The organism is Rodentibacter trehalosifermentans (genome assembly GCF_002000545.1).
Classification (GTDB): domain Bacteria; phylum Pseudomonadota; class Gammaproteobacteria; order Enterobacterales; family Pasteurellaceae; genus Rodentibacter; species Rodentibacter trehalosifermentans.
Genome location: NZ_MLHL01000032.1, coordinates 1 through 48,801, shown reverse-complemented (window position 1 = coordinate 48,801; position 48,801 = coordinate 1). Strand labels below are relative to the sequence as shown.

Annotated in this window: 40 protein-coding genes; 20 read left to right on the top strand and 20 right to left on the bottom strand. The window is 41.8% G+C overall.

Features of this window, described 5'->3' with window-relative positions; genetic code table 11:
• Window positions 1–378 precede the first annotated feature (378 nt).
• The 5 genes from gyrA to moeA all read right to left on the bottom strand — a co-directional run bounded on the left by gyrA (window position 379) and on the right by moeA (window position 7,298).
• The gene (gyrA, locus tag BKK52_RS06625; protein ID WP_077478299.1) at window positions 379–3,024 is read right to left on the bottom strand and encodes a DNA topoisomerase (ATP-hydrolyzing) subunit A; all 2,646 of its coding nucleotides are present in this window, start codon (window positions 3,022–3,024) and stop codon (window positions 379–381) included.
• A 136-nt stretch (window positions 3,025–3,160) separates the two neighbouring features.
• Window positions 3,161–4,552 carry a DegQ family serine endoprotease gene (locus BKK52_RS06620; RefSeq protein WP_077420933.1) on the bottom strand — a complete coding sequence of 464 codons (1,392 nt, stop codon included), beginning with the start codon at window positions 4,550–4,552 and terminating at the stop codon, window positions 3,161–3,163.
• A 171-nt stretch (window positions 4,553–4,723) separates the two neighbouring features.
• Complete coding sequence (gene hpt, locus BKK52_RS06615; RefSeq protein WP_077420934.1) at window positions 4,724–5,263, bottom strand: hypoxanthine phosphoribosyltransferase; 540 nt, start codon at window positions 5,261–5,263, stop codon at window positions 4,724–4,726.
• Between the two features lie 76 nt (window positions 5,264–5,339).
• Window positions 5,340–6,080, bottom strand: coding sequence for a molybdopterin-synthase adenylyltransferase MoeB (moeB, locus tag BKK52_RS06610; protein WP_077420935.1), 741 nt, complete (start codon window positions 6,078–6,080; stop codon window positions 5,340–5,342).
• Window positions 6,081–6,083: 3 nt separating this feature from the next.
• Entirely contained in the window at window positions 6,084–7,298 is a 1,215-nt protein-coding gene (gene moeA, locus BKK52_RS06605; protein WP_077420936.1) for a molybdopterin molybdotransferase MoeA, read from the bottom strand.
• A 143-nt stretch (window positions 7,299–7,441) separates the two neighbouring features.
• On the opposite strand from moeA, the gene folE reads away from it, so the two are divergent.
• Window positions 7,442–8,098: a GTP cyclohydrolase I FolE gene (folE, locus tag BKK52_RS06600; protein WP_077420937.1), complete on the top strand. Its 657-nt coding sequence runs from the start codon at window positions 7,442–7,444 to the stop codon at window positions 8,096–8,098.
• A gap of 117 nt (window positions 8,099–8,215) precedes the next feature.
• On the opposite strand, the gene BKK52_RS06595 is transcribed toward folE, so the two are convergent.
• Window positions 8,216–10,888 (bottom strand): PqiB family protein, encoded by a 2,673-nt coding sequence (locus tag BKK52_RS06595; protein ID WP_077420938.1) that lies wholly within the window; start codon window positions 10,886–10,888, stop codon window positions 8,216–8,218.
• Window positions 10,866–12,122 (bottom strand): paraquat-inducible protein A, encoded by a 1,257-nt coding sequence (locus tag BKK52_RS06590; RefSeq protein ID WP_077420939.1) that lies wholly within the window; start codon window positions 12,120–12,122, stop codon window positions 10,866–10,868. The genes BKK52_RS06595 and BKK52_RS06590 overlap by 23 nt, the downstream gene beginning before the upstream one ends.
• A gap of 208 nt (window positions 12,123–12,330) precedes the next feature.
• Between BKK52_RS06590 and metF the strand changes: the two genes are divergently transcribed.
• Window positions 12,331–13,221, top strand: a complete 891-nt coding sequence (gene metF, locus BKK52_RS06585; protein WP_077474134.1) for a methylenetetrahydrofolate reductase — start codon at window positions 12,331–12,333, stop codon at window positions 13,219–13,221.
• A gap of 89 nt (window positions 13,222–13,310) precedes the next feature.
• On the opposite strand, the gene pgsA is transcribed toward metF, so the two are convergent.
• Window positions 13,311–13,877 (bottom strand): CDP-diacylglycerol--glycerol-3-phosphate 3-phosphatidyltransferase, encoded by a 567-nt coding sequence (gene pgsA / locus BKK52_RS06580; protein WP_077420941.1) that lies wholly within the window; start codon window positions 13,875–13,877, stop codon window positions 13,311–13,313.
• A 351-nt stretch (window positions 13,878–14,228) separates the two neighbouring features.
• Between pgsA and metC the strand changes: the two genes are divergently transcribed.
• The 3 genes from metC to BKK52_RS06565 all read left to right on the top strand — a co-directional run bounded on the left by metC (window position 14,229) and on the right by BKK52_RS06565 (window position 17,461).
• Window positions 14,229–15,419 carry a cystathionine beta-lyase gene (metC, locus tag BKK52_RS06575; RefSeq protein ID WP_077420942.1) on the top strand — a complete coding sequence of 397 codons (1,191 nt, stop codon included), beginning with the start codon at window positions 14,229–14,231 and terminating at the stop codon, window positions 15,417–15,419.
• Window positions 15,420–15,518: 99 nt separating this feature from the next.
• Window positions 15,519–16,874, top strand: a complete 1,356-nt coding sequence (gene mpl / locus BKK52_RS06570; RefSeq protein ID WP_077420943.1) for a UDP-N-acetylmuramate:L-alanyl-gamma-D-glutamyl-meso-diaminopimelate ligase — start codon at window positions 15,519–15,521, stop codon at window positions 16,872–16,874.
• An 80-nt stretch (window positions 16,875–16,954) separates the two neighbouring features.
• Window positions 16,955–17,461 (top strand): DUF2301 domain-containing membrane protein, encoded by a 507-nt coding sequence (locus BKK52_RS06565; RefSeq protein WP_077420944.1) that lies wholly within the window; start codon window positions 16,955–16,957, stop codon window positions 17,459–17,461.
• Window positions 17,462–17,584: 123 nt separating this feature from the next.
• Here the strand turns inward: BKK52_RS06565 and gltS are convergent, their stop codons facing one another.
• The 6 genes from gltS to BKK52_RS06535 form a co-directional block, all read right to left on the bottom strand.
• Entirely contained in the window at window positions 17,585–18,799 is a 1,215-nt protein-coding gene (gene gltS / locus BKK52_RS06560) for a sodium/glutamate symporter (RefSeq protein ID WP_077420945.1), read from the bottom strand.
• Window positions 18,800–18,831: 32 nt separating this feature from the next.
• Window positions 18,832–21,090 carry a DNA topoisomerase IV subunit A gene (gene parC / locus BKK52_RS06555; RefSeq protein WP_077478297.1) on the bottom strand — a complete coding sequence of 753 codons (2,259 nt, stop codon included), beginning with the start codon at window positions 21,088–21,090 and terminating at the stop codon, window positions 18,832–18,834.
• A 229-nt stretch (window positions 21,091–21,319) separates the two neighbouring features.
• Window positions 21,320–21,895 (bottom strand): DUF805 domain-containing protein, encoded by a 576-nt coding sequence (locus BKK52_RS06550; RefSeq protein ID WP_077420947.1) that lies wholly within the window; start codon window positions 21,893–21,895, stop codon window positions 21,320–21,322.
• Window positions 21,896–21,950: 55 nt separating this feature from the next.
• Complete coding sequence (nirK, locus tag BKK52_RS06545) at window positions 21,951–23,123, bottom strand: copper-containing nitrite reductase (protein WP_077420948.1); 1,173 nt, start codon at window positions 23,121–23,123, stop codon at window positions 21,951–21,953.
• 22 nt (window positions 23,124–23,145) lie between these two features.
• On the bottom strand, window positions 23,146–25,044 hold the full coding sequence (gene parE / locus BKK52_RS06540; RefSeq protein ID WP_077420949.1) for a DNA topoisomerase IV subunit B: 1,899 nt from the start codon (window positions 25,042–25,044) through the stop codon (window positions 23,146–23,148).
• 74 nt (window positions 25,045–25,118) lie between these two features.
• Window positions 25,119–26,054 carry a Kdo(2)-lipid IV(A) acyltransferase gene (locus BKK52_RS06535; RefSeq protein ID WP_077420950.1) on the bottom strand — a complete coding sequence of 312 codons (936 nt, stop codon included), beginning with the start codon at window positions 26,052–26,054 and terminating at the stop codon, window positions 25,119–25,121.
• 97 nt (window positions 26,055–26,151) lie between these two features.
• Between BKK52_RS06535 and hldE the strand changes: the two genes are divergently transcribed.
• The 7 genes from hldE (at window position 26,152) to BKK52_RS06495 (ending at window position 33,915) form a co-directional block, all read left to right on the top strand.
• Window positions 26,152–27,582, top strand: a complete 1,431-nt coding sequence (hldE, locus tag BKK52_RS06530) for a bifunctional D-glycero-beta-D-manno-heptose-7-phosphate kinase/D-glycero-beta-D-manno-heptose 1-phosphate adenylyltransferase HldE (RefSeq protein ID WP_077420951.1) — start codon at window positions 26,152–26,154, stop codon at window positions 27,580–27,582.
• A gap of 186 nt (window positions 27,583–27,768) precedes the next feature.
• Entirely contained in the window at window positions 27,769–28,038 is a 270-nt protein-coding gene (rpsO, locus tag BKK52_RS06525; RefSeq protein ID WP_005628925.1) for a 30S ribosomal protein S15, read from the top strand.
• A gap of 327 nt (window positions 28,039–28,365) precedes the next feature.
• Window positions 28,366–29,004: an RNA chaperone ProQ gene (gene proQ, locus BKK52_RS06515; RefSeq protein WP_077474128.1), complete on the top strand. Its 639-nt coding sequence runs from the start codon at window positions 28,366–28,368 to the stop codon at window positions 29,002–29,004.
• A gap of 30 nt (window positions 29,005–29,034) precedes the next feature.
• Window positions 29,035–31,056 (top strand): carboxy terminal-processing peptidase, encoded by a 2,022-nt coding sequence (prc, locus tag BKK52_RS06510; RefSeq protein ID WP_077478294.1) that lies wholly within the window; start codon window positions 29,035–29,037, stop codon window positions 31,054–31,056.
• 87 nt (window positions 31,057–31,143) lie between these two features.
• Window positions 31,144–32,607 carry a L,D-transpeptidase family protein gene (locus BKK52_RS06505; protein WP_077420953.1) on the top strand — a complete coding sequence of 488 codons (1,464 nt, stop codon included), beginning with the start codon at window positions 31,144–31,146 and terminating at the stop codon, window positions 32,605–32,607.
• Window positions 32,608–32,671: 64 nt separating this feature from the next.
• Complete coding sequence (gene mepK / locus BKK52_RS06500) at window positions 32,672–33,232, top strand: peptidoglycan L,D-endopeptidase MepK (RefSeq protein ID WP_077420954.1); 561 nt, start codon at window positions 32,672–32,674, stop codon at window positions 33,230–33,232.
• Between the two features lie 56 nt (window positions 33,233–33,288).
• Complete coding sequence (locus tag BKK52_RS06495) at window positions 33,289–33,915, top strand: MBL fold metallo-hydrolase (protein ID WP_077420955.1); 627 nt, start codon at window positions 33,289–33,291, stop codon at window positions 33,913–33,915.
• A 36-nt stretch (window positions 33,916–33,951) separates the two neighbouring features.
• Here BKK52_RS06495 and argS read toward each other — a convergent pair whose 3' ends face one another.
• Window positions 33,952–35,685 carry an arginine--tRNA ligase gene (gene argS, locus BKK52_RS06490; RefSeq protein WP_077420959.1) on the bottom strand — a complete coding sequence of 578 codons (1,734 nt, stop codon included), beginning with the start codon at window positions 35,683–35,685 and terminating at the stop codon, window positions 33,952–33,954.
• 79 nt (window positions 35,686–35,764) lie between these two features.
• Here argS and BKK52_RS06485 point away from each other — a divergent pair, with 79 nt between their 5' ends.
• Genes BKK52_RS06485 through BKK52_RS06475 form a run of 3 tightly spaced genes read left to right on the top strand, consistent with a single transcriptional unit; the run spans window position 35,765 to window position 37,122 of the window.
• The gene (locus BKK52_RS06485; protein WP_077420956.1) at window positions 35,765–36,334 is read left to right on the top strand and encodes a VOC family protein; all 570 of its coding nucleotides are present in this window, start codon (window positions 35,765–35,767) and stop codon (window positions 36,332–36,334) included.
• 4 nt (window positions 36,335–36,338) lie between these two features.
• Window positions 36,339–36,638 carry a hypothetical protein gene (locus BKK52_RS06480; RefSeq protein WP_077420957.1) on the top strand — a complete coding sequence of 100 codons (300 nt, stop codon included), beginning with the start codon at window positions 36,339–36,341 and terminating at the stop codon, window positions 36,636–36,638.
• A 19-nt stretch (window positions 36,639–36,657) separates the two neighbouring features.
• Window positions 36,658–37,122 carry an outer membrane lipoprotein gene (locus BKK52_RS06475; protein ID WP_077420958.1) on the top strand — a complete coding sequence of 155 codons (465 nt, stop codon included), beginning with the start codon at window positions 36,658–36,660 and terminating at the stop codon, window positions 37,120–37,122.
• Between the two features lie 272 nt (window positions 37,123–37,394).
• On the opposite strand, the gene BKK52_RS06470 is transcribed toward BKK52_RS06475, so the two are convergent.
• The 3 genes from BKK52_RS06470 to BKK52_RS06460 all read right to left on the bottom strand — a co-directional run bounded on the left by BKK52_RS06470 (window position 37,395) and on the right by BKK52_RS06460 (window position 40,505).
• The gene (locus BKK52_RS06470) at window positions 37,395–38,075 is read right to left on the bottom strand and encodes a 3-keto-L-gulonate-6-phosphate decarboxylase UlaD (protein ID WP_077478292.1); all 681 of its coding nucleotides are present in this window, start codon (window positions 38,073–38,075) and stop codon (window positions 37,395–37,397) included.
• A 73-nt stretch (window positions 38,076–38,148) separates the two neighbouring features.
• Window positions 38,149–38,616, bottom strand: a complete 468-nt coding sequence (locus BKK52_RS06465; protein ID WP_077416956.1) for a PTS sugar transporter subunit IIA — start codon at window positions 38,614–38,616, stop codon at window positions 38,149–38,151.
• 77 nt (window positions 38,617–38,693) lie between these two features.
• Window positions 38,694–40,505 carry a PTS ascorbate-specific subunit IIBC gene (locus tag BKK52_RS06460; RefSeq protein ID WP_077416954.1) on the bottom strand — a complete coding sequence of 604 codons (1,812 nt, stop codon included), beginning with the start codon at window positions 40,503–40,505 and terminating at the stop codon, window positions 38,694–38,696.
• Window positions 40,506–40,869: 364 nt separating this feature from the next.
• Between BKK52_RS06460 and ulaG the strand changes: the two genes are divergently transcribed.
• The 5 genes from ulaG (at window position 40,870) to BKK52_RS06435 (ending at window position 45,311) form a co-directional block, all read left to right on the top strand.
• Window positions 40,870–41,961, top strand: a complete 1,092-nt coding sequence (gene ulaG, locus BKK52_RS06455; protein WP_077416952.1) for an L-ascorbate 6-phosphate lactonase — start codon at window positions 40,870–40,872, stop codon at window positions 41,959–41,961.
• A gap of 87 nt (window positions 41,962–42,048) precedes the next feature.
• On the top strand, window positions 42,049–42,795 hold the full coding sequence (ulaR, locus tag BKK52_RS06450) for an HTH-type transcriptional regulator UlaR (RefSeq protein ID WP_077421330.1): 747 nt from the start codon (window positions 42,049–42,051) through the stop codon (window positions 42,793–42,795).
• A gap of 93 nt (window positions 42,796–42,888) precedes the next feature.
• A complete protein-coding gene (locus BKK52_RS06445; protein WP_077473640.1) occupies window positions 42,889–43,749 on the top strand; it encodes an L-ribulose-5-phosphate 3-epimerase in 861 nt (286 codons plus the stop codon).
• Window positions 43,743–44,438: an L-ribulose-5-phosphate 4-epimerase gene (gene araD, locus BKK52_RS06440; RefSeq protein WP_077421328.1), complete on the top strand. Its 696-nt coding sequence runs from the start codon at window positions 43,743–43,745 to the stop codon at window positions 44,436–44,438. Before BKK52_RS06445 ends, araD begins: the two co-directional genes overlap by 7 nt.
• Window positions 44,439–44,492: 54 nt before the next feature.
• Window positions 44,493–45,311: a pyridoxal phosphatase gene (locus BKK52_RS06435; protein WP_077421327.1), complete on the top strand. Its 819-nt coding sequence runs from the start codon at window positions 44,493–44,495 to the stop codon at window positions 45,309–45,311.
• 81 nt (window positions 45,312–45,392) lie between these two features.
• Here the strand turns inward: BKK52_RS06435 and torA are convergent, their stop codons facing one another.
• Both torA and BKK52_RS06425 read right to left on the bottom strand, forming a co-directional pair.
• Window positions 45,393–47,873 (bottom strand): trimethylamine-N-oxide reductase TorA, encoded by a 2,481-nt coding sequence (torA, locus tag BKK52_RS06430; RefSeq protein WP_077421326.1) that lies wholly within the window; start codon window positions 47,871–47,873, stop codon window positions 45,393–45,395.
• 28 nt (window positions 47,874–47,901) lie between these two features.
• Window positions 47,902–48,801: NapC/NirT family cytochrome c (locus BKK52_RS06425; RefSeq protein ID WP_077478290.1), on the bottom strand; the 900-nt coding region annotated here is incomplete at its 5' end.

The window sequence follows — 48,801 nt, the reverse complement described above, 5'->3', positions numbered from 1 at the left end:
GTGGCGTTTGTGCCTTATGCCGATGGCATTTGGAACATTTTTTACCGTTTTCATTTTCTCGGTCAAATGGACGAACGAGAAAAGAAAATAAAACCCGCCACACAGTGGCACCAGCAACCCAACAAAATGTAAACGATGTCCTTAGGGAAATATGTAAATGATGTTTGGGTTGTACATTTTCTCCACCCTCTCCCATAAACGGGCGAGGGGATGAGAACGAAATAAATAACCCAGAGTTATATAACGACTACATAATATTGATAAGAAGGCATCATTTTTGATTGCTTTCTTTATAAGGTGAGAGCTTTAGAAAATCTAATTGAAAAAAGGATTTCACCCAGAGAGTATGAGTGAAATCCTTTAGCGTTAGGGGTTAGGTTATTCTTCCGTTATCCCGGTGTCTTCTGAGCTGTCTTCATCATCCATATCACACACTCGCTCAAGGCTGACGACTTGCTCGTTTTCAGCGGTGCGAATCAAGCGAACCCCTTGGGTGTTACGACCCACAATGCTCACTTCGCTAACACGGGTGCGCACCAAGGTGCCGGCATCGGTTATCAGCATAATTTGATCCGTTTCTTCCACTTGGGTTGCCGCCACGACTTTACCGTTACGCTCACTCACTTTGATAGAAATCACCCCTTTCGTATTACGGGATTTGGTTGGATATTCGCTTAATTGGGTGCGTTTACCGTAACCGTTTTGGGTTGCCGTTAGGATTGCCCCTTCACCTTTTGGAATGACTAAAGAAACCACTTTGTCGATATTGAGATCCAAAGAATCTTCCGTATTTTCATCAGAAATTTCCTCAATATCGACCGCACTTTCCTCTTCTGATATTTCATTGGTTAAGGCAAGTTTGATCCCTCGAACCCCGGTGGCTAAACGTCCCATTGCCCGAACGGCAGTTTCAGCAAAACGTACCACACGGCCTTGAGAAGAGAAGAGCATAATTTCATTATTGCCATCGGTAATATCTACACCGATCAGCTCATCTTCATCTCGTAAATTCAAGGCGATGATACCGCTTGAACGTGGACGGCTGAATTCGGTGAGCGCAATTTTCTTCACAATCCCGCCTGCGGTTGCCATCACCACAAATTTGTCTTCTTCATAAGCTGAAACCGGGAGGATTGCGGTGATACGTTCATTTTCTTGTAATGGCAGAATATTAACGATAGGACGACCACGCGCGCCACGGCTGGCTTGTGGGAGCTGATAGACTTTCAGCCAATATAAACGTCCTCGGCTTGAGAAGCAGAGAATGGTGTCATGAGTATTAGCGACCAAGAGTTTTTCGATGAAATCTTCTTCTTTCATCTTCGTGGCCGATTTGCCTTTTCCACCTCGGCGTTGCGCTTCATAATCGGTCAGCGGTTGATATTTCACATAGCCTTCATGGGAAAGGGTCACCACCACATCTTCTTGAGCGATAAGATCTTCTAAATCAATATCGCCTGAAGCGGTAGTAATTTCTGTTAAACGCTCATCACCAAATTGTGATTTGACTTCTTCCAATTCTTCACGGATGACTTCCATTAAGCGTTCGGCACTGCTTAAAATATGGAGAAGATCGGCAATTTTTACTAATAATTCTTGGTATTCTTTCACCACTTCTTCAAAAGCGATGCCCGTTAAACGGTGTAGGCGAAGTTCTAAAATCGCATTAACTTGCGCCGGTGAGAGATAATATTGGCTGCCTTGAATACCCAATCCTTCTTCAAGTTCATCAGGGCGGGCGGTAATATCCAGTAAGTTGATGATGTCTGAATGTAATGCCCAAGAACGTGAACTAATGGCATTGGCGGCTTCTTCACGGTTTTTGGAATTGCGAATAATCGCAATCATTTCATCAATATTAGAGCGTGCCACCGCTAAACCTTCTAAAATATGGGTACGCTCACGGGCTTTGCGAAGCTCAAAAATGGAGCGGCGGGTCACCACCTCACGGCGGTGTAATACGAAGGCTTCGATAATTTCTTTGAGGTTAAATAAACGTGGCTGTCCGTGATCGAGCGCCACCATATTGATGCCGAAAGTCACCTGCATTTGGGTGAGTGAATAAAGGTGATTTAACACCACTTCACCAACCGCATCCCGTTTGATATCGATTTCAATACGGATCCCTTCTTTGTTTGAAAGGTCGGTAATATTGCTGATGCCTTCAATTTTTTTCTCACGAATCAGCTCGGCAATTTTTTCTACAAGCTTTGCCTTATTCACTTGATAAGGCAATTCTGATACGATAATTTGCTCACGGCCTTTATCGTTGGTTTCAACGCTTGCACGGGCACGAACATAGACTTTACCCCGACCGGTGCGATAGGCTTCTTCGATCCCTTTGCGACCATTAATTAACGCCGCCGTTGGGAAGTCCGGCCCCGGAATGTGCTGCACTAATTCATCAATTGTGATCTCATTGTTATCAATATACGCCAAACAGCCGTTTAACACTTCGTTGAGGTTATGAGGCGGAATATTGGTGGCCATCCCCACCGCAATACCGGACGAGCCGTTTGCAAGCAATGCCGGAATACGGGTTGGCAAAACATCCGGAATCATTAATTCGCCATCATAGTTTGGCGAGAAATTGACGGTTTCTTTATCCAAATCCGTTAGCAAAGCTTGCGTAATTTTCTGCATACGCACTTCGGTATAACGCATAGCGGCCGGCGCATCGCCATCAATCGAACCAAAGTTACCTTGCCCGTCTACCAACATATAACGAAGTGAGAAGGGCTGTGCCATACGGACAATCGTGTCATAGACCGCAGAATCACCATGAGGGTGATATTTACCGATGACATCCCCCACCACACGGGCAGATTTGACATATTTTTTATTTGCCGTATTGCCTTCACGGTCCATTGAAAACAGCACACGGCGGTGCACGGGTTTTAAACCGTCACGCACATCAGGTAATGCACGTCCGACAATGACAGACATGGCATAGTCGAGATAGGAGGATTTGAGTTCTTCTTCAATATTGACAGGGGTAATTGAGGATTGGATTGAATCCGTCATTGAGTATTCCTTTTTAGCTCAAAAAAATTGCACGAATTGTAGCACAACAGCGGGATTTTTCCCACGAAAAAACGGTGTCTTATCCTTGATAAAACACCGTTATAAAATGGTCGTCAAACAGACCGCACTTTTAAGATTACTGCACTAATAAATAGAAGTTGTTGTTTCCACGCAAAACATTTAATGCTACGGCGGAAGGCTTTTGTTCTAAGATTTTGCGTAAATCTTGGGTTGATTCCACGGCTTGACGGTTTATGCCAATGATAATATCGCCGGTTTTCAAACCACGCTGTGCGGCAAGGGAATTCGGCTGAACTTTGGTAATTTCAATGCCTTTTATGCCTTTCGCATTGTAATTATTAAATTCCGCACCATCTAATGCCGGTAATTCCATATTGCTTGCACTTTGATCTTTTCCGTCATCTGCTTGTAAGGTGACTTTCACATTTTGCGATTTACCATCACGCAAATAGGTCAGCTCAATTTCTTTTCCGGCACCTGAGGTGGCAATTTTGGCACGCATTTCTGCAAAGCTTGAAATTTTTTGCCCGTTCATTGCCGTAATCACATCGCCTGCTTTAATCCCTGCTTTTTCCGCTGCAGAGTTTGGGATCACTTCGCTGACGAAGGCCCCTTGTTGGGCATTCACATTAAAGGCTTTGGCTAAATCGGCATTTAATTCACCGCCTTTGATACCCAATAAGCCACGACGCACTTCACCAAATTCTAAAATTTGTTGAACGATATTGTTGGCTTGGTTGCTTGGAATAGCAAATGCAATGCCTGCATTTCCTCCGCTTGGTGAGATAATTGCCGTATTGATACCGATTAATTCACCGTTTAAATTCACCAATGCACCACCGGAATTCCCACGGTTTACCGCCGCATCGGTTTGAATGTAGTTTTCATAAGCACCGCTGTCAGATCCTGTTGAACGACCCAGTGCGGAAACAATACCTGAGGTGACGGTTTGCCCCAGTCCGAATGGGTTACCAATGGCAACAGTGAAATCACCTACACGCAATTTATCGGAATCGGCAAATTTCAACGCAGTCAAATTTGTCGGATTTTCAATTTGAATCAGAGCGATATCCGATTGCTCGTCTTTCCCTACCAGTTTTGCCTTAAATTCACGCCCATCTTGTAATGTCACGTTGATTTTATCGGCATCATTAATCACATGGTTATTGGTTAAGACATAGCCTTTATCGGCATTGATAATTACACCGGAACCTAACCCACGGAAATTACGCCCGCCACTTCGATTGCCAAACTGTTCGGCGAATTGATCGCCAAAGAAAAATCGAAATTCTTCCGGAAGATCATCAGGTAAGGCAGAACGGCTATTGCGTTTGGCTTTGCCTTCCACAGAAAGGGTCACCACAGCAGGTTGTACTTTTTCAAGCATTGGGGCAAGGCTATTTTGTTCTGTAAGAAAACTCGGTAGGCTGGCTTGTGTACTCACCGATGTGCCTAAAACCGTTAAACCTAATGCAAGACTACTTAATAAAAAATGACGTTTTTTCATAGAATCTCCAAGTCGAAATAGAAGATAGTATCCAAATATGCGAGCGGTTAGACAAAGATATAGGGAAAATGTTCAGGAAAACAAGGGGGAATGGAAAGGTGATTTGAGTGATTGACTAAAATTTGACATAGGCAAAGGAAAAAGGGCATCAGTACGATGCCCCCTAATGGATTATTCTTCTAAGACCACTTTACCAATGTAACCTAAATGACGATGGCGTTGGGCATAGTCAATGCCATAACCGACGACAAATTCATCGGGAATTTCAAAGCCCACCCATTCTACAGGCACGCCGACTTCACGACGTGAAGGCTTATCTAATAAAGTACAAATGGTCAGGCTTGCCGGATCCCGTAAATTTAAAATTTCACGGACTTTTTCAAGGGTATAACCGGTGTCAATAATATCTTCTACAATTAGCACATGTTCACCACGGATATCGCCTTCCAAATCTTTCGTAATTTTTACATCGTGGTTTGTCGTCATACCACTGCCATAACTTGAGGTGGTCATAAATTCAATTTCTACCGGCAGTTTTAATTCACGGACTAAATCTGCCATAAACATAAATGAGCCTCGTAATAAGCCGACAACAATCAACTTATTAATCGGTTTTTGTTGATAAAAGGCGGTAATTTCTGCCCCTAATGTGGCGATACGGGCTTTGACATCCGCTTCAGAAATAAGGACATCAACATGATGTTTTTTCATTGTGTTTCCTTTTGGGTGATAAGACGAATAAACCCCGCTATTTTACAAAAAAAAGCCTGAAGTTTAAACCGTCCGATTAGCGGGCAGCAAAGGCAGTTTTAGGCAATACCATTTCCCGAATCGCCATGGAAAGCCCATCAATCATTAATAATCGACCACATAAAGACTTGCCGATATTTAACCGCACTTTAATGGCTTCTAGGGCTTGAATTGAACCTATAATACCGACAATGGGCGCCAGTACACCGGCTTCCACACAGGTTAAATGGTTTTGTCCGAAAAGTTGGCTGAGATCACGATAAGTGGGGGTATCAGGTTCATAGGTGAACACTGAAACCATGCCTTCCATGCGAATAGCGGCCCCGGAAATTAAAGGGATTTTCGCTTTTTCACATTGGTTATCCAGTTGATTGCGAATATCCACGTTATCGGTACAATCTAACACCACATCAAAGTGCGGTAGTATTTCGGCGAGTTTTTCCTCGTCCAATTTGGCATTGAGCGTTTTGATTTCAAGGTGCGGATTAATTTGTTCAAGGGCAATTTTTGCAGATTCCACTTTCGCCATATTCAACCGAGCATCGCAATGCAACACTTGGCGCTGAAGGTTGGAAAGGGAAACCGTGTCGAAATCCAATAAGGTTAAATGCCCAACGCCTGCCGCTGCCAGATATTGTGCCGCCGCACAGCCCAAGCCGCCTAGGCCCACAATCAGCATATGGCTGTCTTTGAGTTTTTCCTGACCATCAAAATCAACCGCTTTTAGTATAATTTGACGGTTGTAGCGTAGTTCTTCTTCGTGACTGAGTGTCGCCATTTTTTAGTCCAATAAATGATTGAAGGGTTCGATAGTCACGGTTTCACCTGCTTGCACATTGCCACGCGCTTGTTCTAACACAATAAAGCAATTGCTTTTCACAAAAGCACTGAACAGGTGCGATCCTTGGAAGCCCACCGGTTGAACCTCAATGCTCCCTTGCGCATTAACTTGATAAAAACCCCGTTGAAAATCTAAACGGCCCGGTGCTTTTTTCAAATTGGTGAGGGTTATTGCAGAAAAGTGCGGTGGTTTTTTCCACTGTTTTTGCCCTTGAAGTGTGGCAATAAGCGGCTGAACCAGTTGATAGAAGGTGACTAAGGCGGAAACCGGATTACCGGGTAATCCACAAAACCAAGCGTTTTTCAACTTACCAAAGGCAAAGGGTTTGCCCGGTTTAATGGCGAGTTTCCAGAAATTGATCTCACCGATTTTCTCTAAAACCTCTTTGGTGAAATCGGCTTCACCCACCGAAACACCGCCACTGGTTATCACCAAATCGGCTTGTTTTTGTGCATTCATAAAGGCATTTTCAAATTCCACCGGGTTATCGGGGAGCACGCCAACATCTATCACATCGCAATGGAGTTTTTCTAATAATAATTTAATTGTAAAACGATTGGTGTCATAAATTTGCCCCGTTTGAAGTGGTTTTCCCACTTCCACCAATTCATCGCCGGTGGAAAGTATCGCCACTTTTAAACGTGGATAACATTTCACTTCAGCAATACCGAGCGAGGCTAACAGGGGCAATGAAACTGCATTTAGGGGTGAGCCTTGTGGCAACACAATTTCCCCTTTTTTCACATCTTCACCAATACGGCGAATATTTTGGTTGGGTTTAGGGAGCTCGCTGAAGGTCACGCTGCCATCTGCATTTACCGTTACTTGCTCTTGCATCACCACGGCATCGGCGCCTTCGGGAATTACCGCACCGGTCATTATTCTGACCGCACTTTGTGGGGGCCATTCCCCTTGGAAGGGATTGCCGGCAAAGGATTTCCCGGCAACAGAAAGCGTGAGGGATTGTTGCAAATCCCTCAATCGCACCGCATAGCCGTCCATCGCCGAATTATCAAAAGAAGGCACATTCATCGGGGAGATGACATTTTCCGCACAAGTGCGATTGGCGGCATCTTGTAAATTGACGGTTTCAATCTCTGAAGGAAAGGAAAGCTGTGCCAACATTTGATGGCGTGCTTGATCCAAGGTGAGCATAGGAAAATCCTTAGTTTGAGAAAAATTGTCGGTTATTTTATCCCTAAAGATTTATTCATTCAAATGAGCAATTTTTCTCATTTTACGATCTGCCTATCCTTTGCTAGAATACCGCATCATTTTTTTAGGAAAGACAGACTGTTATGAGCGAAATTTCACCCGATGCCTTAAGTGTTAGAAACGCATTAAGAGACAAAGGCATTGAAACCCCAATGATTGACCCGATAAAAAATCAAGATGAACGCCGCATTGGCATTGCCAAACATATGAATGAAGTGATGAAACTCATCGGGTTGGATTTGGCTGATGACAGTTTGGAAGAAACACCAAACCGCTTGGCGAAAATGTTCATTGATGAAATCTTCAGCGGAATGGATTATGCTAATTTCCCGAAAATAACGAAGATTAAAAATCAGATGAAAGTGAGTGAAATGGTGCAAGTCAATGACATCACCCTCACCAGCACCTGCGAGCATCATTTTGTCACCATTGACGGCAAAGTTTGTGTGGCCTACTACCCGAAAGATTGGGTAATAGGCTTGTCTAAAATTAACCGAATTGTGTCTTTTTTTGCCCAGCGTCCACAAGTGCAAGAGCGCTTAACGGAACAGCTTCTCACCGCTTTTCAAACGATTCTTGAAACCGACGATGTGGCGGTTTATGTGAAAGCCACCCACTTTTGTGTGAAAGCCCGTGGCATTAAAGATACCCACAGCTACACCGTGACTTCTGCCTATGGCGGTGTTTTTTTAGAAGACCGGGACACCCGCAAAGAGTTTTTGGCAACGGTACAAAAGTAAAGAAAAGGACACCATACCGGTGTCCTTTTTAAACTATTAAATTTTATAGTGGATACCGACAAGGTATCCCTATCATAAATAAAAATAAAGAAAGTGCGGTTAAAATATTAACAGATTTTATTGTGTCGGTAGTGTGCCGGAATTCCAAGTGGCGGCTTCATTTGGGCGTTTAATTTGTAATAAGAAACGTTGATTTGCCTGGGCTTGAGGTTGAACTACAGTACCCGATGGCGTAGAGAAGGAAATTCCCCCTTTCAGCAACTGTTGCACGCTACCGGTGTTAAATTTCGCTCCCTGCCAACCCAGCGTGAAATCATAGCCTGATGCCACCCAAAACTCGGTGTTTTTACGCACAAGATGTTGATATTTAGGCATAATAGCAATGTGAATCAGCACCCGATCACCGAGGCTATTTAAATCAAATTTACGAATTGTTCCCACTTCAATACCGCGATAAAGCACCGGTGAGCCTTCCGTTAAGTTCATTGCATCATTGGTTTCAAGAATAAATGGCACACCTTGGCTGTATTTATTTCGGCTTTCAGTGGTTTTTGCAAGATTAAATTGTGTTTTCGCTTTTCCATTACCGACTTCTATATCAATGTAGGGTTGTAAAAGGCTGTCGAGATTTTCAATCGCACCGGCAGAAATTTGCGGTGAAATCACTTTAAACATCGAACCTTCTTTGGCAATGGTTCCCATATAGTTTGGATTGATAAAGGCTTTTGCTGTAATCTTGCGCGATTTTGTATCTAATGTCACACTTTCTATCTCACCAATGGACAATCCCAGATAACGTAAGCTCATACCTTTGCTGAGATTGGAGGCATCATCGGTAACCAGTGTAATCACATGGTCTGCAGATTTTGCTCGAAGTTCATTGGCATACAACGTGGTATTTTTTCCTGAACCGCTGTTATCAAAGCTAATCGCCCCTTTTAATGAACGGGCAATAGGGGTAGCCTGAATACTGATACCTTTTGGTGTAATATCCACTTGTGCCGCACTTTCTACCCAGAAGACACTTTTATCGGTGAGCAAATGTTTGTGAGGCGGATAAATATAGACATCCACATTAAAGTGGTTTGCATGAGGTTGAATATTCGTAATTTTTCCCACTTCATACTGGTGATAAAGCACAATAGAACCTTTGCTTATACTCGGTAGCGTTGGGGTTTTTAAGGTAATGCTGGGTTCTACTAAATTGCCGGTGATTCCATATTCCGCATTTTGTGCATCTTTATAAAGCGGATAGGTTTTAAGTGCCTCACCCAGTCCTTTTTTCGCAATAATACGAATACCGCCTTGTAGCCATTTTTCAGGATAAGCTGCACCAAATCGTACGCCATCAGCACTAATGTTTACATCCAGATTAGAGGCGGCAACAAAAAGGGTATTGGGATTAATTAAATTGCGGTAGGCAGAGGCAATGGCAACCTCGTATTCCACACCGTCGATCCCTATTTTCTGGTTGATAATTTCACCGATTGCAATGTTGTTATAGTAAATGGATTGACCTTCCGATACGCCATAGCTTTCAGGTGCGGTTAATTTAATCACCAAGGTATTAGGGGTTTTTAAGAGTAATTCGTTTTCTTTGATTACATCAAATTGTAAGCGTTCCGTCCCTTCACCCGGGATGATTTCAAAGTAATCGCCACGCCAAAGCCGTTGTGGATCGGTTAAATCACCTAATGTCGGTTTTTTATTGCGAAGTACAATGCGTGTATTGGTTTTTAATAGATTGGCTTGATTTGGATCGATAAGTAATGTGCCTTGCAAAATATTTTCATTGTTTTCAACGGTATTTAGTTCGGAAAGAACCCCGATTTTGTCATCTTGATAATACACATCATTGCGTCCTTCTTCTAAACCGGTAACGGTTGGAATGGTAATATTTACATTAATCCCCCGTTTTGCCGCTTGGAGATTGCTATAAAGGGTATAAGTAGTGTTTTCTGTCGCCTCCGGGCTGTTGGAAGGGGAGTCAAAAGACACTGCACCTTGCACAATAGAATTGACACTTTCCATATTAAAGTTTAAGCCAGCCGGTGTAATATTGGCAGAGATACCACTGATATTCCAAAAACGTGAGTCTTTTTTGACAAAACGGGCATATTCTTTATCAATCACCACATCAATTTCGACTTTATTCTCTTTATTAAAGCGGTAATCATAAATTTTCCCGACCGGTAATTTTTTGAAATAAACCGCGGCACCAATGGAGATCGAACCAAGATCATCGGATACTAAATGAATGAGCAAATCACCGGGGGTGACTTGGGCGATAGGCCCTTTTTCTTGAGCAATAAATTCATCTTCACTCTCACCATCGCCCGGTTGGAGGGTAATGTAGTTGCCTGATACCAAGGAGTCTAATCCGGAAATCCCGGCAAGAGAAACACTGGGTTGCACAACCCAGAATTTGGTATTTTCACGTAGCACGCCTGTGGCTTCAGGATAAATATTGGCGATCGCTTCAACTTTTTGCATATTGTCGGTGAAGTTCACCTTTTTTACCACCCCGATTTGTAAGCCTTGATAGCGAATAGGGGTTTTGTCAGCGGCTAAACCTGCACCGTTGGTAAAGGTAATTTTGATACTCTTACCTTGTTCTTCAACGATCTGAAAAAATAAAATTGCACCAATGCAAAGGGCAATAAAGGGCAATAACCAAAAAGGTGAAACTTTTCGATTTTTGCGTAACACCGCTTGAACCGCCTTATACTGAGAGGCAATACTTGCTGGATGATTGGTTGAATGTTCGTTATTGTGTTGTTTTTCGGTCATAAATTTTCCAAATAAGTCGGCTATCAAATTGTGAGGTTGACATCATCGTGAGGAAAACGGCAGCGCCAAAATAAAAGGCTGCCGGTCCCACGGTAAAATTAATAATTTGTCCTCGTGTCACCAGTGACATCATCAGTGCCAGAACAAAAAGATCCAGCATTGACCAGCGTCCTACGAAATGAACAATATGTAAAAGGCGCATTTGCCATTTTATTGAATGTTGCCACTTGAAATGCACGCTGGCGAGCAAATACAGCATAATAAAAATTTTGCTTATCGGCACAAAAATACTGGCAAAGAACACGACAAAAGCGACAAAATAACTTTTCATGTGGATAAATGATATCACACCGGACATTAAGGTATCTTCTGATAGTGCACCGGTTAAATAGACGCCTGATATAGGCAATAAATTTGCCGGAAAGAGCATAATGATACCGGCAATAAGCAATGCCCATGTTCGTTGTAATTTAATGGATTCGCTAATATCCAAGCGTGAATCGCAGCGAGGGCAGCTTGGATGCCCTTGAAGTTGTTTTATCTCTGAATGAGGAAATGAATACTGGCAGGCGGTGCAAAGTTCGATATCTCCCTGAGGGGCGTGAGCTTGCTTGTGTTCAGGGTAAAATTCATTCCATAATTCATTGACATTAATTTTGATAAATAAAAGGGTGGTTAAAAGCGCAGTGAAAACAAAGGCAAATAAATAAGCGTTAATCTCTAATGCCGCATATTCACGGACTTTAAACATAGAAACGCCAAGGGCGACGAGATAGACATCAAACATGACCCAAGGTTTAATATAGCCGAGAAAAAGTAAGACATTACGCGGGCGAATGCCTAATTGCTTTGCAAACCACAACATCAAAACCAGAATTGCAAAAGAAATGGGCATTAATACGGCACAAATAAACACTAAAAAAGCCGTATATTGGTAGCCGGCAGTGGCCATTTTCCAAATGCCTTCCCATACGGAGGCATCAACCCTTACGCCGAGTAAATCAAGACTTAAGAGAGGATAGCCCAACGCAAAAGGCATAAGGATAAGAAGAGAAAGGGCAATCATCGCACAGCGATGGAGTGACCAACGATTGGTTGTCGCTAAAATATGATGACAACGAGGACATTGGGCATGTTCATCGTTTGGTAAGGGATAGCTTATGGAGACGACTTCATCGCATTCACCACAACGGGCGATTTTATAGCGGGTAGAGGGTAAGTTTGGTGTCGTCATGACGAGCTTATCAAAGTGCGGTCAAAAAAATTGGCGTATTTTAGCCTGATTTCTTCTCTTTTGTGAAGTTAATGTGGGGGCGTGTGAAGATTTTTTGTAAAAACACTATGGATTTTATTAATGTTTTTTATGAATTTATTAAAATTGACATCATAGATAAACTTATTTTATTGTAGCAAGGTCATACCATTTTAATAGGAAACGTCATATGAGCTATGCGAAAGAAATTAATAATTTGAATCAAAACATTGTGGATTTTAATAAAAAAATCAATATTTCCTTTGAATTTTTCCCGCCTAAAAATGAAAAAATGGAAAATATGTTGTGGGAGTCTATTCATCGCTTAAAAGTCTTAGAGCCTAAATTTGTGTCGGTTACCTACGGGGCTAATTCGGGCGAGCGGGATCGCACCCACAGTATTGTGAAAGCGATTAAACAGGAAACCGGATTAGAAGCCGCACCGCATTTAACCGGAATTGATGCCTCACCTGAAGAATTAAAGCAAATTGCGAAAGATTATTGGGACAGCGGTATTCGCCATATTGTGGCATTACGAGGCGATGAGCCGAAAGGTTATGAAAAGAAACCCTTTTATGCCGCCGATCTTGTGGCATTATTGCGATCTGTTGCCGATTTTGATATTTCCGTTGCCGCTTATCCGGAAGTACACCCGGAAGCGAAATCGGCGCAAGCGGATTTGATTAACTTAAAACGTAAAATTGATGCCGGTGCAAACCATGTGATCACCCAGTTTTTCTTTGATATTGAAAGTTACCTCCGTTTCCGTGATCGTTGTGCTTCTATCGGCATTGATACGGAAATTGTGCCGGGAATTTTGCCGGTAACCAATTTTAAACAGCTGCAAAAAATGGCCTCTTTCACCAATGTGAAAATACCTACTTGGCTCGCCAAAGCCTATGAGGGATTAGACAACGACCCAACCACCCGTAACCTAGTAGCAGCAAGTGTGGCTATGGATATGGTGAAAATTTTATCCAGTGAAGGGGTGAGCGATTTCCATTTCTACACCCTTAATCGTAGCGAACTGACCTATGCCATTTGCCATATGTTAGGCATTCGTCCCCATGTGACCAAATAGTTGCTATTTTATGAAACGCTAAGGGCTTAGGAGAAATCCTAAGCCCTTTATGCCATTTAAGCGAAAGCAGGTTTTGAGAAAGACAGGGTTTATGCTTGTTTATTTTCTATCTCATCTAATACATTTTCTTTGGCAACTTTTAAGTACTGAATCATAGACCAAACCGTTAAAATGGCGGCAATGTAAAGTAAAACGATCGCTAATATTTCCATATAAACGTTATAACGCCACAGTAATCCGCCCAATGCCAGCATTTGTGAGGTGGTTTTCACTTTTCCCAACCAAGACACTGCCACTTTATTGCGTTCTCCCAGTTCTGCCATCCATTCACGCAAGGCGGAAATAATAATTTCACGGGAGATCATAATCATCGCAGGGATTGTGATCCAAAAGGTATGTTGATATTCAACAATCAGTACAAGTGCGGCAACCACCATCACTTTATCGGCAACAGGATCTAAAAATGCACCAAAACGGGTGGTTTGTTTCCATTTGCGGGCAAGATAGCCATCAAGCCAATCTGTCACACCGGCAATAAAGAAAATGAGAGTGGTAATAAAAGGGGCAGATTCAATAGGCAGATAAAAGGTAATCACAAAAAAAGGAATAAGGATTACACGAAAAAGTGTGAGAAAAGTCGGGATATTAAATTTCATGAAAAATTAACCGCACTTTGGTTACTAATGCCTTTATTCTAAAGGATATCTCGTGATAAAAAAAGCCACATCAAGTGGCTTTATTGTAAAGATTTAATAAAGATTGCCTTTTATTTCTTGAGGGGCACTTATATGGTTTTTTAATGATCTTCTTAAAGCTTAATTTTCCTGATTTAACGCTTTAATATCTTAATCAGGTAAGATGAATAGTTATCGTCGCTTGTTGGTTTACATTGTCGGTTTTGAAGTATAACAAATGATCGCATTTTCACCATTGCCTAAAACTGCAGATGAAGTACAATCCAAATGTTTTATCATTTAAATTAATCTTGTCAAATAAAGGTAGAATTTATGGCTAAAAATCATTCATTATCCACGACACTTGTTCATGCCGGGCGTAATAAACGTGTTACTCAAGGGTCAGTGAATCCAGTAATTCAACGGGCTTCTTCATTGGTTTTTGACACTATCGCAGAGAAAAAACACTGCACTAAAAATCGTTATAAAGGCGAATTGTTTTATGGACGTCGTGGAACACTCACGCATTTTGCCTTGCAAGATCTGATGTGTGAAATGGAAGGCGGAGAGGGATGCTATCTTTATCCTTGCGGTGCAGCGGCGGTCACCAATGCGATCTTATCTTTTGTAAAAAGCGGTGATCATATTTTAATGAGCGGTGCTGCTTATGAACCGACACAAGATTTCTGTAACATCGTTTTGAAAAAGATGCAGGTTGAAACCACCTATTATGATCCTTTAATGGGGGAGCGCATCGCACAACTCATTCAACCGAATACTTCCGTGCTGTTTTTAGAATCACCGAGTTCTCTTACTATGGAAGTGCCGGATATCCCGGCTATTGTAAAGACCGCTCGTGCAGTGAAGCCTGAGATTGTGATTATGATGGATAATACTTGGGGAGCAGGCGTATTGTTTAAGGCATTAGAATACGGTATCGATATTTCTATTCAGGCGGGCACAAAGTATTTAGTCGGGCATTCTGATGTGATGATTGGCACGGCAGTGGCGAATGCCCGTACATGGTCTCAGCTCCGTGAACATTCCTATTTAATGGGGCAAATGGTCGATGCCGATTCTGCTTATACCACCGCAAGAGGTATTCGCACATTGGGGGTACGTTTAAAACAACATCATGAAAGTAGCCTTAAAATCGCAAAATGGTTGACTGAGCGGCCACAAGTTAAAGCCGTTTATCATCCTGCCTTGCCAAGTTGCCCGGGGCATGAATTTTTCCAACGTGATTTTAAAGGCGCAAGTGGGTTATTTTCCTTTGAATTAACCCAACGTTTGAACGATGAACAAGTTGAACAATTTATGGATCATTTCAAGCTCTTTTCCATGGCCTATTCATGGGGGGGCTTTGAGTCGTTAATTTTATGCCATCAACCGGAAGAGATTGCTAAAATTCGCCCAAATATCACACGAAAACTCACGGGCTCTCTCATTCGCGTGCATATCGGCTTTGAAGATCCCGATGAATTAATTGAGGATTTGAAAGCGGGCTTTGAACGTATTGTATAATATGATTTGTATAAAAGGGCTTGGAAACCAGGCCCTTATTTACTCATTTCTTCAGTTGATTTATCATACCCGCCATTTTTAATAGAAAAAGGGATAACAATGAAACATATTCATATTTTAGGTATTTGCGGTACATTTATGGGCGGCGTTGCGATGATCGCCAAACAAATGGGATATAAAGTAACCGGTTCGGATACCAATGTTTATCCGCCGATGAGCACTTTTTTACAAGAACAAAATATTGATATTATTCCCAATTATGATGTAGATCAACTTCAACCGGCACCGGATATGGTGATTATTGGCAATGCACTAAAACGTGGTAACCCTTGTGTAGAATATATATTGGAAAACCGTTTACCCTATACATCAGGCCCTCAGTGGTTACATGATAACTTATTAAGAAATCGTTGGGTTTTGGCGGTTTCAGGAACACATGGTAAAACCACTACAACTGGTATGCTAACTTGGATCTTAGAGCAAAACGGCTTGAAACCCGGCTTTTTAATTGGCGGTATTGCCGGTAATTTTGGAACATCTGCCCGTTTAGGAGAAAGCGATTTCTTTGTTATTGAAGCCGATGAATATGACACCGCATTTTTTGATAAACGCTCTAAGTTTGTGCATTACAACCCCAAAACCCTCATTATCAATAATATCAGTTTTGATCATGCAGATATTTTTGATGATCTGAAAGCCATTCAACGCCAGTTCCATCATATGATCCGCACCATCCCGTCAAGCGGGCGCATTCTTTCTTTTGCCAATGAGCAAAGTGTAAAAGATACCTTAGCCATGGGCTATTGGTCTGAACAACAATTTATCGGGGAAGATAAGGAATGGTTTGCTGAGCGGATCACGACAGATGCCTCCCATTTTGCCGTATTCCATCAGGGGGAAAAAGTGGCAGAAGTGACGTGGAATGTGGTAGGAGTACATAATATGCATAATGCGCTAATGGCAATTGCCGCAGCCTATCATGCCGGGGTATCGGTGGAAAAAGCCTGTGAAGCCTTGGGATCTTTTATTAATGCCAAACGCCGTTTAGAGGTGAAAGGGGAAGTAAAAGGGATTATGGTTTATGATGATTTTGCCCATCACCCTGAAGCGATTTTAGCCACGTTAACCGCCTTGCGTGATAAAGTCGGCGGTGGTGTTCGAATTCTTGCTGTATTAGAGCCTCGTTCAAATACCATGAAAATGGGCGTACATAAAGATGAAATTGCGCCGGCATTGGGCAGAGCGGATGTCGTCTTTATGTTACAGCCGGATAATATTCCTTGGGAAGTTGCGGAAATTGCCGCACAGTGCGTACAACCGGCATATTGGACGGCCAATCTTGATAAATTAGTAGATATGATCGTTGCTGAAGCTCAACCCACGGATCATATTTTGGTGATGTCAAATGGCAGCTTTGGTGGTATTCATCAGAAAATCTTAGATAAGCTCAAGTAATAATCTATGGGTTAAAGTGCGGTTGGAAAATAAATCATTTCTGACCGCACTTTTGTTTTATTATTAGAAAAGGAGAAAAAATGGCTGATCCGCATATTCAATCCCCAATGGATGCTTGGGATAAGCTTACTGTGGTGATTTATCGAACAGGCTTTGTTGTCGCAGCTTTTGCTGTTTTACTGCTGAGTTGGTTTCCCGCTGAGGCAGAAGTGGCTATTTTGATTGCCGCAACCTGTTGTGCCTCTTCTTTGCATATTTACCTCAAACATTTTCGTCTCACCTTTCAATTTGCCACTTGGATTGGTTTGGTCTTTTATATTTTGGGCTGGCATGAATTGGCATTAGGTGGGGCTTTGATGACATTAGGGGGGCTTTGTTTTAAGGAATACTTTTGTTTTCGTGTACCTTTATTAAATTTACAACCTGTTTTTGTCGCAATACTCTGGTTTGTTTGGGTATTTGAGGGGGGAATGCTGACCCGTGTTTTATCCATTATTGTTGGGATGTTGATGTTACTTCTTGCCATACAAAAATGGCGGATGCCGTTGCATTTTGATATTGGAGATAAAACAAAATATCAGGTTTAGAATGAAAAAGAGCGGTCATAAAAAATAATGTTTTTGAGCGTTGGCTTTTCCAACGCCCCCGATAGGGGTGAGCAAACGAGTAAGTGAGTTTGCGAATAATTTTACCGCCCTTTTTATATTTCATTAGTGTAAATAAGTCACTACAACGAAGAAAATTTTTAATAATGAGGCATTAATCAAGTCAATAAAAAATGCGCCTACCATGGGTACGATTAAAAAGGCTTTGTGGGACGCACCGAAACGGCTTGTGATTGCCTGCATATTTGCCACCGCAGTTGGTGTTGCACCCAGACCGAAACCACAGTGCCCTGCGCTGAGCACGATGGCATCATAGTCTTTACCCATCACTCGATAAGTGACATAAATGGCAAAAAATGCCATAAACGCAACTTGAAACGCAAGGATAATGAGTACATCTGTTGCAAGACCTGCCAATTCCCAAAGTTTTAATGACATTAAAGCAATAGCGAGGAAAATGGATAAGCCTACGCTACCTAATACATCAATGGCTGAATCGGCTACACGGAATTTGAAAATATGCGCTAGGGTATTACGGATAATCACACTGGTAAACAAACACCAAACGAAGGTTGGAAGTTGTAATGCTGTGCCTTTTGTCATGCTATCCAGATATTGACCGATCAATAAACAGAAAGACATCATCGCAATGGTTTCAATGATAGAACGGGCGTTCACTTTACGTTGATAGGTGGGATGCTCAAAGGCTTCTTGTACATCATCAACTTCATCATTTTCCGGGTTTTCCCCTTGTTTTTGACGATTTAATAAGAAACGTGCAACAGGGCCACCGATGATACCGCCAAACACTAAACCGAAAGTGGCACAAGCCATAGCGATTTCGGTTGCTGCCGGTAAGTTAAATTCTTTGATGAAGGTTTCAGCCCAAGCCGCACCGGTGCCATGACCACCGGTTAAGGTGATAGAGCCTGCCAATAAGCCATAGGCAGGATCAATGCCTAAAACCTGTGTACCGGCAATACCGATAACGTTTTGGAAGAAAATTAATGCAGCTGCCACAAAGAGGAAAACAATAAGCGGTTTACCGCCTTTTATTAAACGGGCAAAATTTGCACTTAAACCGATTGATGAGAAGAAAACCAACATCATTGTGGTTTGTAAACTTTTCTCAAAAGTAAAGGAAGTACTATCTATCTGATGCCAAATGGCTAAGGCGATAGCGACAATGAAACCGCCGACAACGGGTTCGGGAATGTTAAAATTTTTAAGTACGCTAATGCGCTTTACTAAAAAATAGCCGAGCAATAAAACAAGACTTGCGAGTGCAAGTGTTTGATAAGTATCAAATACAATATTCACGAAATATACTCCTCTAATTGGTTTCGGAAAATTTATATGTTGTGTTCAGGTTCGATCACGACAATATCTACGTTACTGTGTAAGCCACGGGGAAGCGGTGATCCTTTTCTACCGCGTTCCGCTTGGAATTTTTGCAGATCCTCCGGTTTTAATGTGATTTTTCTTTTACCGGAATGGAACTCAAGACTGGCTTGATCTGAAATGAGCAATAATTTGACTAATAATTCGCTACGATCTTTTGCGTTCGTTGCGGAAATACTCACAATTTTATTGCCTTTACCTTTTGATAATACCGGCAAATCTTGTGCCGGAAAAATCAACATTCTACCGGCTGACGTTAAGGCAACAAGAAGTGCGGTTGAATTTGGCAGAATTTTAGGCGGCAGCACTTTGGCATTTTCCGGTAAAGAAATTAAGGCTTTTCCTGCTTTATTACGTGCAATTAAATCTTCAAATTTACAAATAAAGCCATATCCTGCATCTGAACTCATCAGTAAGGGCTGTTGTTCTGCTGCCATCACCACATGTTCAATACCTGCTCCTGGCGGTAGGGTTAATTTACCGGTAAGAGGCTCACCTTGTGAACGGGCGGAAGGTAAGCTTAGGGGATCAATAGCATAGCTGCGTCCTGTGCTATCGATAAATACAGCGGCTTGATTACTTTTACCATAGGCATGAGCAAGATAGCCATCGCCTGCTTTATAACTTAATGCTTTTGGATCAATATCATGACCTTTTGCACAACGTGCCCAGCCCATTTGCGATAAAATAACCGTAACCGGTTCTGCCGGTGTCATTTCACTTTCGGAAATCGCTTTGGCTTCTTCACGTTCGACTAATTGCGATAGCCTTGGGCTGGCATATTTTTTGGCATCTTCTTGGATCTCTTTTTTGATGAGCGTATTCAGACGACGTTCAGAACCTAAAATCGCCTCTAAATTTGACCGCTCTTTTTCTAAGTCATCCTGCTCTGCACGGAGTTGGTGCTCTTCTAATTTCGCTAAGTGACGTAGCCGTAAATTTAAAATGGCATCGGCTTGTTCATCACTGAGTTTAAAACGAGCCATTAATTCCGCTTTAGGGTCGTCTTCATGACGGATAATGTCGATCACTTCATCAATATTTAAAAAAGCAATCATTAACCCTTCTAAAATATGCAAGCGGGCGAGCACTTTATCCAAGCGATACTGTAAACGACGTGTGACAGTAGTACGGCGGAAATGTAACCATTCATTGAGAATTTGCACTAAGCCTTTCACTGCCGGTTTATGATCAAGCCCAATCATATTCATATTTACCCGATAGCTTTTTTCCAGATCGGTGGTGGCAAATAAATGCGCCATCAAAGCATCGGTATCCACCCGATTAGAACGGGGAACGATCACAATTCTAATTGGGTTTTCGTGATCGGCTTCATCACGAATATCTTCGACCATCGGCAATTTTTTTGCGGTCATTTGCTCGGCAATTTGGGCAATGATTTTAGACGGCGAGGCCTGATGGGGAAGGGCGGAAATAATGATTTCACCTTCTTCTTTTTTCCAAGTCGCCCGCATTTTGATTGATCCACGGCCTTGTTCATAAATTTTACGAATTTCCGCTTTTGGTGAAATAATTTCGGCTTCTGTTGGGAAATCCGGTCCTTGCACAATGTTTAAGAGATCGTCAAGGTTGGCTTTGGGATGATCGAGTAAATGAACGGCGGTATCGGCAATTTCATTAATATTATGAGGGGGAATATCCGTTGCCATCCCCACCGCAATACCTGTGGTGCCGTTAAGCAAAATATGGGGTAAACGTGCCGGTAAATATTGGGGTTCTTCTAAAGTGCCGTCAAAATTTGGTTGATAATCCACCGTGCCTTGTCCAAGTTCGGAAAGTAAAATTTCAGAAATTTTGGAAAGACGTGATTCCGTATAACGCATTGCCGCAAAGGATTTTGGATCATCCGGTGCCCCCCAGTTGCCTTGTCCGTCCACCAAGGGATAACGATAAGAAAAGGGCTGTGCCATTAGCACCATCGCTTCATAACAAGCAGAATCCCCATGTGGATGGAATTTACCTAACACATCCCCCACGGTACGGGCGGATTTTTTATATTTTGCCGTGGCATTTAACCCCAGTTCCGACATGGCGTAAACGATACGGCGTTGTACCGGTTTTAAACCGTCACCAATAAAAGGCAATGCACGATCCATAATGACGTACATGGAATAGTTGAGATAAGCACTTTCAGTGAAAGTGCGAAGCGGCATTTGCTCAATGCCTTCGTAGTTGATATTTGTGGTCATAGTTTTTTGGTTCTTTGTTTTTTGTTGACGTAATACATACGCCGTGATGTTATTTATATCGGGTTTCGCTCAATAAGTGACCTACTTTCTTTTACTCGTATAAAAGAAAGTAGGCAAAGAAAACACGCCCCAGTTAAATCGCTGTGCTTTGCTTAGTTTCAATTTTCTTTACGGCAATTTTCTGAACTTGCTACGTTCAGACAGACGAAAATTGCACTAAAAAGTGCAGTTAATTTTCTATTTGTTTTGGTGATTTTCCGTATTTATTTTCTTTGGGTTCGCCTTCTTGGAATAACAGTTTTAGGATTAAGAAAATGTAATAAAGTAAAAAAACTCCAAAAGCCGTAAGGGTGTAGAGTTTATAATCTTCCCCTTGAAATGAAATTGTTATACCAAAATATAAAAATAACATGAGGCGAGCTAAGCCAATGAAAATTAGAAATACAGGAAACAGCAAATAGAAAATCCAATATTTTGATTTATTTAAATCCTGGAATCTTCTTCCGATGACGGAAAACAAGGGAACCAAGCTAATTATAAAATAAACCGTAGTAAAGGCATGAAAAGAAAAAATGTTTTCTTTAATTGAATAGCTTTGTTCTTGGCGTATTGATGTGAAATCTATACTTATAAAATTCGGATAAGGATAAATATATTCTTTAATCAGCATTTCAATCGTTTGCAAACCGGCAGCAATAATGAATGTCACAAGTAAAAAAGACCCAAGCTCAAGTCGTCTTGCTCTACCTTGATAGTTAAACTTTTTCTGCCAACAAATTAAAAAATAAGAGATGATGGTATCCATAAAATTTTCTTTGTATCTGCCCAAAAATGATTAAAAATTTGACCGCACTTTTAGATTATTTCTTCGTCGCGCCGCTTTCCATATCTGCATGGTTGTGTTGCATCATGCCTTTATGACTGTCGATTTCATAAGGCACAGGTTGCGGTTTTTGTGGGTTCGGGTCATTTTTAATGGGTTCATCTTTTAATCTACCGGAATAAATGGACGGATTTTGCTCTCCCGTAACTACAATTTGTCCCATTGTTCCCTTGTTAGCGGCACGAAAAATGGAATGATCCATAAATACATAAGTACCAGGCACATCAATTTGGGTTTCCACAATAGTCGCACCACCTGAGGGAATCAGCGTGGTTTGCACATTATGGTTGAGCAATGTACCGCCTTCCACATAGACATTATCAAACACCGCACCGATTAAATGGAATGATGAAACCAGGTTAGGACCGGCATTACCAATAAAGAAACGAATTTTTTCACTGGTTTTGGCTTGAAGGGCATTTTCCCCCATCATGGAACCGACTTTGCCATTGAATAGCACATAATCAGGGCGTTCATCAATGGCTTTACTCATGCTAAAGGGCTGCAAACCCGGTTCACCAAATTGCCCTTTCACGTAAAATTCGCTTTGCATAATATAAAATTCACGATCGACTTTTGGTAAACCTTCTTTTGGCTCAACTAAAATTAAGCCATACATTCCCTTGGCAAGATGTACGGCGACCGGCTGACTACCACAATGATACAAATAAATGCCCGAACGCAAGGCTTTAAATTGAAAGGTTCCGGTTCTGCTTGGCGCAGTTTCACTGGCGATTGCGCCACCCATTGGGACGGCTGCCGCATGAAAATCAATGCTATGAGACATCATTGAACTGGCAGAGTTGGAGAGTTTTACCTCCACTATATCGCCTTCCCGTACCCGAATAAAGGGGGCCGGCACATTGCCATTAAATGTCCAAAATTTGTATTGTACCCCTTCCATCAATTCCATAATTTTTTCAAGTGCGGTCAGTTTTACCACTACTTTTGCCGGATAATTGCGATCAACGGGTTTTGGCACCTGCGGTGCAAGTGTGATTTCTGCCTCAATTTCAGGTAGTTCTGTGAAGGTTTTTTCCATGGTTTTGCCTTCCGCTTGAGCCGGCATTTGAATTAAACCTGCTCCGAGACTCAATGTGGCAATGCTTAATGTGGTATTCTTAAGAAAATCACGGCGTCGTTCGTTCATTTTTTACCTGCTTTATTGTCAATTACACGGCTAAATCTACTTGATCACCCTTGGTTTGCAACCAGTTTTTGCGATCTTCGGAACGTTTTTTCGCCAGTAACATATCCATCAGTTCTAAGGTTTCTTTGCCTTGTTCTTCTTCTGACTGGTAGGTGAGTTGCACAAGGCGGCGGGTATTTGGATCCATGGTGGTTTCCCGTAGTTGAGCGGGGTTCATTTCACCCAAACCTTTGAAACGCTGAACGTTTGGTTTGCCTTTTTTATTTTTCAAGCGATCTAAAATTGCCTCTTTTTCCCCCTCATCTAAGGCATAAAACACCTCTTTATTCAAATCAATGCGATAAAGCGGCGGCATGGCGACATAAACGTGCCCTTCCTGTACCAATTTTGGGAAATGGCGTAAGAATAACGCACAAAGTAGCGTGGCAATGTGTAAGCCGTCGGAATCCGCATCGGCAAGAATACAGACTTTTCCGTAGCGGAGTTGGGAGAGATCATCATTGTCCGGATCGATACCCAATGCCACCGCAATATCGTGGATTTCAGTCGATCCAAGCACTTGTTCCGGTGACACTTCCCAAGTATTTAAAATTTTTCCACGCAAAGGCAAAATCGCCTGATATTCACGATCTCGGGCTTGTTTGGCAGAGCCTCCCGCAGAATCCCCTTCCACTAAGAAAAGCTCGGTTTTCTCCAGATCTTGAGAACCACAATCTGCTAATTTACCCGGTAATGCGGGGCCACTCACCAATTTTTTCCGTACCACTTTTTTCGCTGCACGCAAACGGCGTTGGGCAGAGCTTATCGCCATTTCAGCGAGTTTTTCCGCATCTTGCACATTTTGGTTAAGCCATAGGCTAAAGGCATCTTTTAAAACACCGCTCACAAAGACCGCACTTTGACGAGAGGACAAGCGTTCTTTGGTTTGACCGGCAAATTGGGCATCTTGCATTTTGAGCGAAAGAATATAAGCGCAGCGATCCCAAATATCATCAGCGGTCAGTTTGACCCCACGGGGAAGCAAATTGCGGAATTCGCAAAATTCTCGAATGGCATCAAGCAAACCTTGGCGTAAGCCGTTGACGTGTGTCCCCCCTTGAATGGTTGGGATCAAATTCACATAGCTCTCACCGATTAACTCGCCACCTTCAGGTAGCCATAATAACGCCCAGCTAACCGCTTCATTACTCCCTTTAAATTCGCCCACGAAAGGTTTTTCCGGGAGGGTTTCATAGCCATTGACCGCTTCAATAAGATAGTCGGACAAGCCGTCTTCGTATAGCCAAACATCCTGGGTATTGTTAACTTTATCCGTGAATTTGATTTCCAGCCCTGAGCAAAGCACGGCTTTGGCTCGCAATAAATGACGTAGGCGGCTGACGGAAAATTTTGCATTATCGAAATATTTTGGGTTAGGTTTAAAATGAACGGTGGTGCCGGTGGTACGTCTGCCACAGGTGCCGATCACTTCCAATTCTTCGACTTTCACCCCATTTTCAAAGGCAATTTTATACACTTCACCATTACGTTTAACTTGAATATCCACCCGTTCGGAAAGGGCGTTTACCACAGAAATCCCCACACCATGTAAGCCACCGGCAAATTCATAGTTTTTATTGGAAAATTTACCGCCTGCGTGAAGCTTGGTTAAAATCACCTCTACACCGGAAACTCCTTCAGTCGGGTGAATATCCACCGGCATTCCCCGACCGTTATCAATGACTTCAAGGGATTGATCGGCATGTAAAATCACTTCAATTTTTGTGGCGAACCCGGCAAGGGCTTCATCTACACTGTTATCTATCACTTCTTGTGCGAGGTGATTAGGGCGGGTGGTATCGGTGTACATACCGGGACGAACTTGCACCGGTTCAAGATCTTTTAACACCGTAATTTCTTGAGCTGAATATTGCGTTGTCATGTTTAGGTTATTCATTAAAGAGAAAAAAATTGCCAGAGAGTGTATCAAAAAGTGCGGTTGTTTTCGACCGCACTTTAATCATATAAGCTCGGATCACTTTCATTTGGACGAGTTTTAAAACGGCGGTGTAGCCACATATATTGCGCCACACCTTTTAGAATTTCTTTTTCGACAAGCCGGTTCATGCGTATTGCAATGCTTTTTTCATCATCTAAATCGGTGAAATCCACCGGAGAGGAAATACTCACCGTGTAGCCGGAACCATCTCTATTTCGAAGCGGTGCAAAGGGGATGATTTTACTTTTTGGTGAAGATTTTAATAAATAGTAGCTGCCGGTGGTAGTGCAAGCATCAGGTACGGCAAAAAATGGCACAAACACCGCATTTTTTCGCCCGTAATCGTGATCGGGCGCATACCAAATGGTTTCCCCCTGACGCAGAGCTTTAATCATACCGCGAAGGTCTTTGCGATCCAGCATATCTTTATTTGAACGCAAGCGCCCTTGGGTTTGTAGCCAGTCCATCAGCGGATTATCATTGGGGCGATAGACACCTAATCCGGGGTGATGTAACCCCACAATGCGTGCGCCAAGTTCTAATGTGAGAAAATGCACACCAACAAAAATAATGCCGTCTTGTTGGTTCGCTTTGAGATGATGTAATCCTTCAATTTTCGACCATTTTTTTATACGGGCATCAGACCAAAACCATGCCATACCCGTTTCAATGATGGCCATGCCCACTGAGCGTAAATTTTCTTGTAACAGGGTTTCTCGCTCGCTTTCCGGCATATCGGGAAAGCAAAGTGCCAGATTTCGGCGTGCAATAGCCGCCCGGCGTTTGCCGATTTTCAACCGAGAAAAAAGCCAGCCTAATGCGTTTCCAATATGGCGTAAAATTGGGTAGGGCAATAAAAGTAGCATACGCCAAATCCCCACAGCAAGCCAAAAGCCCCAATATTTTGGCGCAAGAAAGGCAGGTTGAAAGGTTGGCAGTTTGGTCTTTTTCATGGGCAGTTAATCATTCATTCCTCGTGAAATTGCGCGGTAGTTTAACGTAAAAATGACTTATGGTAAAATCACGCCAATTTTTCCAAGAGAGAATAATATGGCTCAGTATTTAGCAGAATTTAAACAGGCAAAAGTCCTTGTATTAGGCGATGTTATGCTTGATCGTTATTGGTTTGGTGCCACCAATCGTATTTCACCTGAAGCACCGGTGCCGGTGGTGCGTGTGCAAGAAAATGAAGAGCGTGCCGGTGGTGCGGCGAATGTGGCGATGAACATTGCATCACTCAATGTACCGGTTCAGTTGATGGGCTTGATTGGGCAAGATGAAACCGGTGCGGCATTGTCGCATTTGTTAAAAAATCAAAAAATTGATTGTAATTTCGTGGCATTAAGCAGCCATCCAACCATTACCAAATTGCGTATTTTATCCCGCCATCAGCAGCTTTTACGACTTGATTTTGAAGAAGATTTCCAAAATGTGGATTGCAAAGATTTGCTGACCAAATTAGAAAGTGCGGTCAAAAATTATGGTGCTTTGGTGCTTTCCGATTACGGTAAAGGCACGTTAAAAGAAGTGCAAAAAATGATCCAAATTGCACGAACAGCCAATGTACCGGTACTTATCGATCCAAAAGGGACAGATTTTGAACGTTATCGTGGTGCTACCTTGCTCACACCGAATATGGCAGAATTTGAAGCCGTGGTGGGGAAATGCAACACGGAAGAAGAAATCATCGAAAAAGGGCTAAAATTAATTTCTGATATTGAATTGACCGCACTTTTAGTGACCCGCTCAGAAAAAGGGATGACTTTGTTGCGCCCTAATCAAGAACCCTATCATCTCCCTACAGTGGCAAAAGAAGTCTTTGATGTGACCGGCGCAGGGGATACCGTAATTAGCGTGTTGGCAACCGCCCTTGCCGATGGACGTTCCTTTGAAGAAGCCTGTTATTTAGCCAATGTTGCCGCAGGTATTGTGGTGGGTAAATTGGGGACGTCAACGGTTTCTAATGTCGAGCTTGAAAATGCCATTCACGCCCGTCCGGAAACCGGTTTTGGGATGATGACAGAGGGACAACTTAAAGATGCCGTTAAGCAAGCCAAAGCCCGTGGAGAAAAAATTGTGATGACAAACGGTTGTTTTGATATTTTGCATCCGGGGCATGTGTCTTATCTTGAAAATGCCCGTAAATTAGGGGATCGTTTAATTGTTGCGGTAAATAGCGATGATTCCGTCAAACGCTTAAAAGGCGAAACCCGCCCAATTAACAATCTTGACACCCGAATGGCCGTATTGGCAGGGTTGTCCTCCGTGGATTGGCTTGTGCCTTTCACGGAAGACACCCCACAACGCCTAATTGGTGAAATCCTACCGGATTTGTTGGTAAAAGGCGGTGATTACAAACCGGAAGAGATTGCCGGTAGCCAAGAAGTGTGGGCAAATGGTGGGGAAGTGAAAGTGCTCAACTTTGAAAACGGTTGTTCCACCACTAATGTTATTGAGAAAATCAAAGCATTGAAAGATTAAGTAGAGTAGATAAGAGAAGGTTGGGATATCCCAACCTTTTTACCATATTATTTATCTACTTTTTAGGAAATCACATCTATTGCTTGATTTTGTTTGCTTCTACTTATAGAATGCCCACTCCTTATCATCGCTGGGTTAGAGATCGGCGAATGATGTATCAACAACCCTACCTTTTAGGAGTAAAACATGTCTCTAAGTACTGAAAAAAAAGCAGCTATCGTTGCTGAATTTGGTCGTGATGCGAAAGATACCGGTTCTTCCGAAGTGCAAATCGCATTATTAACTGCACAAATCAACCACTTACAAGCTCACTTTGCTGAGCACAAAAAAGACCACCATGGTCGCCGTGGTTTATTACGTATGGTTTCCCGTCGTCGTAAACTTTTAGACTACTTAAAACGTACTGATCTTGCTTTATATCAAAGCACTATCGCCCGTTTAGGTTTACGTCGCTAATTTTTATTACAATATTAAGCAATTTAGCCCTCAGTTTTGAGGGCTTTTTTATATGAAAAATATTTGAGTAATATCGTATTTATAGGTGAATGATATTTTAGACAGAAAAATAGGCAAAGTGCGGTTAAAAAATGATGGGGTTTTAGAGAAGAAGTTGAGCGAATTTATGTGGGATGGTACGTACTTCGGGAAAGAAATCGTATCGTCTATGAAAATCACAAAATTTGTTCATAAAATGCTAAAAGAGTTATCCTTTGAGCCATTGTCAAGCCTTATTAAAGTGCGATAAACTACGCAAGTTTTTTATTTTTAGTACTAGGACAAAAAATGACAGATTCTCAACTTGATGTGCAGATTGAAGAAACATTGGAAAACGGACAAAAATTAACGAATAACAAGGAAATTATTGCGTATTTAGCTGAAAAATTTCCACTTTGCTTTATTTTAGAAGGTGAAGCAAAACCGTTAAAAATTGGTTTGTTCCAAGATTTGGCGGAAGCGTTAAAAGACGATGAGCGTGTAAGTAAAACCCAATTGCGCCATGCACTTCGTCAATACACCTCAAACTGGCGTTATTTACATGGCTGCCGTGAAGGTGCGGAGCGTGTAGATTTATATGGTAATCCGGTGGGCTTATTAGAGGCAGAACACGTTGCTCATGCCGCACAACAGCTTGCTGAAGCGAAAGCGAAATTTGCAGAAAAACGCAAAGCAGATCTAGCAGCGAAAAAAGCACAACAAAAACGTCAACCCCGCCGCCAAAATAATCCAAAAGTACCACGTAAGCCAAAAATGGAATTAAGTGCGGTCGATTTTGCCACACTTTCTAAAGGTTCGGCTGTTAAGGTGAAAGTAGGCGAGCAAGCGAAAAAAGGCACGGTGGTTGAAGTATTGAAAGATTCGGCACGTGTTGAGCTTGAAAACGGTCTGGTGATGAACGTTAATGCGGATCGTCTGTTTGCATAATTTGCTATTTTTATTATCGGGAAAGGTTAAATGAAATTCACAATGTCTAAAAGTCTTTTAGCAAGTGCGGTATTAGGTGCGTTGCTTTTTCATTCCAATGTGGGCTTTGCCGTTGCACCTAAATTGAAGTTGAGCGATATTCAAATTCCTACTGCGACAGAAGAAAATCAGCTGGCAACAAAACGTGCGACAACGCGCTTAACACAGTCGCATTATCGTAAGTTTCAGCTTGATGATGCCTTTTCCGAGAAGATTTTTGATCGTTATATCAAAAATCTTGATTATAGCCGCAATATGTTTTTGCAATCGGATGTGGATGAATTGCGCAGCAAATATGGGGCACAATTAGATGATCAACTTAACCAAGGTGATCTTTCAGCCGCCTTTGCTATTTATGATTTAATGATGAAACGTCGTTATGAGCGTTATGCTTATGCGCTATCATTATTAGATAAAGAGCCTAACTTAACCGGCAAGGATCAAATTGAAATTGATCGTGAAAAAGCGGCTTTTCCTAAAACGGAAGAAGAAGCAAACCGTCTTTGGGAAGCGCGGGTGAAAAATGATGTGATCAATTTGAAGTTGAAAGATAAAAAATGGCCGGAAATTAAAGATAAACTGACAAAACGTTATAATTTAGCCATTCGTCGTTTAACACAAACAAAAGCAGATGATATTGTTCAAACCTATTTGAATGCCTTTGCCCGTGAAATCGATCCCCATACCAGTTACCTTGCACCACGTACCGCAAAAAGTTTTAATGAAAGCATGAATCTTTCTTTGGAAGGAATTGGTGCGACATTACAAGCGGAAGATGACGAAACAACGATTAAATCTCTTGTTCCGGGAGCACCGGCAGAACGCAGTAAAAAATTGCAGGCCGGCGATAAAATTGTCGGAGTCGGGCAGGAAAAAGGGGAAATTGAAGACGTTGTAGGTTGGCGTTTGGAAGATATTGTTGAAAAAATTAAGGGGAAAAAAGGTTCTAAAGTTCGCTTGGAAATTGAACCGGCTAAAGGTGGCAAATCCCGTATTGTAACTTTGGTGCGAGATAAAGTGCGCATTGAAGATCAGGCGGCAAAATTAACCGTTGAAAAAGTGGATGGGGAAAATATTGGTGTGATTAAAATTCCAAGTTTCTACATTGGTTTGACGGAAGATGTGAAAAAATTATTGGTTAAAGCCGAGAAAAAACAGGTGAAAGGCTTGATTGTGGATCTGCGTGAGAACGGTGGTGGAGCTTTAACGGAAGCGGTGGCATTGAGCGGATTATTTATTACAGATGGCCCGGTGGTGCAGGTGCGTGATGCCTATCAACGTATTCGCATACATGAAGATGATGATCGTGCAGAACAATATAAAGGTCCGTTAATTGTGATGATTAACCGTTTCAGCGCATCAGCTTCCGAAATTTTTGCTGCAGCGATGCAAGACTATAATCGTGGCATTATTATTGGGCAAAATACCTTTGGTAAAGGTACAGTTCAACAAAGCCGTTCATTAAACTTTGTGTATGATTTAGATCAAACCCCATTGGGTGTGTTGCAATATACCATTCAAAAATTCTATCGTATCAATGGCGGTTCAACGCAGTTAAAAGGGGTTTCGGCGGATATTCATTTCCCTGAAGTGATTGATGCAAAAGAAAACGGTGAGGAGAAAGAGGATAATGCGCTTCCTTGGGATAAAATTCCGGCAGCAATGTATTCTGAAATCGGTAATGCCCGCCGGTATGTTTCAGTATTAGACAAAAATCATCAGGTGCGTATAGCAAAAGATCCTGAGTTTATTGCATTAAATGAAGAGCTCAAAATCCGTGATGAACGCCGCAATCGTAAATTTATGTCTTTGAACTACCAAGAGCGTAAAGCAGAGAATGATAGTGATGAGGCAAGACGCTTGAAAGATATCAATGAGCGTTTTAAGCGTGAAGGTAAGAAACCGTTAAAAAATATCGATGCCTTACCAAAAGATTATGAAGCACCGGATTTTTTTTTAAAAGAAGCAGAAAAAATGGCAGCAGACTTGGTGAAATTAAGCGGTAAGAAATAATTAATAAAACAGAAATAAAAAATCATTGAATTTTGACCGCACTTTTATAAAGTGCGGTCTGTTTCGTAAAATCTTTAAGGAACGTTTATGTTGAAAGGAACAGTAAAATTAGGGGCGTTGGCGTTATCCCTGTCGATGATAACATCGGGTTGTGCATTGGCAGATTGGGCGAAAAATTCAACCACAAATCAAACGGTATCAAGCATTGATATGTCAAAACTTTCGCCGGAAGAGAGGGCGAAATTAGAGGCGGAAATTAAAGAAGATCAAGCCCGATTGGCGGCGGAAAAACAAGCGATGCTTGAAATGTCGCTCATTCATGAAATCGGTGAACAGCATCTACAGTTTAAACCGCTTCTTGCCAAACTCTATGCAGAGCATCGCTATGCGTTATTATGGCAGGACAAGGCCGCTGAAAAACAATTTTTGCGTGAATATGCGGCAATGGTTGCAAGTGGTATTTCAAAACGCTCGGCGCAATCTTTAGAACAGCTAAGCCAAGCAGAGCAGACCGGTGGGTTAACCTACGATGTATTACTCAGTGATGCTTTTTTGGATTATCTTTATTACAGCACAAATATTAATCAGCAAGCACAACGTTGGTTATATTCATCAAACAGTTATAAAGCCCAACAACCCGCTGATGAACAAATCCAACATTGGCTAAGTGCGGTTAAAAATCAAGAACTTTTGGCTTATGTCAAAGGATTATCCACGCAGAATACGCATTACCAGCAAACGATTCAAGCCTTATCCTCAATGATTTCAGCATCGGGTATTACACCAACAGGGAAAAAATTAGCCGTTAATGCACAACGTTTACGTGTGATTCCCGATTTCTATAATGGTATTTTCGTGAATATTCCAAGCTACCAGTTGCAATACTATCGTGATGGTCGTTTGGTTTTAGAATCCCGAGTTATTGTGGGGAAAAATGAGCGTCGCACACCGGTGATGTACAGTAAGTTAAGTAATGTTGTAGTCAACCCACCTTGGAATGCGCCAACGCGTTTGGTTAATGAAGATATTGTGCCGAAACTTAAACGTGACCCAGGGTATGCAGCCGCACATGGTTATAGCATTTTAGATAGTAAAGGTAATGCCATCGATCCTTATTCCATCAACTGGAATACGATTGGTAAAAACTTCCCTTATCGAATTCGCCAAGCACCGGGTGACAGTGCGCTGGGTAATTATAAATTTAATATGCCGAGTTCCGATGCGATTTATTTGCACGATACGCCAAATCATGGGCTTTTTTCCCGTAAAGATCGTGCCTTAAGTTCCGGTTGTGTTCGGGTGGAAAAATCCTCTCAGCTTGCAGGTATTTTGTTAAAAGAAGCAGGCTGGTCTGATGAACGTAAGAAAAATGTGCTAGCGAGCAAGAAAACAACTTCAGCAAATGTTCGTTCCGATAATCCTGTTTTCTTATATTATGTCACTGCGTGGGTTGATAATGGTCAAACCAAAGTATTACCGGATATTTACAAGTATGACAGTGCTGTAGGGAACAATGAAATAAACTGGAATACGGTGAAAAAATATCTTTAATCTTGACCGCACTTTAACAACGATGTGGTTTTTTATCAAAAAACGATAGTAAAAGGAGAAAATAATGAGCAATATTAACCACAGTCGCCGAAAGTGGCTGTCTTTGGGGGGAATTGTATTGGGGGCGACGATGGTGTCTAATCCGATTCTTGCTATGGTTTCTACACCTAAACCCCGTATTTTGGCATTCCGTAATATCAATACGGGCGAACGCTTAAGTGCGGCGTTTTCACCAAATGGAGGTTTTTCCGCTTCAATGCTTAAAAAATTGGATCATTTCATGCGTGATAAACGCACGAATCAGGTGCATCGTATGGATCCGAATTTGTTTATGAAGTTTTATCGTATTCAAAATCAGTTAGGGTTACAAACTGCAGAGTTTCAAATTATTTGTGGCTATCGTTCTCCGGCAACCAATGCGATGCGCCATCGCCAAAGTCGTGGGGTTGCCAGCAATAGTTACCATGTGAAAGGTCAGGCAATTGATTTTCGTATAGAGGGCGTACCACTGGCCAAGGTAAAACAAGCGGCGGAGCGTTTAAATAACGGAGGGGTAGGCTTTTATCCTCGCAGTAATTTTGTTCATGTGGACACCGGCCCTGTAAGAACTTGGCGGGGCGTGTAAAACGTTGAAAAAATCAACCGCACTTTAGTGCGGTTTTTTGTTTAGAAGGAGAGAAAATGAATATCGAGATCATTCCGGTCACAGCATTTCAACAAAATTGTTCATTAATTTGGGATGATGAAAAAAGGGCCGCTATTATCGATCCTGGTGGTGAAGCAGAAAAACTGATTCAGCGAATTGAAGAACTGGGGTTGGATTTAAAAGTGATTTTGTTGACGCATGCGCATCTTGATCATGTAGGGGCGGCAAGCCAATTGAAAGGGTATTTTAAGGTAGAAATTTGGGGGGCGCAGGAAGAGGATCGCTTTTTATTTGAAAGTCTGCCGGAACAAGCTGCACGTTTTGGTTTGCCGCACATTGAAGCATTTTTACCGGATCGGTGGCTGAAGGAAGGTGAAACGCTCAATATCGGTGATTTTCAATTTGATATTTTCCATTTACCGGGCCATACGCCCGGGCATATCGGCTTTATTGAGCAAGATAAGAAAGTGGCATTTACCGGCGATGTATTATTTCAAGGAGGGATTGGGCGAACAGATTTTCCAAGAGGAAATTACACTCAATTGATTTCTTCCATTCGTGAGAAATTATTTAAACTCAATGATGATATGATCATTATTGCCGGTCACGGGCCTTATACAACGATTGGACGAGAAAAAGCCGATAATCCTTTCTTAAAGTAAAAAATAAAGGCGCATTAAGCGCCTTTTTCAATGGGATTACATTTTTTCAACGGTCTTAATGCCTAATAATGTTAAACCTTGTTTTAAAGTTTTTTCGGTTAATAGGGCTAATTTTAAACGGCTTAATTTCACCTTTTCCTCTTGGGCATTTAAAATTGGGCAATGTTCATAGAAAGAGGAAAATATGCCGGCTAATTCATATAAATAGGCACAAAGTACATGAGGGGTGCCTTCTTTACCGACGGTTTGTACCGCTTCTTCAAATTGAAGTAATTTAATGGCGAGCGCCCGTTCTTTTTCATTGTCGAGAATGATTTCTGCCTCAGAAAGTGCGGTCATATCCACGTCTGTTTTATTGAAAATTGAGCGAATACGGGTGTAGGCATATTGCATATAAGGGGCAGTATTGCCTTCAAAACTAAGCATATTGTCCCAATCAAACACATAATCGGTGGTGCGATTTTTAGAGAGATCGGCATATTTTACTGAGCCAATTCCCACCGCCTCAATTACAGCGGCTTTTTCCGTATCAGAGAGTGCGCTATTTTTTTCATTGATAAGTGTGGTTGCCCGTTCAATGGCTTCGTCTAATAAATCAGCCAATTTCACCGTGCCGCCGCTGCGGGTTTTGAAAGGTTTGCCATCTTTACCCAGCATCATCCCGAAGTTTTTGTGTTCCAAAGAAAAACGCTCCGGGACATAGCCTGCTTTACGGGTAATGAGCCAAGCTTGTTGCATGTGCTGGCTTTGGCGGGTATCGGAGAAAACAAGAGCCCGATCGGCTTTTAAGGTTTCGTAGCGGTATTTGGCGGCGGCAATATCTGTGGTTGTGTAAAGGAAGCCACCGTCTTTTTTCTGTACAATAACCCCCATGGGTTCGCCTTCTTTATTTTTGAATTCTTCTAAATACACAACAAGAGCGCCCTCATCTTCAACGGCTAACCCTTGTTTTTTCAAATCTTCAACAATGCTTGGCAACATAGGGTTATATAGGCTTTCACCCATGACATCTTTTTCTGTTAAGGTGACATTTAAACGATCGTAATTACGTTGGTTTTGCTGCATGGTGATATCCACTAAACGTTGCCACATAGACAGGCAATATTCATCACCACTTTGTAGTTTTACCACATACTGGCGTGCTTTTTCGGCAAAAACCTCATCTTCGTCATAACATTTTTTAGCTTCACGATAAAAGCCTTCTAAATCTTGCAGAGCCATTTCATTAGCCTGTTCGTTTTGCATTTTTTCAAGATAGGCAATGAGCATACCAAATTGGGTTCCCCAATCCCCCACATGGTTTGCCCGAATAACATGATGCCCTAAAAATTCCAAGGTACGGGCAACGGCATCACCAATAATGGTGGAGCGAAGATGGCCCACATGCATTTCTTTTGCGACATTAGGGGAAGAATAGTCGATAACAATGGTTTGTTTTTCCGGGGTTTGAATACCTAAATGAGGTTGGGCAAGGGCATAAGACGTTTGTTTGGAAAGCCAATTTGGATTGAGGAAAATATTAATAAAACCCGGACCTGCAATATCAAGCTTTTCTGCAATATCGGATAAATTTGCCTTCTCTAGGACTTTTTCAGCAAATTCACGAGGATTTAAGCCCAATTTTTTGGCAGCCGCCATAATACCGTTTGCTTGATAATCACCAAATTGTGGTTTTCCTGATTGACGTACAAGAGCATCACAAGATTCATCAGCACCGGCTTTGATCATCGCTTGTTTGATTTTATCGGATAAAATAGATTGAATATTCACGGTTTTTCCTACGTTAAATTTGAAGAGTAAAAATAATCGGCTATGATAGCGTTCTTTACGCATTTCTCAAAGGGACAATATGACAAATTTCAATGAAAATTTGACCGCACTTTGGCATGAATTAAGGGATTTTGAGGAAAAAATTCAACAACTTGCCTCTGTTATGAAACTGAATTTAAGCAATTATGATATCGACCATATTGCGTTGAGGGTTAATGATGAGCAAAATGCAAAAATTTGGCTGACAGCATTATTAAAGTACGGTAAAATTTTGTCCGATAATATCGTCAATGGGCGGCCTATCTATTTAATTCAATTAGAAAGACCGCTTGCCTTTGCCGGGCAATTTGTTGATGTTATTGAATTACCGTTTCCTAAAAATAAACGATATCCTCAAGAAACTTGGGAGCATATTGAGGTTGTGGTTCCCTTCCTTGCGAATGAATCAACAGAAGCATGGATCGCAAGAATCAAACAACAATTTTTATGGCAACATTTAACCCAATTAACAATTAAAGTTAGTGAACCGAAAGTTGAAGGAGAACGTTTACCAAATCCTTCCATTGCAGTGAGTTTTGCAGATAAAAGCGCAAATCACACTTGCATAAAAGTTCACCCTTACTCAATAAAGAAAATACTCGAGGTTTAGCATAATGAAAAAGATGACCCTAGCATTAACTGTTCTACTGAGTTTAGGTTTAGCCGCTTGTTCATCAAATAACCAAAAAGATGAAAGCGCATATAAAGGTCAAGTAATTTTTAGTGAAATGAAAGGGGAAAACCTTCAATTAACTATCCGCAAAAATGATTGTTCCTATAAACAAGAAGGCGAAGTGGAAACGGTAACTCACGCCTATGATTCAACCCTTGTTGTGGGCGCTTGTGTGAAAGTATCAGATAACGGCAATGGTTTAAAAAATATTTCAACTTGGTCTCCAAGAAATCCAATTTAATTTATAAGGTCGATTAATTATGAAGAAAATGACAGTAGCATTGGTACTTGCTGTTGCACTTGGTGTAACAGGTTGTGCAAATACTGATATTTTTAGTGGCGATGTTTATTCTGCCGCTCAAGCGAAAGAAGCTCGTTCAATTAGCTACGGTACATTGGTTTCGGTTCGTCCGGTAAAAATTCAAGCAGATAACCAAGGTGTCATCGGAACTGTCGGTGGCGGTGTACTGGGTGGTGTTGCCGGTAATGCAATCGGTGGCGGTCGTGGGCAAGCGATAGCAACGGCGGTTGGTGCTATTGCAGGTGCGGTAGTCGGTAGCAAAATTGAAGAGAAGGCAAGTCAGGTCAATGGTGCCGAACTTGTGATTAAAAAAGATGATGGTAAGACGATTGTTGTTGTACAAAAAGCCGATCCTCAATTTGTTGCAGGTAAACGTGTTCAAATCGTAGGTGGCTCATCATTAAATGTTTCTGTTATTAACTAAACATTAATCAAATTTTATTTTTCAAAAAAGCGAACCTTGTGTTCGCTTTTTTGTCCTCTGAAATCAACCGCACTTTGGGGAGTTATCAAAACTTACTCATTTTTATTGAATTTTGGAAATAAAATATTTAGTTTGGAATTTATTGCTTGAAAATTTCACTTTGCTCTCAGAAGTATCGGCTATAAAAAATCGGATAAATTAAATTATTTATCCGATTTTTATTATGAATTAGTTTAACAAAATTTCAAATGCGATTTAATCACACTATCGTTTTATGTCCAATATTTGTCAATTTCAGCACGAATGGCTTCAGCGGTAACTTTGCCTTTTTCACCTACTAACGCTCGACCGGCAATGAAGGCCTTGGCATTTTTAATTTCTTTGAAGAGATGAATATCTTCCGGCACAATGCCACCAGTGATGGAAAGCTCAAGTCCTAAAGCGGATAATTTTTTCATTAATTCAACATCCTCTGATGTCCAACCTTTACCTGCTAATTCGGCATCTCGTGAGCGGTGATAGATCGCTTGTGTCACCCCTAACTCAACCCATTCTTTGGCATCTTTTTCGACAGTCCAGTTACCGTAGATCTCTATTTGAATTTCCTTTTTCACCTTTAATTCAGGGTGTGCGGCATTGAATTCATCAGCCACTTTTTTGCAAGCGGCTTTGGTTGCAGGGTGAGCGGCGGCAGAAACCGTCAGCCAGTCTGCTCCGGCTTCAAATGCCATTTTAGCCAAAATAGCCCCCCCATCGGTGGTTTTTAAATCGCAAACAATAATATGGTTTGGGTGTAAGGCCCGTAAGGTGCTAACTGCTTTCATACCTTCCGCACAGGCAAGAATGGTACCGATTTCAATGATTTCCACTGAACTTTCTGCTTGTTTAGCATCAGCAACTGCTTTTTCTAAAGAAAGAGAGTCAAGGGCAATTTGTAATAATGGTTTAGACATTGTAATTATTCCTTCTGTTAAATTGAAATGGGGGAAAGTGCAGTCAATTTTAACCGCACTTTTTCAAATAAGATTAGCCATTTAATGCGTTATCAATGGCGGCATAAACTTCTTCGGCACTGTTACAGTGGCGGAAACGGTTTAAATCTACACCATCATCGTTATCCGGATCATCAAGCACTTGAGTAATTTCCATTAAACCTTGCATATGCTGATCGGAGTCACTACCTGCGAGGGTGATTAAAACATAAACAGGGTCATCTTCACCTTCAAAATAAATCGGTTCTTTTAATGTGACTAAAGCAAACGCCGTTTTGATCACACCTTCTTCCGGACGAGCGTGAGGCATGGCAAGACCCGGTGCTAAAATAATGTAAGGACCCATTTTTTCGATATTACTGATAATGGTATCGTAATAACGGGGTTCAATAGCACCGGAAGCCTCTAATAAATCCGTGCCGATTTTGATCGCTGTTTTCCAATCTGCTGCAGTTTGATTGAGTTTAATTGAATTGTTTGCGATAAGTGATTCTTTTAACATAATGACATCCTTAACTATAGTAGTGTGAAAGTGGTGCGGTAAATTTTCACTGAAAACTGACCGCACTTTGTGAATAATTATTTGTTATTTTGGAATTTGTTAATCAATTCGATTAATTCATCACCAAAAGAGTTTGGATTAAGCATATTTTGTACGCCTAATACAAATTTACCCTCACTCACTTGAATTTCATCGGATAAATGTTTAGAGGAGACAATAATATCTGTACTGTCTAATTTGCCCTTGTAGTCGGTGACCGCACAAGAATCCATAATGTTTGGAATACCACGTTTGTCTAAATAGCCTTTGATTTTCATCTTCATCATCATTGAAGAACCTTGACCTGAACCACAGACAGCAAGGATACGAACCGGTTTAACCGTATCATCGGAAACATCATCACTTTTGACCGCACTTTGAGTTGCTTGTTCTTGGGAAACGATTTCTTCCTCGTCTTCATCCACGCCATAGCCATCCATTTGTTCAAGGGTTTTACCGGCAGCCGCAGCCGCTGCTTCAGCTGCACGCAATTTTTTCGCAGCAAATGCCATATAAACAAATGCAGCAGCCAAGATGACAAAGAAGAAGAACGGAATACTGACAATACCTTGTAATACTGGAGGGAAGAATAATGCCCAGTCAGCCATCCCCATCCAACCGTTAAAGGTTGCGCCTTGGGTTGAGAGTAAGTGAATAACCCAGGCTGAGCCTAATACTTCAATGATCCCCATCACAAAACAGATTTTCATTACTGCGCGCCAGCCACCGAAATGGTTGGCAAATACACCGATGGTGGCATTAGAGAAGAACATTGGAATGAAACCGGGGATGATTAATACGGAAGCATCAAAACCAAGTAATAGACCAACAGCAACGAATTGACCGATTGCTCCCCACATAAAACCGAAAACCATGGCATTCGGTGAGAAAGCATAAATTGCCGCACAGTCAATGGCTAACACCGCATTAGGAATGACTCGTTCGGAAATACCTTTGAAGGCTTCGGATAATTCGGCAACAAACATCCGAACCCCGATAACAATCACTTGAATTGCCACGGCAAATTTTAATCCGGTCTCAAAAATATAAATTGTCCAGTGTGTTTTTCCTGCCATAGTTTGCAGATTATCTAAGCCGAAAGAGAGTAAGATAATCCCGAAGAATACGGTCATCACCAATACAGTCGCAGAAATACTATCGTGGAAAATATGTAGCCATTTTGGCAATTTCATATTATCAACGCTGTCTTCTTTATTACCGAGTTTTGGTGCGAGTTGAACCGCAATCCAAGAGGCGATTTGTTGTTGGTGACCGATAGAAAAACCGGCACCACCGGTTACGGCTTGAGTTGGTTTATACATAATATTAGAGGAAATCCCCCAATATAACGCCATAATGATTGCCGTATAGATGATGGTTTCCATCATTGATGCGCCAATGAGCATATAGAATACAGCGACCAAACCGGCTTGTTGGAACATAATATGCCCGGTGAGCATAATCGTGCGAATGCCGGTAAAGCGTCTAAATACCACAAGCAAAATATTTAAGGCTAATGCGAGTAAGACGGCATAACCCACCCAAGCATAATTATCCGCCATAGTTTCAATGGTGGCTTGCATACTGGTGTAGGGGTCAATCACTGCGCCTGTTAAGCCGTGATATTCGGATAATTTTTCAATGATTGGTTTAAAACCTTTTACTAATTCACCGGCTCCCACTTGAACGAGCATAAAACCAACAATCGTTTTAATCGTTCCTTTGATAATGGTTGTTGTATCCTTACGGAGAAGAATATAGCCAATACAGGCAACAATACCTAATAATAGTGGTGCTTTATTAAGAACCTGATCCCTAAAAATAATAAATAGCTCTAATAACGTTTCCATAACAGAACCTCTGTTGACTTTGATTAAATGGAAAATACTTCGTGTTTGAATTCATTTCGAATGATCTCGAAAAAGAAATCCAGCAAATAATAGCAATTATTTTTGAATAAAAAAGAGTGGATTTGATTTTTTGTGAGCGATATCACATTTTATTTTCATAACCTTATAAGTGCTAAGGGTTTTATTTATTTATTTAGCTTAGTGAGCTAATCTTTTCCTATTTTTAATTGCTTATTTGTTCTATTTTGTAGTAACTAAAAGACAAATTGAGATCTTGTTCACAAATTTTAGAAAAAGTGTTTTACAAAATGAAATGATTTGATATGATTAGTTTTGATTATTTTGATAACTGAAGGAGTTAAATATGAGCAAAATTCAAGAAATTACCCGTGAAAGTTGGATTCTTTCTACTTTTCCTGAGTGGGGTACCTGGCTAAATGAGGAGATTGAGCAAGAAGTTGTGCCTGAAGGCAATTTTGCGATGTGGTGGCTGGGTTGTGTGGGGGTTTGGATCAAAACACCGGGTGGCGCAAATCTTTGTATGGATTTATGGTGCGGTCGTGGCAAAAGCACGAAGAAAGTGAAAGATATGGTGCGAGGTCACCAAATGGCAAATATGGCGGGTGTTCGTAAATTACAACCAAACTTGCGCGCTGCACCAATGGTGTTAGATCCCTTTGCAATTAATGAGGTGGATTTTATTCTTGCTTCTCACTACCACAGTGATCATATTGATGTGAATGTGGCAGCAGCGATTGTCAATAACCCTAAATTAGATCACGTGAAATTTGTTGGTCCTTGGCACTGTGCGGAATTATGGAAAAAATGGGGTGTGCCTGAGGAGCGTATTATTGTTGTTAAACCGGGCGATGTGGTGAAATTAAAAGATGTGGAAATTCATGCGCTTGATTCTTTTGATCGCACTTGTTTGGTGACCTTGCCGGTTGAAGGTGCGGAAGAACAGGGGGGGGAATTAGCCGGTCTTTGCCCATCAGATGAAGAAATGGGACGCAAAGCGGTAAACTATGTGTTCAAAACACCGGGTGGTAATATTTATCACGGTGCGGATTCTCATTTCTCAATCCAATTTGCTAAACATGGTAAACAATTTGATATTGATGTTGCGCTTAATAACTACGGTGAAAATCCGGTCGGTATTGCCGATAAGATGACTTCTGTTGATTTATTACGTATGGCGGAAAGCTTGCGTTGTAAAGTCATAATTCCGGTTCATCACGATATTTGGACAAACTTTATGGCAAGCACTGACGAAATTATCCAATTATGGAAAATGCGTAAGGAACGTCTGCAATATCAATTCCATCCATTTATCTGGGAAGTGGGCGGTAAGTATGTTTACCCACGTGATAAAGATTTAATTGAATATCATCACCCTCGTGGCTTTGATGATTGTTTTGAACACGAACCTAATATTCAATTCAAATCAATGTTATAACAAAAAAAGCCACCTTTTTTGCTTGAAGGTGGCTCATTTTTTGTTCATTATTAGCAGTGGCATCAAAGAAATAGCAAGGAAAATATAATGAACGAAAATTATCGTCATCGACGATTGTTACAATTATTACTTGAGAAAAAAGCACTTTCGACAACAGAAATTGTTGATCAACTTGAGATTTCACCGGCAACAGCAAGACGGGATATTAATAAATTAGCACAGCAAGGTCGATTAAAAAAAGTACGTAACGGCGCAGAGTCAATACAGTCTTTTCCTGCTGATTATCAATATAGTCCGGTTATTCATAATATTGATGAGAAACAACGCATTGCTCAGGCGGCAAGTCAATTATGTCAAGATGGTGATTCGATTATTTTAACCTGCGGTTCGACAATGAAAATGTTAGGCGAACATTTATGCGGAAGAAAATTACAAATCATCACAAATTTTATTCCTCTTGCGAATAAGCTAATTGAAAACAATCATGAAGATATTGTGATTATGGGAGGACAGTATAACCGAAATAAGGCGATTACCCTTTCCCTCAACCAAGGCGAAAGCCCCTATGCTGCCAATATTATGTTTACCAGCGGAAAAGGTTTTACCACCGAGGGGCTGTATAAAACCGATATGATTATTGCCAATTCGGAGCAACGGTTATCCGCCAAGGCGGGGAAATATGTGGTGCTACTTGATAGCACGAAATTAGGGCAACAAGTGGGGATGTTATTTACCAAATTACAAGATATTGATTTATTAATTACCGGCAAACATGCAGAGCCTGAATTGATCCAAGCGTTAAAAGAAAAAGGTTTATCGGTAATGCTCGTTTAGACAAGTTGAAAGAAAGATTCAAATAAATTATTCACGGTGTTCGTATTTTTAAGTCGAACATATTATCTATCCCAATCCTGACAGGAGTGTTCAGTGAGAAAACATAAACTCGGCATTTATGAAAAAGCCTTACCTAAAAACATTAGTTGGCAAGATCGCTTGTCTATTGCGAAAGCTTGTGGTTTTGATTTCGTTGAAATATCTATTGATGAAACCGATGAGCGTTTGGCGCGCTTAGACTGGAGTAAAAAAGAGCGGTTGAAATTAGTGAAAGCTATCGTAAATACCGGTGTGACAATTCCATCTATGTGTTTATCGGGGCATCGCCGTTTTCCTTTTGGTAGCCGTGATGAAGCCACCCGTCAAAAAGCTTATGAAATTATGGAAAAAGCCATTCAATTTGCGGTGGATACAGGGATTCGTACCATTCAATTAGCCGGCTATGATGTTTACTATGAAGAACAAGATGAAGGTACAATCCAACGTTTCCAACAAGGCTTAGAATGGGCGGTGGAACTCGCTGCCAGTAATCAAGTGACCTTGGCGGTAGAAATTATGGATACGAAATTTATGAGTTCCATTTCCCGCTGGAAGAAATGGGATGAGATCATTGAATCTCCTTGGTTTACCGTTTACCCTGATTTAGGTAATCTTTCTGCGTGGAATGATAATGTTGCCGAAGAGTTAAAACTCGGTATGGATAAAATTTCCGCCATTCATCTCAAAGACACCTATAAAGTGAACGAAACCTGTGCCGGTCAGTTCAGAGATGTGCCTTTTGGCGAGGGCTGTGTTGATTTTGTTGCTTGTTTTAAAACCCTTGCAAAATTAAATTATCGGGGCGCATTTTTAATTGAGATGTGGACAGAAAAAGCGGATGAACCTATTGCGGAAATTATTAACGCCCGTCGTTGGATCGAAGAAAAAATGAAAGAAGGAGGTTTCCAATGTTAGAAGCATTAAAAGAAAAGGTATTGAAAGCGAATTTGGCTTTACCAAAACACCAATTAGTCACATTTACTTGGGGAAATGTTAGTGGAATTGATCGCACTTCAAATTTAGTCGTAATAAAACCTTCCGGTGTGGATTATGAGGTGATGACCGCAGAAGATATGGTGGTGGTGGATTTGTTCACCGGTGAAGTGGTGGAAGGCAATAAAAAGCCCTCTTCCGATACCCCGACACATCTTGAGTTATACCGCCGCTTTAAAGATATTGGCGGGATTGTTCACACCCACTCCCGTCACGCCACCACTTGGGCGCAAGCGGGTGAAGATCTGTTGGCATTGGGCACTACTCACGCTGATTATTTCTATGGCACAATTCCTTGCACCCGCAAAATGACACCAGCTGAAATTCAGGGAGAATATGAGCTGGAAACGGGGAAAGTGATTGTTGAAACTTTCCAAAAACGCAATATTGATCCAAACCAAGTGCCGGCAGTATTGGTTAATTCTCACGGTCCTTTTGTGTGGGGAACGGATGCGGATAATGCGGTGCATAACGCAGTTGTGCTAGAAGAATTGGCTTATATGAATCTGTTTAGTAAAGTGCTAAGACCAGGTTTGGGTTCAATGCAACAAGAGTTGCTGGATAAACACTATCTTCGTAAACACGGCAAAAATGCCTATTATGGTCAATAATATTTAAAAATAAGGCGGTTTTTGACCGCCCTTTTCAATTTAAGGGGAGTAAAAATGAATTATAAAGTCGTTGCGTTTGATCTTGATGGCACATTATTAAATTCGGAAGGCAAGATTCTGCCGGAAAATAAACAGGCAATTCAATCTGCAATAGAAAAGGGAACTAAAATTCTGTTGGTGACCGGACGTCACCATACTGCCGTGAAACCTTATTATCACGAATTAGGTTTGGATACACCCATTATCTGTTGTAATGGCACTTATGTTTATGATGTGGCGACAGATTCCACACCCTTTGCTAATCCGCTTTCCAAACAACAGGCACAATTAATTTATGATGTGGCCGAAAAACATCATTGCCACCTGTTGATGTATTCCCGAGATTCAATGAATTATGCGCAACTTAACCCGCATATGGAAAAATTTCTGAAATGGGTAGAAACTTGCCCACCTGAGGTTCGCCCAGATGTGAGAAAAGTTGAAAGTATTCAAGAAGTGATAGATAACCATCACCCAATCTGGAAATGTGTCATTAGCGCAGAGAATAAAGCGATGATGAATGATGTAGTCAATGAACTGCCGATCTCACAATTTAGTTGTGAATGGTCGTGGGTAGATCGTGTAGATATTGCCAATGCTGGTAATACGAAAGGCGGGAGATTGTTGGCTTTATTGAATATGTGGGGAATCGATCCAAAAGAGGTGATCGCATTCGGTGATAATCATAATGATATTAGTATGTTAACACGGGTGGGCCTAGGCGTTGCCATGGGCAATGGGGAAGAGGAAGTAAAGTCACAGGCAAAATTAGTGACCACATCAAATAATGAAGGGGGGATTGCACAAGTGTTAAAAGAGGTGCTATCAGGCTAATTTTCATTTTTATCTTCTTTATTCCACTACAAAAAAGTGCGGTCAAAATTGACCGCACTTTCGCTGGTATAAAATGATCTTTTATACCGAATATTTCGGTTGCTTAAATACCGTGACTTCCGGTGCAATGCCCGTGTATTTTTCTACCTGAACAAGACAAGTATTCGGCGAGTTACCTTGGGCGAGTTTGGAGGTGCCCTCATCACGGGTTAGCACATTTGGACTACCGTTTTTACACAGCGGCATTTCGCCTTTCCCTAAATCGAGTGGGTCATACCACGCGCCTTCATGTAATCCAACCGTCCCTTTAATAATTCCCTCCGTTACAACAGCCCCGGCTAACACTTGACCCCGAGCGTTATGGATACGCACAATATCGCCATCTGCAATACCACGGGCTTTGGCATCTTCAGGGTGAATTAAAACCGGTTCACGATCATTGACGGCATATTTTTGGCGTAATGAGGTGTGGGCCAATTGGCTGTGTAAACGATAGTAGGCATGGGGGGTGACAAGGGCAAGAGGGTGCGCTTGTGTACGATTACCGGCAAATTCTTCCGGCTCCATCCAAGTGGGGTGACCTTTGCAATCGTCATAATTCATTTTTGCCACCACATCGGAGTAAATCTCAATTTTGCCTGATGGGGTGCCAAGTGGGTTAAGCAGCGGATCTTCACGAAACTCGGCATAGCGCACCCATTTTTTGGCGGTTTCATCGGCTTCAAATAGGAAAGGTTTGTTTTCTTCCCAGAAGCGTTCAAAGCGAGGCATCGCAACACGGTTTTGACGTGCGCTCGTGAACGCGGTTTTATAAAATCCTTCCAACCATTCCATTTCCGTTTTGCCTTCCGTAAAGGCTTCTTCTTTACCGGCACGTTTGGCAAGTTCGGCAAAAATATCGAAATCGTTTTTCGCTTCAAATTGCGGTGGTACCACTTGTTTCATTGGATAGACCGCAAACATGGAATAGTCGCCACCCATGGTTAAGTCATTGCGTTCATAGCTGGTTGTTGCCGGCAAAACAATATCCGCCATACGGGCTGTTGGGGTCCAGTTAACTTCATTGACAATAACGGTTTCCGGTTTTTGGAACGCTTTAACTAATAAATTGGTATTTTGATGTTGAGTGAAAGGATTTCCGCCCGCCCAATAGACGACTTTAATATCCGGATAGGTAATTTTCTCACCATTATAATCAATAGTTTTACCCGGATTGAGCAAGGCATCGGCAATACGCGCTACAGGGAAGGAGAATTTTGCCGAATCATCTAACCAGGTTTTTTCCCCGCTCCCGCCTGATGGTGTGGCACTGATTGAACCAATGGTTCCTCCTGTCGCAGTAGGGACCCCGCCGTTGGCATAGTGATAGCTAAAACCAAAACCTCCGCCCGGTAAACCGATTTGTCCCAGCATTGAAGCTAAGGTGACTAACATCCAATGGGATTGCTCACCATGACGTTGACGCTGTATTCCCCAGCCGCCCATTAACATGGTGCGGTTGGTGGAGAAATCATGGGCTAATTGTTTAATAATATCCACCGGCACACCACAGATTTTGCTTGCCCATTCTGCCGTTTTCGGTTGACCATCGGTTTTACCCAGTAAGTAATCTTCAAATTTACTATAACCGGTGGTGTATTTTTTTAAGAAAGCTTTGTCGTGCTTGTCTTCGCTGACTAAGGTGTGGGCAATCCCAAGCATTAAAGGAACATCTGTTGCCGTATTGACAGGGATCCATTCTGCACCAAGCATTTGGCAGGTTTCACTTTTTATTGGATCAATACAGAGAATTCGTTTGCCGGTGGCTTGGAATTTTTTGAAATACTCAATGCCTTTTTGATCGGAAGACATCCAAGCAATGCGTAACGTGGTGAGTGGGTTGGCTCCCCAAAGCACAATGATATCACTGCTTTCAAGTAAGACTTCCCAGCTGGTTTGTTGTTCATAGACTTCAATCGTACCCAAAACATGCGGCATAATCACTTGTGCGGCACCGGTAGAGTAGTCACCTTTGTAACCCACAAAGCCACCGGTGATGTTCATATAACGTTGTAAAAGTGTGCGGGAGGCATGGAGAGAGCCGCTACTAAACCAACCATAAGAGCCGGCATAAATGGCACTGGCGCCATATTGTTCACGCACTTTATGAAGCTGATGATGCACAAGATCAAGCGCTTGTTCCCAAGATACCCGCACCCATTCATCACGACCACGCATGCTGGTATCGCTGTTTCCCGGGTTTTCTAAATAACCTTTGCGTACCATTGGGTATTTCACACGGGTTTCACTATAAAGTTGTTCGGCTACCACGGTTTGCAGTTCATTAGGGATGGCAGGTGCTATGGCCGCACCGGATTTTACCGCTTTGCCATCTTGTACGACGACACCTATCGGCCCCCAATGTGCCGCCGTTACCACAGTTTTTAATTCAGGCTCAGCAGCGGCTGCCGTTTTCGACAATACAGCCCCCATCATTCCCCCGGAAAGGGATACCCCGGCAACACCAAGGGAGGTATTTTTAATGAAATCACGGCGTTGTTGATTAAGGTTATGCTTTTTCATATTGACCTCGTTTAGCGATGAAAGTGAATTATTTTGCAACCATATCTTTGGCATGGCGTTGTAAGTAAATGGTTAAAGCACGCACTTCATCTTTATTCATTGAAGTGCGATCTTTCATGGAATTGACCACGCCAATCCATTGGTTTGCCGTGTAGTGATCGGCACTAATCGCCGCATGACAGCTACTGCAATGGGTTTGGTTTAATTGGCTACCGTATTGATTAAGTGCGGTCAAATCTGAGGACATTTTTTCTTTTGGTACAGAAACAATAAAGCGCACTTCTTTCCAGTCAGAATCGGTTACCTCATCATGTTGGGTTTGTAATACTGTCATGGCTTTACGCGCCTGTTCATCGACTAACGCCACATTAATACGCTTACCGAGCGCTTGATAAAGCACCGAATCGGCACCGACTTGTTGCCAGCCCTGTAAGCTGCCCACTAATTGCTCACCTTTGGTTTGCCAATTTGTGATTTCCGCATAAGGCATTAGGCGAATATCGCCTCCTTGTTCGTCTTGTGCCGAGCTCATCGTTGTCGCATAAATCGGTGCTTGTTGGGTGAGATTTCCAGCTAAATTGGAGGGGGATTGTGCTTCTGTGCTGCCATGGGTTTCAGGCAAAAAGTGGACGATACCTTTATGGCAATCAATACAGGTCTGTCCATTGGCTTTCGCACTGATATGGGTTTGTTTGGCAAGGCGGCTTTGTGCAGAAAATTCCATCGCCTCAAAGCTGTGGCAACTACGGCAAGTTTCGGAATCCGTTGCTTTCATCTCATCCCATACCCGTTGTGCCATCTCGGCACGGTGGGCTTCATATTTTTGCTTCGTATCCAATTTACCCTGCATTTCATACCACGCATCTTTAAGTGCAATAAATTTTGCTTTCACATAGTGCCAACCTTCCTGTGGAACGTGGCAATCGGC

Coding starts and splice junctions, on each gene's coding strand:
- torA (WP_077421326.1), bottom strand. CDS start 47,873: ATGAAAAAGCATAACCTTAATCAACAACGCCGTGATTTCATTAAAAAT.
- BKK52_RS06550 (WP_077420947.1), bottom strand. CDS start 21,895: ATGGATACCATCATCTCTTATTTTTTAATTTGTTGGCAGAAAAAGTTT.
- parE (WP_077420949.1), bottom strand. CDS start 25,044: ATGACAACGCAATATTCAGCTCAAGAAATTACGGTGTTAAAAGATCTT.
- nirK (WP_077420948.1), bottom strand. CDS start 23,123: ATGAACGAACGACGCCGTGATTTTCTTAAGAATACCACATTAAGCATT.
- BKK52_RS06465 (WP_077416956.1), bottom strand. CDS start 38,616: ATGTTAAAAGAATCACTTATCGCAAACAATTCAATTAAACTCAATCAA.
- BKK52_RS06435 (WP_077421327.1), top strand. CDS start 44,493: ATGAATTATAAAGTCGTTGCGTTTGATCTTGATGGCACATTATTAAAT.
- pgsA (WP_077420941.1), bottom strand. CDS start 13,877: ATGAAATTTAATATCCCGACTTTTCTCACACTTTTTCGTGTAATCCTT.
- mepK (WP_077420954.1), top strand. CDS start 32,672: ATGAGCAATATTAACCACAGTCGCCGAAAGTGGCTGTCTTTGGGGGGA.
- hpt (WP_077420934.1), bottom strand. CDS start 5,263: ATGAAAAAACATCATGTTGATGTCCTTATTTCTGAAGCGGATGTCAAA.
- hldE (WP_077420951.1), top strand. CDS start 26,152: ATGGCTCAGTATTTAGCAGAATTTAAACAGGCAAAAGTCCTTGTATTA.
- rpsO (WP_005628925.1), top strand. CDS start 27,769: ATGTCTCTAAGTACTGAAAAAAAAGCAGCTATCGTTGCTGAATTTGGT.
- BKK52_RS06485 (WP_077420956.1), top strand. CDS start 35,765: ATGACAAATTTCAATGAAAATTTGACCGCACTTTGGCATGAATTAAGG.
- BKK52_RS06535 (WP_077420950.1), bottom strand. CDS start 26,054: ATGAAAAAGACCAAACTGCCAACCTTTCAACCTGCCTTTCTTGCGCCA.
- BKK52_RS06595 (WP_077420938.1), bottom strand. CDS start 10,888: ATGACCGAAAAACAACACAATAACGAACATTCAACCAATCATCCAGCA.
- BKK52_RS06620 (WP_077420933.1), bottom strand. CDS start 4,552: ATGAAAAAACGTCATTTTTTATTAAGTAGTCTTGCATTAGGTTTAACG.
- folE (WP_077420937.1), top strand. CDS start 7,442: ATGAGCGAAATTTCACCCGATGCCTTAAGTGTTAGAAACGCATTAAGA.
- prc (WP_077478294.1), top strand. CDS start 29,035: ATGAAATTCACAATGTCTAAAAGTCTTTTAGCAAGTGCGGTATTAGGT.
- parC (WP_077478297.1), bottom strand. CDS start 21,090: ATGACCACAAATATCAACTACGAAGGCATTGAGCAAATGCCGCTTCGC.
- BKK52_RS06565 (WP_077420944.1), top strand. CDS start 16,955: ATGGCTGATCCGCATATTCAATCCCCAATGGATGCTTGGGATAAGCTT.
- BKK52_RS06460 (WP_077416954.1), bottom strand. CDS start 40,505: ATGGAAACGTTATTAGAGCTATTTATTATTTTTAGGGATCAGGTTCTT.
- ulaG (WP_077416952.1), top strand. CDS start 40,870: ATGAGCAAAATTCAAGAAATTACCCGTGAAAGTTGGATTCTTTCTACT.
- mpl (WP_077420943.1), top strand. CDS start 15,519: ATGAAACATATTCATATTTTAGGTATTTGCGGTACATTTATGGGCGGC.
- ulaR (WP_077421330.1), top strand. CDS start 42,049: ATGAACGAAAATTATCGTCATCGACGATTGTTACAATTATTACTTGAG.
- BKK52_RS06480 (WP_077420957.1), top strand. CDS start 36,339: ATGAAAAAGATGACCCTAGCATTAACTGTTCTACTGAGTTTAGGTTTA.
- BKK52_RS06475 (WP_077420958.1), top strand. CDS start 36,658: ATGAAGAAAATGACAGTAGCATTGGTACTTGCTGTTGCACTTGGTGTA.
- moeA (WP_077420936.1), bottom strand. CDS start 7,298: ATGCTCACCTTGGATCAAGCACGCCATCAAATGTTGGCACAGCTTTCC.
- proQ (WP_077474128.1), top strand. CDS start 28,366: ATGACAGATTCTCAACTTGATGTGCAGATTGAAGAAACATTGGAAAAC.
- metC (WP_077420942.1), top strand. CDS start 14,229: ATGGCTAAAAATCATTCATTATCCACGACACTTGTTCATGCCGGGCGT.
- araD (WP_077421328.1), top strand. CDS start 43,743: ATGTTAGAAGCATTAAAAGAAAAGGTATTGAAAGCGAATTTGGCTTTA.
- BKK52_RS06495 (WP_077420955.1), top strand. CDS start 33,289: ATGAATATCGAGATCATTCCGGTCACAGCATTTCAACAAAATTGTTCA.
- BKK52_RS06505 (WP_077420953.1), top strand. CDS start 31,144: ATGTTGAAAGGAACAGTAAAATTAGGGGCGTTGGCGTTATCCCTGTCG.
- metF (WP_077474134.1), top strand. CDS start 12,331: ATGAGCTATGCGAAAGAAATTAATAATTTGAATCAAAACATTGTGGAT.
- BKK52_RS06470 (WP_077478292.1), bottom strand. CDS start 38,075: ATGTCTAAACCATTATTACAAATTGCCCTTGACTCTCTTTCTTTAGAA.
- BKK52_RS06590 (WP_077420939.1), bottom strand. CDS start 12,122: ATGACGACACCAAACTTACCCTCTACCCGCTATAAAATCGCCCGTTGT.
- gyrA (WP_077478299.1), bottom strand. CDS start 3,024: ATGACGGATTCAATCCAATCCTCAATTACCCCTGTCAATATTGAAGAA.
- moeB (WP_077420935.1), bottom strand. CDS start 6,080: ATGGCGACACTCAGTCACGAAGAAGAACTACGCTACAACCGTCAAATT.